Source organism: Mesorhizobium sp. BAC0120 (assembly GCF_033542235.1).
Taxonomy (GTDB): Bacteria; Pseudomonadota; Alphaproteobacteria; order Rhizobiales; family Rhizobiaceae; genus JAWRCU01.
Genome location: NZ_JAWRCU010000015.1, coordinates 56,593 through 114,263, shown reverse-complemented (window position 1 = coordinate 114,263; position 57,671 = coordinate 56,593). Strand labels below are relative to the sequence as shown.

Annotated in this window: 46 protein-coding genes, 1 tRNA gene and 1 riboswitch (2 of these 48 only partly in view); of the genes, 14 read left to right on the top strand and 33 right to left on the bottom strand. The window is 62.8% G+C overall.

The annotated features are described in order from the left end of the window. The 3 genes from SAZ10_RS26530 to SAZ10_RS26520 form a co-directional block, all read right to left on the bottom strand. Positions 1-480: the 5' portion of a phytanoyl-CoA dioxygenase family protein gene (locus SAZ10_RS26530; RefSeq protein WP_318612425.1), read on the bottom strand. 330 nt of this gene lie to the left of the window's left edge; 480 of the gene's 810 nt are visible here — the first part of the coding sequence; it begins with the start codon at positions 478-480; its stop codon lies beyond the left edge, outside the window. 330 nt (positions 481-810) lie between these two features. Further along, positions 811-1,629: an isocitrate lyase/phosphoenolpyruvate mutase family protein gene (locus SAZ10_RS26525; protein ID WP_318612424.1), complete on the bottom strand. Its 819-nt coding sequence runs from the start codon at positions 1,627-1,629 to the stop codon at positions 811-813. 10 nt (positions 1,630-1,639) lie between these two features. Beyond that, positions 1,640-2,734 (bottom strand): 2'-deoxycytidine 5'-triphosphate deaminase, encoded by a 1,095-nt coding sequence (locus tag SAZ10_RS26520; RefSeq protein ID WP_318612423.1) that lies wholly within the window; start codon positions 2,732-2,734, stop codon positions 1,640-1,642. 77 nt (positions 2,735-2,811) lie between these two features. Beyond that, positions 2,812-2,889, top strand: a riboswitch (SAM riboswitch). 57 nt (positions 2,890-2,946) lie between these two features. Between SAZ10_RS26520 and SAZ10_RS26515 the strand changes: the two genes are divergently transcribed. Together SAZ10_RS26515 and apaG are read left to right on the top strand one after the other, a co-directional pair. Further along, on the top strand, positions 2,947-4,140 hold the full coding sequence (locus SAZ10_RS26515) for an O-succinylhomoserine sulfhydrylase (RefSeq protein ID WP_318612422.1): 1,194 nt from the start codon (positions 2,947-2,949) through the stop codon (positions 4,138-4,140). Positions 4,141-4,260: 120 nt separating this feature from the next. Beyond that, positions 4,261-4,653 (top strand): Co2+/Mg2+ efflux protein ApaG, encoded by a 393-nt coding sequence (gene apaG / locus SAZ10_RS26510; RefSeq protein WP_318612421.1) that lies wholly within the window; start codon positions 4,261-4,263, stop codon positions 4,651-4,653. Positions 4,654-4,755: 102 nt separating this feature from the next. Here the strand turns inward: apaG and SAZ10_RS26505 are convergent, their stop codons facing one another. The 3 genes from SAZ10_RS26505 to SAZ10_RS26495 form a co-directional block, all read right to left on the bottom strand. Further along, complete coding sequence (locus tag SAZ10_RS26505; RefSeq protein WP_318612420.1) at positions 4,756-5,751, bottom strand: Hsp33 family molecular chaperone; 996 nt, start codon at positions 5,749-5,751, stop codon at positions 4,756-4,758. A 108-nt stretch (positions 5,752-5,859) separates the two neighbouring features. After that, on the bottom strand, positions 5,860-6,777 hold the full coding sequence (argF, locus tag SAZ10_RS26500; protein WP_318612419.1) for an ornithine carbamoyltransferase: 918 nt from the start codon (positions 6,775-6,777) through the stop codon (positions 5,860-5,862). 11 nt (positions 6,778-6,788) lie between these two features. Then, entirely contained in the window at positions 6,789-7,985 is a 1,197-nt protein-coding gene (locus tag SAZ10_RS26495) for an aspartate aminotransferase family protein (protein WP_318612418.1), read from the bottom strand. Positions 7,986-8,592: 607 nt separating this feature from the next. On the opposite strand from SAZ10_RS26495, the gene SAZ10_RS26490 reads away from it, so the two are divergent. Next, positions 8,593-9,111, top strand: coding sequence for a GcrA family cell cycle regulator (locus SAZ10_RS26490; RefSeq protein WP_318612417.1), 519 nt, complete (start codon positions 8,593-8,595; stop codon positions 9,109-9,111). A 316-nt stretch (positions 9,112-9,427) separates the two neighbouring features. Here the strand turns inward: SAZ10_RS26490 and phoU are convergent, their stop codons facing one another. Then, complete coding sequence (gene phoU, locus SAZ10_RS26485; RefSeq protein ID WP_318612416.1) at positions 9,428-10,156, bottom strand: phosphate signaling complex protein PhoU; 729 nt, start codon at positions 10,154-10,156, stop codon at positions 9,428-9,430. Between the two features lie 223 nt (positions 10,157-10,379). Next, positions 10,380-11,669: an ATP-binding protein gene (locus tag SAZ10_RS26480; protein WP_318612415.1), complete on the bottom strand. Its 1,290-nt coding sequence runs from the start codon at positions 11,667-11,669 to the stop codon at positions 10,380-10,382. Positions 11,670-11,786: 117 nt separating this feature from the next. On the opposite strand from SAZ10_RS26480, the gene ppk2 reads away from it, so the two are divergent. Further along, positions 11,787-12,689, top strand: coding sequence for a polyphosphate kinase 2 (gene ppk2, locus SAZ10_RS26475; protein ID WP_318612414.1), 903 nt, complete (start codon positions 11,787-11,789; stop codon positions 12,687-12,689). Between the two features lie 90 nt (positions 12,690-12,779). Next, positions 12,780-13,619, top strand: coding sequence for a transporter substrate-binding domain-containing protein (locus SAZ10_RS26470; RefSeq protein ID WP_412535302.1), 840 nt, complete (start codon positions 12,780-12,782; stop codon positions 13,617-13,619). A 16-nt stretch (positions 13,620-13,635) separates the two neighbouring features. Here SAZ10_RS26470 and SAZ10_RS26465 read toward each other — a convergent pair whose 3' ends face one another. Further along, positions 13,636-14,049 (bottom strand): tellurite resistance TerB family protein, encoded by a 414-nt coding sequence (locus tag SAZ10_RS26465; protein WP_318612413.1) that lies wholly within the window; start codon positions 14,047-14,049, stop codon positions 13,636-13,638. A gap of 136 nt (positions 14,050-14,185) precedes the next feature. Here SAZ10_RS26465 and SAZ10_RS26460 point away from each other — a divergent pair, with 136 nt between their 5' ends. Beyond that, the gene (locus SAZ10_RS26460; protein WP_318612412.1) at positions 14,186-15,838 is read left to right on the top strand and encodes a lysine--tRNA ligase; all 1,653 of its coding nucleotides are present in this window, start codon (positions 14,186-14,188) and stop codon (positions 15,836-15,838) included. A gap of 10 nt (positions 15,839-15,848) precedes the next feature. On the opposite strand, the gene SAZ10_RS26455 is transcribed toward SAZ10_RS26460, so the two are convergent. From SAZ10_RS26455 to SAZ10_RS26420, 8 genes are all read right to left on the bottom strand, one after another. Next, positions 15,849-16,769, bottom strand: coding sequence for a thermonuclease family protein (locus SAZ10_RS26455; RefSeq protein ID WP_318612411.1), 921 nt, complete (start codon positions 16,767-16,769; stop codon positions 15,849-15,851). A 4-nt stretch (positions 16,770-16,773) separates the two neighbouring features. After that, complete coding sequence (locus SAZ10_RS26450) at positions 16,774-17,424, bottom strand: helix-turn-helix transcriptional regulator (protein WP_318612410.1); 651 nt, start codon at positions 17,422-17,424, stop codon at positions 16,774-16,776. 141 nt (positions 17,425-17,565) lie between these two features. Continuing rightward, a complete protein-coding gene (locus SAZ10_RS26445; RefSeq protein WP_318612409.1) occupies positions 17,566-19,785 on the bottom strand; it encodes a 3-hydroxyacyl-CoA dehydrogenase NAD-binding domain-containing protein in 2,220 nt (739 codons plus the stop codon). Between the two features lie 11 nt (positions 19,786-19,796). Next, the gene (locus tag SAZ10_RS26440) at positions 19,797-20,381 is read right to left on the bottom strand and encodes a cysteine hydrolase family protein (RefSeq protein WP_318612408.1); all 585 of its coding nucleotides are present in this window, start codon (positions 20,379-20,381) and stop codon (positions 19,797-19,799) included. A 2-nt stretch (positions 20,382-20,383) separates the two neighbouring features. After that, entirely contained in the window at positions 20,384-21,592 is a 1,209-nt protein-coding gene (locus SAZ10_RS26435; protein WP_318612407.1) for an acetyl-CoA C-acetyltransferase, read from the bottom strand. Positions 21,593-21,619: 27 nt separating this feature from the next. Beyond that, complete coding sequence (locus SAZ10_RS26430) at positions 21,620-22,792, bottom strand: acyl-CoA dehydrogenase family protein (protein WP_318612406.1); 1,173 nt, start codon at positions 22,790-22,792, stop codon at positions 21,620-21,622. A gap of 243 nt (positions 22,793-23,035) precedes the next feature. Next, positions 23,036-24,832, bottom strand: coding sequence for an acyl-CoA dehydrogenase (locus SAZ10_RS26425; RefSeq protein WP_318612405.1), 1,797 nt, complete (start codon positions 24,830-24,832; stop codon positions 23,036-23,038). Between the two features lie 307 nt (positions 24,833-25,139). Then, positions 25,140-25,592 (bottom strand): MerR family DNA-binding transcriptional regulator, encoded by a 453-nt coding sequence (locus SAZ10_RS26420; RefSeq protein WP_318612451.1) that lies wholly within the window; start codon positions 25,590-25,592, stop codon positions 25,140-25,142. Positions 25,593-26,032: 440 nt separating this feature from the next. On the opposite strand from SAZ10_RS26420, the gene SAZ10_RS26415 reads away from it, so the two are divergent. The 3 genes from SAZ10_RS26415 to SAZ10_RS26405 all read left to right on the top strand — a co-directional run bounded on the left by SAZ10_RS26415 (position 26,033) and on the right by SAZ10_RS26405 (position 31,746). Beyond that, positions 26,033-29,842 carry a peptidoglycan-binding protein gene (locus SAZ10_RS26415; RefSeq protein WP_318612404.1) on the top strand — a complete coding sequence of 1,270 codons (3,810 nt, stop codon included), beginning with the start codon at positions 26,033-26,035 and terminating at the stop codon, positions 29,840-29,842. Positions 29,843-30,034: 192 nt separating this feature from the next. Continuing rightward, a complete protein-coding gene (locus SAZ10_RS26410) occupies positions 30,035-30,961 on the top strand; it encodes a sulfite exporter TauE/SafE family protein (RefSeq protein WP_318612403.1) in 927 nt (308 codons plus the stop codon). Positions 30,962-30,963: 2 nt separating this feature from the next. Beyond that, positions 30,964-31,746: a TIGR02186 family protein gene (locus tag SAZ10_RS26405; RefSeq protein WP_318612402.1), complete on the top strand. Its 783-nt coding sequence runs from the start codon at positions 30,964-30,966 to the stop codon at positions 31,744-31,746. Between the two features lie 10 nt (positions 31,747-31,756). On the opposite strand, the gene pdeM is transcribed toward SAZ10_RS26405, so the two are convergent. The 3 genes from pdeM to SAZ10_RS26390 form a co-directional block, all read right to left on the bottom strand. Then, complete coding sequence (pdeM, locus tag SAZ10_RS26400) at positions 31,757-32,464, bottom strand: ligase-associated DNA damage response endonuclease PdeM (RefSeq protein ID WP_318612401.1); 708 nt, start codon at positions 32,462-32,464, stop codon at positions 31,757-31,759. After that, positions 32,461-34,977, bottom strand: coding sequence for a ligase-associated DNA damage response DEXH box helicase (locus SAZ10_RS26395; RefSeq protein ID WP_318612400.1), 2,517 nt, complete (start codon positions 34,975-34,977; stop codon positions 32,461-32,463). Before SAZ10_RS26395 ends, pdeM begins: the two co-directional genes overlap by 4 nt. Before the next feature lie 301 nt (positions 34,978-35,278). Beyond that, on the bottom strand, positions 35,279-36,187 hold the full coding sequence (locus tag SAZ10_RS26390) for a methyltransferase domain-containing protein (RefSeq protein WP_318612450.1): 909 nt from the start codon (positions 36,185-36,187) through the stop codon (positions 35,279-35,281). 101 nt (positions 36,188-36,288) lie between these two features. On the opposite strand from SAZ10_RS26390, the gene SAZ10_RS26385 reads away from it, so the two are divergent. Next, entirely contained in the window at positions 36,289-37,299 is a 1,011-nt protein-coding gene (locus SAZ10_RS26385; protein WP_318612399.1) for a ligase-associated DNA damage response exonuclease, read from the top strand. Positions 37,300-37,659: 360 nt separating this feature from the next. After that, a complete protein-coding gene (locus tag SAZ10_RS26380; protein WP_318612398.1) occupies positions 37,660-39,360 on the top strand; it encodes a cisplatin damage response ATP-dependent DNA ligase in 1,701 nt (566 codons plus the stop codon). Here the strand turns inward: SAZ10_RS26380 and SAZ10_RS26375 are convergent. From SAZ10_RS26375 to SAZ10_RS26365, 3 genes are all read right to left on the bottom strand, one after another. Further along, the gene (locus SAZ10_RS26375; protein WP_318612397.1) at positions 39,338-41,134 is read right to left on the bottom strand and encodes a hypothetical protein; all 1,797 of its coding nucleotides are present in this window, start codon (positions 41,132-41,134) and stop codon (positions 39,338-39,340) included. The two genes, SAZ10_RS26380 and SAZ10_RS26375, sit on opposite strands and share 23 nt — an antisense overlap. Before the next feature lie 260 nt (positions 41,135-41,394). Next, entirely contained in the window at positions 41,395-42,444 is a 1,050-nt protein-coding gene (locus SAZ10_RS26370) for a Gfo/Idh/MocA family oxidoreductase (RefSeq protein ID WP_318612396.1), read from the bottom strand. A gap of 3 nt (positions 42,445-42,447) precedes the next feature. Next, positions 42,448-43,233 carry a ThuA domain-containing protein gene (locus SAZ10_RS26365; RefSeq protein WP_318612395.1) on the bottom strand — a complete coding sequence of 262 codons (786 nt, stop codon included), beginning with the start codon at positions 43,231-43,233 and terminating at the stop codon, positions 42,448-42,450. A gap of 219 nt (positions 43,234-43,452) precedes the next feature. On the opposite strand from SAZ10_RS26365, the gene SAZ10_RS26360 reads away from it, so the two are divergent. Further along, positions 43,453-43,528: transfer RNA gene (locus SAZ10_RS26360), tRNA-Thr, on the top strand. A gap of 150 nt (positions 43,529-43,678) precedes the next feature. Here SAZ10_RS26360 and SAZ10_RS26355 read toward each other — a convergent pair. The 5 genes from SAZ10_RS26355 to SAZ10_RS26335 all read right to left on the bottom strand — a co-directional run bounded on the left by SAZ10_RS26355 (position 43,679) and on the right by SAZ10_RS26335 (position 50,103). Beyond that, positions 43,679-45,103, bottom strand: a complete 1,425-nt coding sequence (locus SAZ10_RS26355) for a calcium-binding protein (protein ID WP_318612394.1) — start codon at positions 45,101-45,103, stop codon at positions 43,679-43,681. Positions 45,104-46,089: 986 nt separating this feature from the next. Continuing rightward, a complete protein-coding gene (locus SAZ10_RS26350) occupies positions 46,090-47,490 on the bottom strand; it encodes a hypothetical protein (protein ID WP_318612393.1) in 1,401 nt (466 codons plus the stop codon). Between the two features lie 319 nt (positions 47,491-47,809). After that, positions 47,810-48,082: a GlsB/YeaQ/YmgE family stress response membrane protein gene (locus tag SAZ10_RS26345; protein WP_318612392.1), complete on the bottom strand. Its 273-nt coding sequence runs from the start codon at positions 48,080-48,082 to the stop codon at positions 47,810-47,812. A gap of 20 nt (positions 48,083-48,102) precedes the next feature. Next, positions 48,103-48,630, bottom strand: a complete 528-nt coding sequence (locus SAZ10_RS26340; RefSeq protein WP_318612391.1) for a YidB family protein — start codon at positions 48,628-48,630, stop codon at positions 48,103-48,105. Positions 48,631-48,894: 264 nt separating this feature from the next. Continuing rightward, a complete protein-coding gene (locus SAZ10_RS26335; protein ID WP_318612390.1) occupies positions 48,895-50,103 on the bottom strand; it encodes a transporter substrate-binding domain-containing protein in 1,209 nt (402 codons plus the stop codon). 207 nt (positions 50,104-50,310) lie between these two features. On the opposite strand from SAZ10_RS26335, the gene SAZ10_RS26330 reads away from it, so the two are divergent. Further along, entirely contained in the window at positions 50,311-51,612 is a 1,302-nt protein-coding gene (locus SAZ10_RS26330) for an NAD(P)/FAD-dependent oxidoreductase (RefSeq protein WP_318612389.1), read from the top strand. A gap of 147 nt (positions 51,613-51,759) precedes the next feature. Next, positions 51,760-52,149 (top strand): DUF3307 domain-containing protein, encoded by a 390-nt coding sequence (locus SAZ10_RS26325; protein ID WP_318612388.1) that lies wholly within the window; start codon positions 51,760-51,762, stop codon positions 52,147-52,149. Between the two features lie 248 nt (positions 52,150-52,397). On the opposite strand, the gene SAZ10_RS26320 is transcribed toward SAZ10_RS26325, so the two are convergent. The 5 genes from SAZ10_RS26320 to SAZ10_RS26300 all read right to left on the bottom strand — a co-directional run. Continuing rightward, the gene (locus SAZ10_RS26320; protein WP_318612387.1) at positions 52,398-53,228 is read right to left on the bottom strand and encodes a dipeptide ABC transporter ATP-binding protein; all 831 of its coding nucleotides are present in this window, start codon (positions 53,226-53,228) and stop codon (positions 52,398-52,400) included. Beyond that, complete coding sequence (locus SAZ10_RS26315; protein WP_318612386.1) at positions 53,225-54,082, bottom strand: ABC transporter ATP-binding protein; 858 nt, start codon at positions 54,080-54,082, stop codon at positions 53,225-53,227. Before SAZ10_RS26315 ends, SAZ10_RS26320 begins: the two co-directional genes overlap by 4 nt. A 2-nt stretch (positions 54,083-54,084) precedes the next feature. Continuing rightward, complete coding sequence (locus SAZ10_RS26310; protein ID WP_318612385.1) at positions 54,085-54,987, bottom strand: ABC transporter permease subunit; 903 nt, start codon at positions 54,985-54,987, stop codon at positions 54,085-54,087. A gap of 8 nt (positions 54,988-54,995) precedes the next feature. Beyond that, a complete protein-coding gene (locus tag SAZ10_RS26305) occupies positions 54,996-56,000 on the bottom strand; it encodes an ABC transporter permease subunit (protein ID WP_318612384.1) in 1,005 nt (334 codons plus the stop codon). Positions 56,001-56,088: 88 nt separating this feature from the next. After that, positions 56,089-57,671: the 3' portion of an ABC transporter substrate-binding protein gene (locus SAZ10_RS26300; protein WP_318612383.1), read on the bottom strand. Its footprint extends 10 nt past the window's final position; only the last 1,583 of its 1,593 coding nucleotides appear in the window; the start codon falls outside the window, past its right edge — the gene reads right to left on this strand; it ends in the stop codon at positions 56,089-56,091.

Genomic DNA, 57,671 nt, shown 5'->3' with positions numbered 1-57,671 from the left:
GGCGACATCCGAGAAGAGAAACAGCATCAGAAGTGCTCGGCCACGAGAGGTCACATTGACCCGCCAGGAAGAGAAATCGCGCTGCTCATTCGAGTCGCAGTCATCGCCGGGAAAGCTGAGGTCGACGTGCCAGCCGGCATCGCCCGGGTCGTCCGGATGGGGGAAACGCACCGGGAAAGTTCCAAGCCCATCGCGCGGAACCCAACATCCCTTGCCAACGAGCTGATCGAAAGCGGAATGGAGAGCAGGTGTGTTTGCCGCTTTCTTGAACGGCCCTCCTCCATATCCCGCAAGCCGGACGACCGGCCTTGTCCATGTCGCGGGGTCGTGCGGATCGAAAGGAATGTCACGCCACATGATGGCCCGAGCCTCCTCCGCAAGCTCGCGAGGAAAGGCCTGATCTATCTGAATGAATCCCTGCTCGATGAATTGCTCAATCTGCGCATCGCTCAGCGCGCGCGAGCGTCCCGTATCGTTCATGAAATCTCTCTATCGCTGAACCACGCGTTACCGGTCCCGCGGAGGTGGGCGGCGTGGTTGTTTCGGCTCTGGCCGTGCCAGCCAACAGGCTGGGGCGCGACCGCATCTCCATCACGGACGGCTGTGCCGTCAGCGGTTTAGGAAGAAGGCCGAAGCGATATTCAGAGTGCGGATCATCATCACTGGAACGTTATATTCGCTCTTCCACGGGGGTCAACGCTCGAGGATAAGGGGCGCGCTGCCGGCTTCGCGCATGCTGAGCCTAGCCAGCGGGCGGATCCGGAAAGCGGCGGCGCTCATCGCGAAGGTATCGAGCACGCCGCCACGGTGTTAGAGCACCGGTTTGGGACTACGCAAAACGTTCCAAGCTGGAGCCGTTTCCAGTGCTGTGAAGTCACCTGTCGCAATCTCCCGACATGCGTTCAACAGCGCTCCGCCGATGGCTCGGGCCAACGAACCGCCGAGGCTTATTCGCCGCACGCCCGCTTGCGCAATCTGCTCAAACGTCAAGCTCGACACGCCTTGCCCGAGCACGTGATTGACTGGAGCGTTGACCGAGCCACAGATTTTCTCGAGAGATGCCAGGTCAGGAACACCCGGCGCGTACAGAACCTCCGCACCGAGAGACTCGAAGACCTGCAGGCGACGGATTGCTTCTTCGAGATCGTATATTCCCTTGCCGAGGCCATCCGCGCGGGCGGTAAGTACGATGTTGTATGTTCGTGCAGCATCCGCTGCTGCCGCCACACGCGCAACTGCTGTGTCGAAATCACGAATTGGATTCCCGGCGTTCGGTTGACGATCCTCGATGGAAAGTCCAGCCAATCCTGCCTCGGCTGCAAGCCGAACGGTCTCTGTCACTCCCGATGGGGTTTCTGCGTAGCCGTCTTCCAAATCCGCCGTGACCGGAACATCGGTGGCAGCCGCTATCTCGGCGGCGTATTTTAGACTTTCATCGCGACTGACTTCGTTGGCGCCGTCTTTCCTTCCTTTTGAGAAGGCATAGCCCGAGGACGTCGTCGCGAGCGCCCTGAACCCTAAGCCAACCATCATCCGAGCGCCGGCTATGTCCCACGGATTTGGAATGACGAAGCAACCGGATTTGTGAAGGGCCCGAAAATGCTCGACCTTGTCGGACCGGGAAATCACAATTCACCTGCTACCGAGCCGGCCGGAAATGCTTCGAGAGCTTCAGACCCTGCGCCTGGTAGTTGGAGCCGAGGTCGGTGCCGTAGAGCGACTTGGGGCGCGAGCGCATTCGCTCATAGACGAGGCGGCCGACGATCTGGCCGTGCTCCAGGATAAAGGGCACTTCATGGCTGCGGACTTCGAGCACCGCGCGGCTGCCGGTGCCGCCTGCGGCCGAATGGCCGAATCCGGGGTCGAAGAAGCCGGCATAATGGACGCGGAACTCCCCGACCAGCGGATCGAAGGGGGTCATTTCGGCCGCATAGAGCGGCGGCACATGCACGGCTTCGCGCGAGACGAGGATGTAGAACTCGTCGGGGTCGAGGATGAGCTCGCGGGCGCCGCGATCGTAGAGCGGCTCCCAGAAATCAAGGACGTCATGCGCCGCACGCCTGTCGACATCGATCAGGCCGGTGTGCCTCTTGCCGCGGTAGCCGACCAGGCGCTCGGCGTCGCCCGAAAGATCGATCGACAGCGCGATGCCGCCGCCAGTGATGTTCGGCGTCTCCGAGGCGACCAGCCCGTCGGCCTGGTGCAGCGCCTGAAGGTCCTGCCCGGAAAGGACCGCGTTGCCGGTGCGAAAGCGTATCTGCGAAAGTCGCGAGCCTGTCCTAACCACGATCGGGAAGGTGCGCGGGCTGACCTCCAGATAGAGCGGTCCCGAATAACCGGCAGGGACTTTGTCGAATTCCTGGCCGTAATCGGTCATCACCCGCGTGAAGATGTCGAGGCGGCCGGTCGAGCTCTTGGGGTTGGTGGAGGCCGACGCCCATTTGGGCAGGGAGAGGCGCTCCAGAAGGGGCACGATGTAGACGCAGCCCGTCTCGAGCACGGCGCCGCCGGCAAGGTCGAACTCATGCAGCTTCAGCCGGTCGAGCTTTTCGACGACGGTGCTGTCCGGACCCGGCAGGAAGCTTGCCCGCACCCGCCATGCCCTGTCGCCGAGGCGCAGGTCGAGGCTCGCCGGCTGGATCTGATCGGGATCGAGCGGCCGCGGCGCGGCGAGCGCGCCTTCGTCGAACAGCGCGGCGATCTCGCGATCGGGCAGAATTCCAGGCTGCTGCAAACTTTCACTCCGGTTTCGATGGCCCGACCTTTAGCCGCGATCCCAATTGACGCAAGCGGGACGGCGGTCTAAAGGGATCGTTATCCCGTGGTGATTTGGCCGGTCGGCTTGCAGCCACGTTAAACAAGTCGCTAAAGGACCGTAAGGCCCAGAGGCCATGAGGACCGGTTGCGACTTTCGCGGCCGGTTTTTTTGTTGTGAGGATACGGACCATGACTTCTCCAGAGAAGCGCAATTGGAAACCACAGACCGCCATGGTCCATTCCGGCACTCTGCGCTCCGGTTTCGCTGAGACATCCGAGGCGATCTACCTCACCCAGGGCTACGTCTATGAGACCGCGGAGGCGGCCGAGGCCCGCTTCAAGGGCGAGGAGCCCGGCTTCATCTATTCGCGCTACGCCAACCCGACCGTCGACATGTTCGAAAAGCGCATGTGCGCTCTGGAAGGCGCGGAGGACGCCCGCGCTACCTCTTCCGGCATGGCTGCCGTCGCAGCGGCGCTGCTCTGTTCAGCGCGCGCGGGCGATCATGTGATCGCGGCCCGCGCCCTTTTCGGCTCGTGCCGCTGGGTGGTCGAGACGCTGATGCCAAAATACGGGATCGAGACGACGCTGGTCGACGGCACGAAGAACGAGGAGTGGGAGAAGGCGGTGAGGCCGAACACCAGGCTCTTCTTCCTGGAGAGCCCGACCAACCCGACACTGGAAGTGATCGACATAGCCTTCGTGGCCCGGCTCGCCAACTCGATCGGCGCGAAGCTCATCGTCGACAATGTCTTTGCGACCCCGCTGCAGCAGAAGCCGCTCGACCTCGGGGCGCATATCGTCGTCTATTCGGCGACCAAGCATATCGACGGCCAGGGCCGCTGTCTCGGCGGCATCATCCTCTCCGACAAGGAATGGATCGACAAGAATCTGCACGACTATTTCCGCCACACCGGCCCGAGCCTGTCGCCGTTCAACGCCTGGACACTGCTCAAGGGCCTCGAAACGCTGCCGATCCGAGTGCGCCAGCAGACCGAGAGTGCGGCAAAGATCGCCGATTTCCTCGCCGAGCAGCCCGGTATCGCGCGCGTGATCTATCCGGGCCGTGCGGACCATCCGCAGGCGGACGTGATCAAGAAGCAGATGACCGGCGGCTCGACGCTGATCTGCTTCGACCTCAAGGGCGGCAAGAGGGCAGCTTTCGATTTCGAGAACGCGCTGCGGGTGGTCCTCATCTCCAATAATCTGGGTGACGCGAAGAGCCTGATCACGCATCCGGCAACGACCACGCACAAGAACGTGAGCGAAGAGGCACGCGCGGAGCTCGGCATCGGTCCGGGAACGCTCAGGATCTCCGTCGGTCTCGAGGACGTCGATGACCTGCTCGAAGATATCAACGCGGCGCTGAAAGCGGCACGATAGGCGGGCGCGCTGTGTTGGCACGGCAGCCCGGAGGGCAGACTTTGCTGCGCATTTCGGAAAAAGGCTGTTGACCGGGGCGCTCTCTCGTCCAGAATTGGCGCGACCGTTCGGATGGAGCCCATGTACCGCGCCATCACGCACAATATCGAAGTGAACGTCGAGCCGTTCTACCTCGCGGACCGCTCGGATCCCGACGAGAGCCGCTATGTCTGGGCGTATCGTGTGACGATCGACAATCAGTCGGACGAGTTCGTCAAACTGCTCTCCCGTTACTGGCATATCACCGATGGTGCGGGCCGGGTCCAGGAAGTGCGTGGGCCTGGCGTAGTGGGCGAGCAACCGGAGCTCAATCCGGGCGACAGCTATCAATACACGTCCGGCTGCCCGCTTTCGACGCCGTCCGGGATCATGGTCGGCACCTACAGGATGCAGAATGGCCGCGGCGAGATCTTCGAGATCGACATCCCCGCCTTCTCGCTCGACATCCCGGACAAGACGCGGACGGTGAACTGAGGCTCAGCGCTGGGGACAGTTTACTTTTTTCCGCTCGTGCCAGCCTTGAAGAGCCGCCGCTTTCTGCGGAAAAAAGTAAACTGTCCCCAGCGCTTCCTCGTTTTAATTCACCGGCTGGAACTCCGCCGGGTCGAACTGATAGGCCTTCGAACAGAACTCGCAGCTCACCCTGATCCGTCCGTCCTCGGTGCTCTCGTCGATCTCCTCGGCCGTGAAGCGGCCGAGGATGCCGCGGATCTTGTCGGGCGAGCAGGAGCATTCGTCGGCTACCCTGACGCCCTCGAAGACACGAACGCCGTGCTCGTGGAAAAGCCGGTAGAGCAGCCGCTCCGCGCCGACGCTCGGATCGATGAGCTCGGTCGGCTCGACCGTGCCAAACAGAAGAAGCAGCTCCTGCCAGGAGTTGTCGATCTGATGGGCCCCGGCATGCGCGCCATTGTCCCCGTCGCCGCCAGGCAGGTCAGGCATGCGCAGCCGCTCCGGCGCTTCCGGCAGGAATTGCGCCAATATGCCGCCTGCCCGCCAATGCTCGCCGTCAGCCATCACCTGCTTGGCGACCGTGAGGCGCACATCGGTCGGGATCTGCTCCGACTGCCGGAAATAGACACGCGCCACCTCTTCTAGGGAAGCCCCGTCGAGCTCGACGATGCCCTGGTAACGCTGCATGTGCGGGCCCTGGTCGATGGTCAGCGCCAGCACGCCCCGCCCGAGCAGATCCTCTGGCCGGTCCTTGCCGTCCGCAACGGAGGCCGCCAGCCGCTCCTCGTCGAAACGCGCATAGGCGCGCAAAGCGCGCGGGCTCGTGAAATCGGCGACCAGCATGTCAACCGGCCCGTCGGAGCGCGTCTGGACGATGAACTTGCCGTCGAACTTCAGCGCCGTACCAAGCAACACGGTCAACACCGCGACCTCGGCAAGCAGGCGCGCGACCGGCTCCGGATAAGCATGGCGCGCAAGCATGGTGTCGAGCGCCGGCCCGAGCTGGACGATACGGCCACGCACGTCGAGCGGTCCGACCTCGAAGGGCACGACGTGGTCGTCGCCGGCAAAGCCGAAATCTCCGAGTTTGAGTTCGCTGCGATCAGTCACTGGACACATTCCCTTCCACAAAACTCCGGCGCGCGGCTTTGCAGGCCGTTCGGCGCAGTTTTGCAGCACAGTTCGAGGAGATTGATCCGCAGCAGATAGGTGCTGATCACACGCCGATCAAGCGCCGAGACACCAGGCGAGCACAGCCTTCTGGGCATGCAGGCGGTTCTCGGCCTCATCGAAGACCACCGAGTGCTTGCCGTCGATCACCTCGTCGGTCACCTCCTCGCCGCGATGCGCCGGCAGGCAGTGCATGAACAACGCATCGGGCTTGGCGAGCTTCATCAGCTCGCCATTGACCTGATAGGGCATGAAGACGTTGTGGCCGCGGGCGCGGTGCTCCTGTCCCATGGACACCCAGGTATCGGTCATCACACAATCGGCGCCACGGACCGCTTCCTCGGCCGTGCGGGTAAATTCGATACGCCCGCCATTGCGCTTTGCCCACTCGACATAGTTCTCGCCAGGCTCGCTGCCTTCGGGCACCGCGACGCGCAGACCGAACGAGAAGCGTGCCGACGCCTCGAGCAGCGAATGGAGCACGTTGTTGCCGTCGCCGGTCCAGGCGAAGGTGCGGCCAGCTACGCTGCCGCGATGCTCCTCATAGGTCATCACGTCGGCCATGAGCTGGCAGGGATGCGTCTCGTCGGTCAGGCCGTTGATCACCGGCACGGTCGCGTTCTCGGCAAGCTCGAGAAGCCGCTCATGCGTGGTGGTGCGGATCATGATGATATCGACATAACGCGACAGCACCTTGGCGGTGTCGGCAATGGTCTCGCTTCGGCCGAGCTGCATCTCGGTTCCGGTCAGCATGATCGTTTCGCCGCCGAGCTGGCGCATCGCGACATCGAAGGAGACACGCGTGCGCGTCGACGGCTTGTCGAAAATCATCGCCAGCACCTTGCCTTCGAGCGGGCGGCTCCGCTCGCCGGCCTTCAGCCGCGATTTGCGGACCACGGCGTCGTCGAGGATGAACCGAAGATCGGCGGCCGAAACAGTCGAAAGATCGACGAAATGACGGGGGGAACTGCCCATGGCGCGGCTCGTCACTTGGCTGCTGCGGCCGTTGCCGGCGCCAGGCTCTTCACGCCCTCGCGAATGCGGTCGAGGCCAATGCGGATCTCGTCCTCGGAGATGACGAGAGGCGGCAGAAGCCGCACCACATTGTCCCCAGCCGGCACGCCGAGCACCTTCTGATCGCGCAGCGCAGCGTTCACCTTGCCGTTCGGCATCGCGCATTTCAGTCCGAGCATCAGCCCCATGCCGCGGATGTCGTCGACCACGGTCGGGAACTCGTCGGCAATCGCCGCAAGGCCTTGCTTGAAGAACAGCCCCTTGCGCTTGACCTCATCGAGGAAGCCGTCGGCGAGCACCACGTCGAGCACCGCATTGCCGACCGCCATCGCCAGCGGGTTGCCGCCGAAAGTGGTGCCGTGGACGCCGGCCGTCATGCCGCTGGCGGCCTCGTCGGTCGCAAGGCACGCGCCCATCGGAAAGCCGCCGCCGATACCCTTGGCGATCGCCATGACGTCAGGTGCCACGCCGGACCATTCATAGGCGAACAGCTTGCCGGTGCGGCCGATGCCGCACTGGACTTCATCGAACATCAGCAGCAGGTCGTTCTTGTCGCAGAGCTCGCGCAGCCGCTTCAGCGACTGCGTGGGGAACGAGCGGATGCCGCCCTCGCCCTGCATGGGCTCGACGAGGATCGCAGCGGTTTCCGGCGTGATCGCCTTGGCCGCAGCGTCGATGTCGTCGAAGGGAACCTGATCGAAGCCCTCGACCTTGGGACCGAAGCCTTCCAGATATTTGTGCTGGCCGCCGGCGGCGATCGTCGCCAGTGTGCGGCCGTGAAAGGCACCCTCGAAGGTGATCGTGCGGTAGCGCTCCGGGTGTCCATTGACGTAATGGTAGCGGCGCGCGGTCTTGATCGCGCATTCCAGCGCCTCGGCGCCTGAATTGGTGAAGAACACCTTGTCGGCGAAGGTGTGCTCGACAAGCCGTTCGGCGAGCCGGCGCTGTCCTGGAATCTCGTAAAGATTCGAAATGTGCCAGAGCTTGCCTGCCTGCTCGGTCAGTGCAGCAACGAGATGCGGATGGCTGTGGCCGAGCGAATTGACGGCTATGCCGCCCGCGAGGTCGAGATATCGCTCGCCGTTCTCCTCGATCAGCCAGACACCCTCACCCCGCTCGAAGGACAGGGGCGCACGCGCGAAGGTCTCGTAAAGCGCGGAACCGCTCATCACTCATCCCCGGGTTTGGACCCGGGCCTTTCAGCACACACCGACGGACAGCGTCGGGACAGAAAAAATCAAAAAGCCGCCAGAGCGGCGGCCTCGGCACATATTTCAGGTTTTTCCGGATTCATGTCAATGCGAAGGCGAGAAATTACTCCGTTATGCGCTTGAGGACAGGGAGCGAAGAGCTGGTGATCCCTTTTGCCCATCCGGCGTCAGGACCTCGGATCAGCGCATGGCAGACCCGCGTTGTTTCGAGTGGTTATCGACGCAGTGCAACCTACATATGGTGGTGTACGCTTCCGCGGGTCGGACGCGGGACGTAGAATAGACGCCCCACCGGCCTCCGGAATGGCAGTACACCTCCAGTTGCAGGTGAGCAGCCGCCATGACCGGCTGCTAAACGGCAAGTTGGGGAAAACCGAAAAAACAGATTCAGGCCGCCCGGCCGGACTCTTGTCACGGAGTCAGCCGTTAAGGTAGTCTGAAGCCAACGAAAAACTACATTTCGTGCGGCGGACCAACTCACCGGTGTATTAGTGGTGTCGCCCCGGCGATCGTCGGGCCGGTGAGGGATTCCGATTCCCGCACTGTGATGCAGGAGCAGTTGCCAATGAACTGGACTGACGAGCGGGTTGAACTCTTGAGGAAGCTTTGGGCAGACGGTTTGAGCGCCAGTCAGATCGCTGCGCAGCTCGGCGGCGTCAGCCGCAATGCCGTGATCGGCAAGGTTCACCGACTGAAGCTCTCGGCGCGCGGCAGGGCAACCGCCGCTCCGGTGCGCCAGAAGAAGGCAGCGCCGGCCTCGACCGGCACCAAGGTGGCGGCACGCGCCGCCCCGGCGTCGCGACCGATGCCCGCCACGATCGGCGCCACGGCGCTGCAGGCCATGTTCGAGGTGGAGCCGGTTGTCCGGCAGGTGGTTCGTCCGGTCGAAAATGTCGTGGTGCCCATCAGCCGCCGGCTGTCGCTGATCCAGCTCAACGAACGGACCTGCAAGTGGCCGAACGGCGACCCGCTGACGGAGGATTTCAACTTCTGCGGAAACGACTCCCTGGAGAGCGGCCCTTACTGCTCCTACCACGCCCGTATCGCGTTCCAGCCTGCCGCCGAGCGCAGGCGGCATCGGTGATTTCTTGATTCAACGACGGTAAGTCAGCGACACGAGTCCGCTATCCGACTCGCCTTCTGGAGCACCCCTCATCCGTCTCGGCGCAAGCGCCGAGCCACCTTCTCCCACAAGGGGAGAAGGGGGGAGCTTGGCATTTGGGCTCGCGCCAAATCGCCGAAGTTGGAGATTGGCAGAGAAGCAAAATGCAGCGCGTTCCCTTCTCCCCCTGTGGGAGAAGGTGGCTCGGCGCGCAGCGCCGAGACGGATGAGGGGTCTGCAGGGCGCGACGTTGCCGGAAGAGTCGCTTTTGCGCGCCAAAGTCAGTTGCGCGCCGCCGCTACCGGCTCGCCTTCTGCGCCGCCGCAAGCGTCACGTGGTGACTTTTGTCCTCCTTGGGACGCTCCGCAGGCATCTGCTGGCCGGTGACGATGTAGTAGACCGTCTCGGCGATGTTGGTCGCATGGTCGCCGATCCGTTCGATGTTCTTGGCGCAGAACAGAAGATGGGTGCAGGCCGTAATGTTGCGCGGGTCTTCCATCATATAGGTCAGAAGTTCTCGGAACAGGGACGTGTACATGGCGTCGATCTGCTCGTCCCGATCGCGCACAAAGCCGATGCGATCGACAGCGCGTGAGGCGTAGACATCGAGCACTTCCTTCAGCTGCGTCAAGGCCAGATCGGCAAGCGCCTGCAGCCCGCGAAAAAGGCTCGGCGGCTGGCGCACTTCGGTGACCGCGACAACGCGCTTGGCGATGTTCTTGCCGAGATCGCCCACCCGCTCCAGATCGGCGGAAATGCGGATCGCGCCGATGATCTCACGCAGATCGTCTGCCATGGGCTGCCGCCTGGCTATGACCAGGATCGCCTTGTCATCGATCTCGCGCTGGCCTTCGTCAAGCGCGAGGTCGTCGGCAATGACCTTTCGGGCCAGGCCGTCGTCAGAATTCACGAGTGCTGTGACGGCCTCATCGACCATGCGCTCCGCATGACCGCCCATGCCGGCGATGCGGTTGGCAAGGTACTTCAGTTCCTCGTCATAAGCGCGGGAGATATGCTGCGTGGTCATCGGCCTTTGTCCGCATTAGAGCAGGACTAATTTAGAGTGGAGTCATTCATCCTGCTCTAACGCTTTGTTTTCGTGCATGATCTTATCCGAAAAGTCTGCAACTTTTTGCTGCGCTGACCTTCGGTTCGGGATCGTGCTCTAGCGACTCAGCGCTTTCAACCGGTGTACGCCTGCTAAATGACGAATAAAAGAAAGGAGTCAGATCTTTCCAATCCGTCATTTTTCAAGCTGTCCGCCCACGTGGCGAGAAGTGCACGCTGAAATCAGAACCTTTGCCGACTTCCGATTTTATCGACAGCCGCGCATTATGCCTGGTCAGGATATGCTTGACGATCGCCAGACCCAGGCCGGTGCCTTTCTGCCCGCGGCTCGCCTCCACGTCGACACGGTAGAAGCGCTCGGTGATGCGCGGAATGTGTTCAGCAGCGATGCCCGGGCCGAAGTCGCGGAAGCTGACAACGGTCTCGCCATCGGAACCTTGCTCGGAGCGACTGATCGAGACGATGACGCGGCCTCCCGACTGGCCGTATTTGCAGGCGTTCTCCAGCAGGTTCTCGAAGACCTGGAACAGCTCGTCGCGGCTGCCGTAGACAATGACCGGCCCCTCGGGAAATTCGCGAATGATCTCGACGCCAGCGTGGCGCGCCGTCGGTCCGAGCGAATCGATCACGCTTTCAATGGTCTGGTGAAGGTCCACCTCGCTGCCGGGCGCAAGAAGGGGCTTCATCTCCAGCCGTGAGAGCGAAAGCAGATCGTCGATCAACCGCGCCATGCGGCTGGTCTGCTCCTGCATGATCCTGAGGAAGTGGTCACGCGCCTTGGCGTCGTCACGGGCCGGCCCGCGAAGCGTCTCGACGAAGCCTGCGATCGATGCCAGCGGCGTGCGCAGCTCATGGCTGGCATTTGCGATGAAATCCGCCCGCATGCGATCAATGCGTCGTGTCTCGCTCTGGTCCTTGAACACCATGACGAAGAGCTCGTCATCGCCCCGGATGCGGGTCGCCACCACGCGATAGGCGCGCTCGATCGGCACGCGCTCGGCATAGTCGACCGTGTCGCTCTCCGCCTCGCCTGCAAGCAGCGTGTTGATGAGTTCCTGCATTTCCGGCGCACGGAACTTCCTCTGCAGCGGGACGCCGGGGACGAACGCGCCAAAGGCCATTGTGGCCGCCCGATTGGCGTGAACGGTCGCGCCATCCCTGTCAAAGATGACCATCGCGTCCGGGACGGCGGCCGCCAGTGCGACCGCGGACAGGCTTTCGAGGTGCAGTCCCGGTTCGCCGGCCCCCTCGGCTGCGTCGATCGCCCCCGCCGATCGTCGTGGTGCGAGCGCAGCCGCCAACAGGACGAAAACGAACACTGCTGCTGCAAACCCCGGGGAAAGGCTGCCAATTCCCCAACCGGCCAACAGTGCGCCGGCCAACGCCGCCAGCAGCCACTTTGCGCTGAACAGCCGGTCGACGACGACCGGGCCGAACGCGCGATCTTCGTGCTGGCCTGGAGGTTCCGTCATATGGAAATTCAGACAATGCCTCGCCAATGTGCCGACCGGCGGGCAAACAACTTCCCGCTGGACCGGTACGCTGCCACCCAATAGCATGCCCGCCGGTTCAGGAAAGGGCTCGCGGCGATGAAAAAGACTGACGATTCAGCGGGGGCGGCAGGAAGCAACGCAATCAAGCTCAAGGTCAACGGCACCGCGCGGGTTTTCGATATCGACAACACCAAATTGCCGGACTGGATCGAAAAGCTGGCGCTCAAATCCGACCGCTATCCCTACGACAAGAAGCTGCCGCAACAGGAATATGAGAAGACGCTGGAAACGTTGCAGGCCGAGCTCGTGAAGCTGCAGGCCTGGATGCAGAAGACCGGCGGCCGGGTTCTCGCGCTTTTCGAGGGGCGGGATGCGGCCGGCAAGGGCGGCACGATCAATGCGGTGCGCCAGAACATGAATCCGCGCTCCGCCCGCAACGTGGCCCTTACCAAGCCGACCGAGACCGAGAGCGGCCAGTGGTATTTCCAGCGCTATGTCAGCCAGTTCCCCACCTCGGGCGAGTTCGTCACCTTCGACCGCTCCTGGTACAATCGCGCCGGCGTCGAGCCTGTCATGGGCTTCTGCACGCCGGAGCAGCACGCGCATTTCCTTAGGGAAGTGCCGCGCTTCGAGAAGCTGATCGTCAGGGAAGGCATCCATTTTTTCAAGTTCTGGCTCGAGCTCGGGCAGGAAATGCAGCTCAAGCGCTTCCACGAGCGGCGGCACAGCCCATTGAGGAATTGGAAGTTCTCGCCAATCGACGTGGCCGGCGTGACCAAATGGGACGACTATACCGAAAAGCGTGATCAGATGTTCGAGCGTACCCATACTGAGCATGCGCCGTGGATCATCGTGCGCAGCAACGACAAGCGCCGGGCCCGGCTCGCCGTCATCAGGCACGTGCTGTTGAATGTGCCCTATCCCGACCGGGACCTTGACGCGATCGGCAAGCAGGACAAGCTCATCATCGGCGAAGGACCGCGGTTTCTCGCTGGATAAGCGCGTCGCCCGCCTCCGCAGTGCATCGGCACCCGAAGCCGGGCAAAATCATCCGTTAGAAACAACAGTAGCTGAACCGCAAATATCTCCGTGTTCCGTTCCTTCCGATTTTTCTGCCTCGTCGCGCTAGCGATTGTCGGGTCACCGGCGTATCCGGCCGAGCCTTCGATCCCCAATTTCTGGGATGCCAAGGAACGGCTTGTGAAGCCGGACATTTCCGACATGCAGCGCGTCCGGTTTCTCACCACGGTCGATTTTCCGCCGTTCAACTTCCTCGACTCCTCGGGACGGCTGAGCGGCTTCCACATCGACCTCGCTCGCGCGATCTGTCGCGAGCTCGAAATGATCGCCAAATGCCAGATCCAGGCACTCCCCTGGGGGGAACTCGAAGGCGCGCTGCAAAAGAAGGAGGGCGAAGCGATCATTGCCGGCCTCTCCGTCACCGAGGCAAGTAGGGCCAAATATGCCTTTACTCGCTCTTATCTGCAGTTCCCGGCTCGCTTCGTCACGACCAAGGCGAAGGCGCTCGCCGAGCCGCTCTCTGAAAAGCTCAGAGGTGAACCGGTCGGCGTTCTCCTGGGCTCGGCCCATGAAAGGATGCTGCGCGAATACTTCCCCGACCTGAAGGTCGTCACCTTCGACAAGCAGGAGGAAATGCTCGGCGATCTGAAGACCGGCAAGGTCGTTGCGGCCTTCGGAGACGGCATGCGGCTCGGCTTCTGGCTCGCGGGGTCGGATTCGGCCGACTGCTGCCGCTTTTCCGGCGGCCCATATCTCGCGCCCGAATATCTCGGATCAGGGTTGGCGATCGCGGTGACACCTGAGAACGCCAAGCTCGCGGCCGCTTTTGACTACGCGCTGCATGAGATCAACGTGAAGGGCATCTTTGCGGAACTCTATCTCCGCTATTTCCCGGTGAGCTTCTACTGAATTTGGAGCTGTCTGGTCACGTCAAGGTGCGGTGACGCGCCTTGGTCGATCGTTCGATGGCGTCGATGACATCGGGCTCGACTGCAAGTACGTCCCGGATGAGCTCGAGGACGCGGACTTCCTCCATCCGCATTTCGAGATCTACTGCCGCTACCTCGAAGGCGGCGGCATAGGCCGTGTCGTGGAGGCGCTCCGGCAGGACGCTGCTCACTTCGACGAGAATCGATCGCAGTCCATCCTTGGCCTGCAGGCGCTCCTGGCATTCCTGTGCCACGCGGATCAGCTTCCACTCGTCGAAATCCTGGAAGACCGGCCACGTCTTGAGCACATTGCCGATGCGCGCCAGCTCGACATCCGTCATCTCGCGGTCGGCGGCGGAGGTGATCACCATCAGATAAATCAAGGCATCGTGCGGATTGAGCTTGGACATAGGAAACCTCGCAAGCGGGGACTCGTTAGCTATGCGAGCCCTGAGAGCCGTGCAAGGAAGAATTGACGCACTGCCAATGCCCGAATAGAGCAGGCCCCGAAACCGGCCCGGCCGGGAGAATGACAGGATCGCCGAAATGGCCTCGCTTCCCGAAATCGACCTCAACCCGGAGCTTCTGGCGGCTGCAGCCGAAAGCAAGGCTTGGCCGTTCGAGGAAGCAAAGAAAATCATCGATCGCTACCGGAAGTCCGATTTCCCCGAAACAGTGCTCTTCGAGACTGGCTACGGTCCCTCTGGCCTGCCGCATATCGGCACGTTCGGCGAGGTCGCTCGCACGACCATGGTTCGGCATGCCTTCCACGTCCTGACCGAAGACAAGGTCAAGACCAAGCTTCTCTGCTTTTCGGACGATATGGATGGCATGCGCAAGATTCCGGACAACGTGCCGGATCGCGCATTCCTCGAGCCGCACCTGCACAAGCCCTTGTCCTCGGTTCCCAATCCGTTCGGTGGCGACTACGCCAGCTTTGCCGACCACAATAACGCGATGCTGTGCCGATTCCTCGACACGTTCGGTTTCGACTACGAATTCGCAAGCGCTACGCAATACTACAAGTCCGGACGTTTCGACGAAATGTTGCTTCGCGCAGCGGAGCGCTACGACCAGATCATGGCGGTGATGCTGCCGACGCTCGGCGAGGAGCGGCAGGCGACATACAGCCCATTCTTGCCGATCTCGCCGAAGAGCGGCCGCGTGCTCTACGTGCCCATGAAGCGCGTGGACGCGAAGGCCGGCACGATAACCTTCGACGACGAGGATGGCGAGGAGACCACGCTGCCGGTCACCGGCGGCAAGGTGAAGCTGCAATGGAAGCCTGATTTCGGCATGCGCTGGGCAGCGCTCGGCGTCGACTTCGAAATGTTCGGCAAGGACCACCAGACGAATGCGGTCATCTATGATCGCATCTGCAGCATCCTGGGTGCCCGGCCGCCGGAGCACTTCGTCTACGAGCTGTTCCTCGACGAGCACGGCCAGAAGATCTCGAAATCGAAGGGCAACGGCCTTACCATCGATGAATGGTTGACCTACGCGCCTACCGAAAGCCTCGGGCTCTACATGTATCAACGGCCACGGCAGGCCAAGAAGCTCTACTTCGACGTGATCCCGAGGGCGGTCGACGAGTATTACCAGTTCCTGTCGGCCTATCCGCGCCAAGAATGGAAGGAGCGGCTCGGCAATCCGGTCTGGCATATGCACAACGGAAATCCGCCGCGTATCGACTTGCCAGTGTCGTTCGGGCTGCTCCTCAACCTGGTGAGCGCCTCGAATGCGCAGAACAAGAACGTTCTGTGGGGCTTTATTTCGCGCCATGCGGCCGGCGTGACGCCTGAGACGCACCCCGAGCTCGATCGGCTCGCCGAATATGCGATCCGCTACTTCGAGGATTTCGTGAGGCCCACCAAGGTCTATCGCGCGCCGGACGAGGTCGAGCGGGAGGCCCTGGCGAAGCTTGCAGAAACGCTGGCGGCACTGCCCTCAGGGGCGGATGGCGAGATGATCCAGCATGCGGCGCTCAACGTCGCCCGCAAGATCGAGCGCTATCAAGATCACTCGAAGCAGGCCCCGGAAGGCGGGCCGGGCGTCTCGGTCGCCTTCTTCCAGATGATCTACCAGGTGCTGATCGGCCAGGAGCGAGGGCCGCGCTTCGGCTCCTTCACCGCGCTCTACGGCGTCACCGAGACAAGGGCGCTCATCGAGAAAGCCCTGGCCGGCGAACTCGTGGCCTGAACGAGATCGGTCAATCGGCCGAATTCGGTCCCGCCTCGATCGGCATCGACTGGTCGGACGGCAAAGCCTCGGGTGCAGGCTCCTCAGCGGGAAGCGCTGGCGGCGGAGGGCCGAAAATCCCCATGCCTGTCTGACGGGCCGTGGCCTCGGCTTTCACATAGGGCCCGCCAGGCGTAGCGCGCGCCCAGCCGTTCGAGACGAGCCAGGCACCGACGTCCTGTTTGCCAAGGAGGCAGCCGACGACCTGGATCCCACTGCCGGCGTCCGGCGGCAGCTCGCAGGAAAGTGCCCTTCCCCGCAGCCATGCGCGGACGGCAGCTTGCGCGCGCGCACCGCACGCCCATTCGACGCCAGCATGCATGCAGGTCTCATCAGGACCGACGCTCTCGGTCCCGGCAATGACAATCTTGTGGCCCATGGCCTCGAATTCTGCGGAGCCGATCGCGACAGGCAGATAAAGAAGCCCGCCGTTCTTTTCTTTGGGCGGCGGCGGCAGTGCCTGGCTGAGCGGGCTCAGCGGCGCCCGCGGCTCGGCACGCACCAAGTCCTGGCCCTTCAACGGGGGTTCCGCGACAACATCTTGGCCGATCGGCCGCGCGAACTGGCTGGGTGGCCCGAGCGGCACGGGTCGCGCAAGCTGGCTGGGCGGGCTGAGGGGCGCACGGGGCTCGGCACGCGCAAGTTCCTGGGGCTTCACCGGAGGTTCCGCGACAATATCCTGGCCGATCGGCCGCGCGGGCTGGCTGGGAGGCGCGGACTGCTCCAGCAATTCCATGTCGGAAGGCTCGGGCGGAGCGTAGGTCTCCGCTGCAGCTTGCGTCGTTGCAGTGGATGGATCGGCTTCGCGACCCACGTGCCTGCCCGCCAGGATGACGAGCAGGCTAAGCCCCACCAGACCTGCCGCCGCAGCGCCGGCTACCGGAAAACGCATAACCCTACTGGCTCGCCCAGACGATGCGGGCGAGCCACTCGACCTCCCTCGCCGGGAGCGTTCGCGGCGGATGCGCCTCGTTGAGCGACAGAAGCTCGATCTTCTCGGCCGTGCGGCGCGACAGCACCTTGGCCATGACCTCGCCAGCAGTGGTCTTCACCACAACCCGGTCGCCACGGTGGACAGGCGCCGCTGGCTCCACGATCAGCATATCGCCGTCGCGATAGAGTGGCAGCATCGAGTCGCCCTGCACCTGCAAGGCATAGGCGCCCTCGCGCGCATTGGCGGGCAACTCGATCAGATCCCAGCCATGGCCGACCGGAAAACCGGCGTCGTCGAAAAAGCCGCCGGCGCCAGCCTGAGCGAAGCCGAGCATCGGCACTGACGATGCTCGAGCGAAGTGCCGTCCAGGCTGCCCGTTCTGCATGCCTTCGATGAGCGCAAGAAACTCGTCGAGCGAGGAGCCGGTCGCTTCGATGATCTTGGCGATCGACTCGGTCGAGGGCCAGCGCGGCCGGCCGTCGGCCGAAAGACGCTTCGACTTGTTGAAGGCAGTCGAATCGAGGCCGGCGCGTTTTGCAAGGCCCGACGCCGAGAGCGAGTAGCGATCGGCCAGGGCATCGATCGCGGCCCAGACGGAAGCGTGCGAGAGCATGGCGGCCCTGCGAAAGAGGAAAATATACCTTGGCCTTGTAGTCCGCCTGCACCCTGTTGTCCAGCCGGTCAGCGGCGGCCCGCGGACAAGCAAGCTTGCCGCGGCGCCTCGGCAGCATTCCTCAAGTGAGCCGCCGGCTGGCTATGCCGCCTCCTTGGCGCGCGCCTTCGCGTAAGGATCGAAGCGCTGGTAGAAGGTTTCGCCTTTCTCGGCCATGTCGATGATGAGCTTCGGCGACTTGAACTGGGCCCCGTATTTCTTCTGCAGTTCCCTCGCGCGCCTGACGAATTCGTTCTCGCCGATGCCGTCGATGTAGGACAGCGCCCCACCCGTGTAGGGCGCGAAGCCGAAGGCAAGGATAGAACCGACATCGGCCTCGCGCGGATCGGTGACGATGCCTTCCTCCATGACGCGTGCCGCTTCGAGCGCAATCACATAAAGGAAGCGCTGCTTCAGCTCCTCGACGTCGATCTGGTCGGGATCCCGTTGCGGATAGAGATCCTTCAGGCCAGGCCATAGCTTCTTTTTCGCAGGCTTCGGCGGGTAGTCGTAGAAGCCCTTGCCGTTCTTGCGGCCGAAGCGGCCGTGCTTGTCGACCATCGTGTTGATCAAGGTGAACTGATCCTTGTCCACGGCTTTTTCGCCCGCGTCCCGGATCGTCTGCTTCATGATCTTCTGGGCGAGGTCGATCGCTATCTCGTCGGTGAGCGCCAGCGGGCCGACCGGCATGCCTGCCATCTTCGCCGCATTCTCGATCATTGCCGCTGGCACGCCCTCGATCAGCATCTGGAAGGCTTCGGACATGTAGCGCAACACGCACCGGTTCACATAGAAGCCACGCGTGTCGTTGACGACGATCGGGGTCTTCCTGATCGCACGGGCATAGTCCAGCGCCACCGCAAGCGCCCTCTCGCTCGTCTTCTTGCCGAGGATCACTTCGACCAGCATCATGCGGTCGACCGGCGAGAAGAAGTGGATGCCGATGAAGTTCTCCGGCCGTGCCGAGTTCTTGGCGAGGCTGCTGATGGGAATGGTCGAGGTGTTCGACGCCAAGACCGCGAATGGGTCGAGCACAGCGTCGACTCTCTTCGTGGCGTCCTTCTTCACTTCGGAATCCTCGAACACGGCCTCGATGACAAGTTCGCAGCCGGCAAGATCGGCATAGTCGGCGGTCGGCTTGATGAAGGACAGCAGCCGCTCCTTGTCCTCGGGCTTGGCGCGGCCCTTCTTGATCTGCTCGGAGATCAGCGTCTCGGAATGCGCCTTGCCCCTCTCGGCCGTCGGCTGGTCGCGGTCGAGCAGCACGACGGGGATGCCGGCCTGTGCCGTCACATAGGCGATGCCCGCCCCCATGAAGCCGGCGCCCAGAACGCCGATCTTGGTGAATTTCGTCGCCGGCACGCCGGCCGGGCGGCGGGCGCCCTTGTTGAGCTCCTGCAAGGAGACGAACAGCGAGCGGATCATCATCGCCGCTTGAGTACTTTGCAGGATCTCGGTGAAGTAGCGCTGCTCGATCCTCAGCGCCGTTTCGAACGGGACCAGCAGGCCTTCATAGACGCATTTCATGATCGCCGTGGCGGCCGGATAGTTGCCGTAGGTCTCGCGCCGCAGGATGGCAATCGCCGGCGGCCAGAGGTTCGCACCGGCAACCGAATAGACCGGCCCACCGGGAATTTTGAAACCCTTCTCATCCCAGGGCGCCACCGGCTTCAGGCCATTCTTGATCATCGCCTTGGCAGCCTCGATCAGCTTGTCCGGCGCTGCGATCTCGTGGATCAGCCCCATGGCTTTCGCCTTCTGCGGCGTCAGGCTTTTGCCGGAGGTCAGCATCTGCAGGGCTTCCTGCGTGTTGGCGAGCCGCGGGACGCGCTGCGTGCCGCCGGCGCCCGGGAAAATGCCGACCTTCACCTCCGGCAACGCCATCTTGACCTTGTCCGAGTCGGCCGCGACGCGGCCATGGCAGGCGAGCGAAAGCTCGAAGGCGCCGCCCATGCAGGTGCCGTTGATCGCCGAGACCCACGGCTTGCCGGAGGTCTCCAGCTTGCGCCAGAGCCAACTCATGCGGCCGGCGCCATCGAAAAGCAGCTTGATCGCCTTGTCGTGATCCCTGGCCTTTTCCTTATGGAACAGTTCGAGCATGCCCTTCAGCATGTTGAGGTCGGCGCCACCGGAGAAGCTCTCCTTACCGGAGGTAATCACCGCGCCCTTGATGGAACCGTCGCCCTTCACCTGATCGATGATCTTCTCGAGCTCGTCCATCGCCTCCTCGGTGAAGACGTTCATCGAACGGTCGGGCATGTCCCAGGTGACGAGCGCGATGCCGTCGGTGTCGGTTTCGACGGTGAAATTCCTGTAGGTCATCTGATCCCTCCTCAGGCCGCTGCGCTGTTGCTAAGCGCCGCCACTACCGTGTCGGTCGTCTCGATCCTTGCGAATTCGCCGTCGAGATTGGACAAAGTCATCTCGTGGATCGCTTCGGCGCTTTCGGTCCTGCCGCCATAACCGATGCGGTCGAACGCATAGCAGGCGTCGCTTGCCGGTCGTGCGTCGAAGCCCAGATTGCCGGCCATCCGCGTGGTCGTCTCGACGCAATGGTTGGTGGTGATACCGGCGATCACGAGCGTGTCGTGACCGCCTTCACGCAGTCGTTTTTCCAGGTCGGTGCCGATGAAAGCGGAGTTCACGTGCTTGACGACAACAGGCTCGCCGGGCCGCTCGCGCGCCTCTTCGATCGGCTGATAGCCGCTCCGCTCTGGACGCAACAGAGAGTCAGGCTCCCTGGAGGCGTGGCGGATATGGAAAACTGCCATGCCGTGCCCCCTGAATGCGCCGAGAAGGCGAGCGATGTTGCGCAGAGCCAGCGGGTTGTTGCGCCGGCGCCCCGCTTTCTCCATCTCCAAGAAGGCCTGCTGCACATCGACGAGCAGCAAGGCTGTCCTTGCGGGAAGGACCGTCATCGTTACACTCTCTCGATGATGGTCGCGGTGCCCATGCCGGCACCGATGCAGAGCGTCACCAGCGCGGTGTTGAGGTTGCGCCGCTCAAGCTCGTCGAGCACCGTGCCGAAGATCATCGCGCCCGTCGCGCCGAGCGGGTGGCCCATCGCGATCGCGCCGCCATTGACGTTGATCTTCTCGGGATCGATCTCGAAAGCCTGGATATAGCGCAGCACCACCGCGGCGAAGGCCTCGTTGAGCTCGAAGAGATCGATGTCCTCCAGCTTCATTTTCGCCCGTTTGAGCAGCTTTTCCGTCACGTCGACCGGACCGGTCAGCATGATCGCCGGCTCCGAGCCGACATTGGCGAAGGCTTTTATGCGGGCGCGCGGTTTCAGCCCCATCGCCTTGCCGCCCTTCTTCGAGCCGAGCAGCACGGCCGCCGCCCCGTCGACAATGCCAGACGAATTGCCGGCATGATGGACGTGGTTGACCTCCTCGATCTCGGGATAGCGCTGCACGGCGACAGCGTCGAACCCCCCCATCTCGCCCGGAATCACGAAGGAAGGGTTCAGTGAGGCGAGCGCCTGCATGTCCGTCGAGGGCCGCATATGCTCATCGCGGTCGAGGATGGTGAGACCGTTCTGGTCCTTCACCGGGATCACGGAATCCTTGAACCAGCCTTTCTCCCAGGCCCTGGCCGCGCGCTTCTGGCTCTCGACCGCATAGGCGTCGACATCGTCGCGACTGAAGCCATATTTCGTTGCGATGAGATCGGCCGACACGCCCTGCGGCATGAAGTAGGACGGCAGCCCGACCGATGGATCCATGAACCAGGCTCCGCCGGACATGCCCATGCCGACGCGCGACATGGATTCGACGCCGCCGGCGATCACGATCTCATCCGCACCTTGCGCTATCTTCGCCGCGCCGAGATTGATGGCATCGAGACCCGAGGCGCAGAAGCGCGAGATCTGCATGCCCGGTGCGGAGGTCGCATAACCTGCCTCAAAGGCCGCGGCACGCGGTATCACCGAGCCCGCTTCGCCGACCGGATCGACGCAGCCGAAGATGATGTCGTCCACCGGAGAGGTGTCCAGGCCATTGCGGTCGCGGACCGCTTCAAGCGTCTTGGCAGCAAGCCTGACTGCCGGCACCTCATGCAGGGAGCCATCCTTCTTGCCGCGGCCGCGGGGGGTGCGCACGGCGTCGTAGACAAAGGCTTCAGCCATCTTCGTTCTCCCTTCGGCCGATCGCAGTCAGAGGCTGCGGGCGATCAGCAGCTTCATGATCTCATTGGTGCCGCCATAGATGCGCTGGACCCGCGCATCACGATACATGCGGGCGATAGGATATTCGTTCATGTAGCCATAGCCTCCATGCAGTTGAAGGCATTCGTCCACCACTTTTCCTTGAAGGTCGGAAAGCCAGTATTTGGCCATCGACGCGGTAACCGTATCGAGGCCCGATGCGATGTGGCGGGCGACGCAGTCATTATAGAAGACCCGGGCGATCGTGGCCTCTGTCTTCAGCTCGGCGAGCTTGAACTGCGTGTTCTGGAAGTCGATGACGGCCTTGCCGAACGCCTTGCGCTCCTTGACGTAGTCGAGGGTGACGGCAAGCGCCCGCTCGATCATGCCGATGGCGCCGGTACCGATCTGCAGGCGCTCCTGCGGCAATTGCTGCATGAGCTGTACGAAGCCCTGCCCTTCCTCGTGGCCGAGCAGGTTCGAGGTCGGTACGCGCACGTCGTTGAAGAAAAGCTCGGACGTATCGTTCGACTTCATGCCGATCTTGTCGAGGTTGCGGCCTCGCTCGAAACCCTCCACCTCGTCAGTCTCGACAACGATCAGCGAGATGCCCTTGGCGCCCTGGCTCGGATCCGTCTTGGTGACCACGATGATCAGATTGGCGAGCTGACCGTTGGTGATGAAGGTCTTCGAACCGCTGATGCGGTAATGGTTGCCGTCCCGGTCGGCGCGGGTCTTGATCCCTTGCAGGTCGGAGCCGGCGCCAGGCTCGGTCATGGCGATGGCGCCGATCAGCTCGCCGGTCGCCATCTTCGGCAGCCATTTTCTTTTCTGCTCCTCCGAGCCGTAGTGGAGGATATACGGCGCCACGATGGAATTATGCAGGCCGAGGCCGAAGCCGTCGACACCGACATGTGAGAGCGCCTCAATGATTGCGCTTTCATGCGCGAAACTGCCGCCGGCGCCGCCATATTCCTCCGGCATCGAAGCGCAGAGCAGACCCGCCGCGCCCGCCTTTGTCCAGCTCTCCCGATCGAAGCTCTCGGCCTTCTCGAATTCGTCGTAGCGCGGCGCGATCTCCTCGCTCAGGAAGCGGGTCGCCATGTCATAGAGGATGGCGACATCCTCTGTGACCCATGCGGGCTTCGGCAGGCCGAGGACTTCGGCGGGATTGGTGGTCATGTCGCGGCTCCAGCCGAGGCAGGTTGCGCCCTGTCGCGCCCCCCTCTGTCCTGCCGGACATCTCCCCCGCGAGGGGGGAGATTGGCTGTCGTCGATGGTTTCGCCAACCTTCGACGTTGCAGAACAGGCGCCGTCAGAGATGAAGGCCAATCTCCCCCCTTGTGGGGGAGATGTCCGGCAGGACAGAGGGGGGCAACGTAGAGCATCGACGTCTCACGCCCTATCTTGACTTCACGCCAATACTTAGAACGCCTCCGCCGGGAGCGCCATCATCGTATCTGCGCCGCTCGAAATGCGGGCCAGCCGAACGGCGGTCTCGGGCATGACGCGCTCCATGAAGAAGCGGCCCGTCGTGAGCTTGTTCTCGTAAAAGGCCGCAGCATCGCCGGCACCGTTGGCGAGCTTGGCCTGCGCCGTCTTCACCATCTGCCCCCACATGTAGCCCAGCGCCACCAGCCCGAAGAGATGCAGATAGTCAGTCGAGGCAGCACCTGCATTGTCGGGCTTCTGCATGGCATTCTGCACCAGCCACATGGTCGCCGCCTGCAGGTCGTTGAGCCCCTTCTTCAACGCCTTGGTGAAGGGCGCCATCTTGTCGTCGCCACGGTGCTCCTCACAGAAGTCGCCGACCTCCTTGAAGAATGCCTGGACTGCGCGCCCCCCATTCATGCCAAGTTTGCGGCCGACGAGGTCCAGCGCCTGGATCCCGTTGGCCCCCTCGTAGATCTGGGTGATGCGGGCATCGCGCACGAACTGGCTCATTCCGTGTTCTTCGATATAGCCATGGCCGCCGAATATCTGCTGCGCCATCACCGCATGCTCGAAGCCCTTGTCGGTGAGCACGCCTTTGATAACGGGCGTCATCAGACCCATGTGATCGTCGGCCGTCTGACGCTGCTTGTCGTCGCCAGAACGGTGGGCGACGTCAGACTTGAGCGCCGTCCACAAAACCAGCGCGCGCCCGGCCTCGTTGAAGGCCCTCATCGTCATTAGGGCGCGGCGGACATCGGGATGGACGATGATCGGATCCGCCCTCTGCTCCGGCGCCTTCGGACCGGAGAGCGAACGGCCCTGGATGCGCTCGCGCGCGTAGATCGCGGCGTTCTGGTAGGCGACCTCGGCGACCGACAGGCCCTGCATGCCGACAGACAGGCGCGCCTCGTTCATCATGGTGAACATGGCGCGCAATCCGCCATTCTCCTCGCCGAGCAGATAGCCTGTCGCCTCGTCGTAATTCATCACGCAGGTCGCGTTGCCGTGAATCCCCATCTTCTCTTCGATGGAGCCGCAGAAGACCGCGTTGCGGGCGCCGGGAGTGCCATCGGCCCCGAGTAGGAATTTCGGCACGATGAAGAGCGAGATACCCTTGGTGCCCTCAGGCGCGCCCTCGATGCGGGCGAGAACCAGATGCACGATATTCTCGGCGAGATCGTGCTCGCCCGACGAGATGAAGATCTTCTGACCCGAAATCCGGTAGGTGCCGTCGCCGTTCCGAACTGCCTTGGTGCGCAGCATGCCGAGATCGGTGCCGGCATGCGGTTCCGTCAGGTTCATGGTGCCTGTCCAGGCACCCTGGGTCATTTTCGGCAGCCAGGTGTTTTTCTGGTCGTCTGTGCCATGTGCGATAATCGCCGCAATCGCGCCCTGTGTTAGGCCGGCATACATCATGAAGGCCATGTTGGCCGACGAGAAATATTCGCCGACCGCCGAATGCACCGCGTGGGGCAGGCCCTGACCGCCATATTCGACCGGCACGGCAAGACCGAGCCACCCGCCCTCGCGATATTGCCGATAGGCCTCCTTGAAGACGGCCGGAGTCGTCACGGAGCCGTCGGGATGGTGCACGCATCCTTCGATGTCGCCGGCGCGGTTGGTCGGCTGGATGACGTTTTCGGCAAGCCTGGCACCTTCGGCAAGGATTGCCTCGAGGATCTCGGGCGTGGCGTCGGAGAAGCCCGGAAGGTTGCTGTAGCGCTCGTAACCGAGCACGTCCGTCAGGACGAAGAGCGTGTCATTGACCGGCGCCTTGTAGATCGGCATTAACTGTCCTCCGAAGTCTTTCCGGCCGATGCGACCGCTCCGCCGCTGGCCGTGCAAATCGTCGGGACCAGACCTACCAAACTTTGACGTTTGCGTAAACGTCAAAAGTTTCTCGCAGCTGAGCGCTCGTTGCGCACATGGCCAAAACGAAATCCGCCCGGAGAGGTCTCCGAGCGGATTGGGTCATGCTGACAATGAAGTCCGGCGTCGCTGCCGCCCTATCGCTTGTTTGCGATCGGCGGGTTGCCTGAAGCCGCTGCGCAATCTCCGCCTCAGCGGTACCCCATGCCCCGGACAGGACGTAGATTCAGGAGGAGGCGGCGCGAGCCGGCTGACGCTCGGCCAGCATGGAACGGACGGTGCCGATCATGTCGGTGAGTTCGACAATCGCCTCATCGATGGCAGTCCGCTGCTTTTCCAGACGCACGAGCTGCTTTTCGGATTTCTCCAGCGTCAGCTTCAGCTGCTTTGTGTTGGAGCCCGTCGGGTCGTAAAGATCCAGCATCTGCTTCACTTCGCGAAGCGAGAAACCGACCTTGCGGCCCAACAGGATGAGCTTGAGACGGGCAACGTCGCGGCGCGTGTAGAGCCGGGTGGTGCCGTCGCGATGCGGGCTCAACAGCCCCTTGTCCTCATAGAAACGCAACGTGCGAAGGGTTACGCCATACTTCTTGGCCAGTTCACCGATGCGAGCATAGCCATCGGGGGCCAAAACATTGTCGTTATTGGCCGCGTCGATGTCGGCCTTCACTATCTTCATCATTTTTCGCTTTCCCCGGCAATGGCACATGGGCTGCGCCAGACGGAAGCCTTCGGGGCTTTGGCTTCTCATTGTGGTTTCAACGGATGCACGAAAAGCGAGGCAAATGCTTCGCTCTTACGTTTACGTCAATCATATACCTGCCGAAGCTGCCTACCGCAAGGGCCGCATCCGCGCAAAGTGTCGCGGTTTCCCGCCTTCTCAGAGGGCCGGTAACTTCGGTTAACGCGTTGTTTACCACGATTGGGGAAATGTGCGCATGTCGGTCACCCGTGTCTATCCTGTATCGGAATTGGTTCACGGCTTTCGGACGTGGGGTGAAGATCGCACCGCAGGAAGCCATCCGTCCGGGCGATCTCGCCGGGTGCCGTTCGGCCCCGGCAGTGAATTTGAGAATGGGCTGGCCACAAGCCAGTCGCACTCGGCAAGCGGGCGTTTCGATGAACAGCAGGCGGTCCTATCTCGAAACACTGAATGCGGGCAGGCAGCGCAGGGCGCATAGCCCCATCGAGCAGCTCAACCGCTCGCTGGAAACGCTCGAAGAGCGTATCGGCCGCACGCCCGACAGGTGGAGCGGCGAGCGCGATGAAGCGGCGCGCGCGTCTCTTCCGCCGATCGAGGCCGGCCGCTGGGAGCCGCGCAGCAGCGAGGCTTCGCCCCATGCACGCGCCGAACGGACCGCCTCCCGTTTCGGCGAAAACGAACAATCCTCCTACCGCACCCTTGCCAGCGATCTCGAGCGCCTGCGCGACCAGGAAGACAGCGTCGCCGCCGTCGGCCGGATCGCGGGCGAGCTGAAGGGGCTGCGTGAAGAGCTGCGGCAGCAGATGACCACTGGGCTCAGGCGCGAGTTCGACGCGCTTCGCAAGGACATCGCGCGCGCCTACAGCGCGCCGGCAAAGGCGGTAAACGGCGCAGAGCTTACCGCGGAGTTCGACCGTCTTTCCGATGCCATCCATTCACTGTCGGAAAAGACCGACGACAAAGCCATCAAGCTGTTGCGCCTAGAACTGGAGCAGGTTCGCGGCGCGCTCGATTCGCTGGCACGCGAGGACACCGTCCGCTCGGTCGATCGCCGTTGGGAGGAGCTCGGCCGTCGCTTCGCCAAATTCGAGGATCGCTTCGACGCCCGGTCACGGGAAGACGCAGCCGATCCGGCGATCGCGGCGCTCAACGACCGCCTGGAACAGATCAATCAGGCCGTGAACAACCTTCCTGAATCACTGTCGCTCCGCTCCCTGGAGGAAAAGGTGCGCACGCTCGCCGGCGCAGTCGATCACTTCGCCCACCAGCAGGACAGCCTGCGCAGCGCTCCCCTCGATCTTATCGAGGAGCGGCTCGACGAGATCTCGCGGGCGATCGTCGCATCCGCGGCGACGGCAAGCGCTCCGCATTTCGACCCACAACCCTTCGAGCGCGTCGAGGCCCGCATCAGTTCCCTCGCCCGGCAGATCGAGGAGCTGATCGAAGACCGCCCGTCGGTCGAGGTGATCGACCGCCTGAACCTGCTGTCGCGCCGCGTCGACGAGATCGCAGCAGCCGGCCGCATGCCCGAAGAGTCGATCGAACGGCTTGCAAGGCAAGTCAGCATCATCTCCGACAAGCTCGATCGGGCGCCGGCGGCGCCGGATGCCGACCGTATCTTTCGCGGCATAGAGCAGCGCTTCGACATGCTCTCGGAGCTGCTGGACCGCAAGCAGGACGACGCGATCGAGCACAGCCAGACGGTGTTCCGCGACCTGGAGCGCCGGCTGGAAGTGCTTTCGGGGCGCCTCGATGATCGCGATGCCAGCCCCACCTTCGACAGCAGCGGCATCATGCATGCCATCGACGCTCGTTTCGAGGAACTGGCACGTCGTCTTGACACGCGCGGCTCTTCCGACCGAGCAATCTCCGGTCTCGAAGCGCGGCTCGAAGACATCTCGGCGCGGCTCGAAAGCTCGGCCGCCCCGGTCGCGGCGGTCGACCCCGGGATCATCCACAATCTCGAAGCCCAGGTCGCCGAGCTATCCCGGCATCTTGCGGGACCGAGCATGGCCTTCAGCGAATTCGACGACATCGCGCCGAGGCTCGACGAAATCGAGAAATCGCTGACCAGCACCCGTGAATCAATCGTGGAAGCGGCACGCCAGGCGGCAGAAAATGCCGTTCGCTCCTTGTCCGGCTCGAAGACGGAGACCGCCGCCGTCGCTGCGCTGGCGGACGACCTGAAATCCCTGGAAGATCTCGCCCGACGCTCGGACGAGCGCAATACCAAAACGTTCGAAGCAATCCACGACACGCTGCTCAAGATCGTCGAGCGACTGGGATCCCTCGAGGATACGACTGCAGCTGCGACGGACATTTCACGCAAGATCGCGCTGACCGACGCGCCCTCCATCGAGCCCGACGAGGACATGCATTTGGCCGGTGATCCGAGGCAGCTTGGCGGCGAAAGGCACGAAATGCCGCTGCCCAGGCGTTCGCCGGCTGAAGCCGCAGCAGAAGCAGCCGTCGCTGCGCTCGGAAGCGATGCGACCTCCGAGGCCGGAACCAATCGCGTCCGCTCCATGCTCGGCGGTATCTCGCGGGCCTTCTCCAAGAAGGAGCAAGAGCCAGCCAAGGCCGAACCGTCGCTGTCCGATTTCGAGAGCGACGCGGGCAGGTTCGAGCTCGACCAGCCGCTCGACCCTAAAATTGCCAACCGGCCACTCGAGCCGGGCTCCGGAGCGCCGGACCTCGGCGCAATCATGCGCCGGGTGCGCGACGAGCGAGGCCAGCCGCAACGCAACAGCGACAGCGATGCCGCGAAATCCGACTTCATCGCCGCGGCACGCCGCGCCGCGCAAGCCGCTGCGGCGGAAGCGGACATGATGAAGCGGAATCCTGAGCTTGGCGGGGCGGCCCGCAACGTGAAGATCGGCAAGCTGTTCCGTTCCAAGCGCAAGCCGATCCTGATGGCCACGACTGCGATACTGATCGCACTTGCCGGCCTGCAGCTCGGCAAGGCCTTCTTCAACAGCGATGCCAATCTCGCAAGCAGCCAGCGGGCGTCGCTGGCCGAGCAACCCGATCCGGATGCCGTCACGGCCGATAACTTGCCGCCTGCCGAAGAGATGCAGGCTCCGGCGTCGAGCGCGCTGCAGCCTTACGAGGCCCAAAGCGAAGCGCCTGCGGCGGAAAATCCCGTCGCGGTCGAAGCCGACGCCATTCCCGAGACGCCGATGGATTCGGAGGCTGGAGCACAGGCCGCCGACAAGGGCGCACAAACCGCTGCCGTTACGCCAGGCCAGACCGACGTTGCGCAGGCCGCAGCCCCTGCAGCGCCGGCGCGTGCAGCCGAGGCATCGCGTCGGCCCGAGACGGCCTCCAGGCCGGGCGATCAGGGAGCGCAGCCCGTACCGGCTGCGGCGTCAGCGGAGCCAGTGCCGGTCGATGCCGGCCCGGTTCCTCTGCGCGAAGCCGCCGAAGCCGGTGACCCCAAGGCGATGTTCGAAATAGGCTCGCGTTATGCCGACGGGCGCGGCACCAAGCAGGACATGAAGACCGCGGCGAAGTGGTACGAGAAGGCTGCCGAGCTCGGCCTCGTGCCCGCCCAATATCGCATCGGCAATTTCTACGAGAAGGGCATCGGCGTCGAGCGCGACATCGCAAAGGCCAAGACCTGGTACCAGATGGCGGCCGAGCAGGGCAACGCCAGCGCCATGCACAACCTCGCCGTGCTCTTTGCCATGGGCGCGGACGGTTCCGCCGACAACGACTCGGCCGCACGCTGGTTCGAGAAGGCGGCGGAGCTCGGCGTCAAGGACAGCCAGTTCAATCTGGGCATATTGTCGGCCAAGGGTGTCGGCGTGCCGCAGAACCTCGAAGAATCGTACAAATGGTTCGCGCTGGTCGCCAAGACCGGCGATCGCGACGCCGCCGCCAAGCGCGATGAGATAGCCAATGCGCTGAGGCCCGAGCAGCTGCAACGCGCCCGCGCCGCCACCGAGCTGTGGAAGGCGAAGCCGGTCGACGCCGAGACCAACACGGTATCGATCCCCGACGCCTGGCGCGAGAGCGACACAAAGACGGCGGGCATCGACATGAAGAAGGCTGTCCGCAACATCCAGGTGATCCTCAACAAGAACGGCTACGATGCCGGCTCCGCCGACGGCGTCATGGGGGCAAAGACCAAGCTCGCGATTGCTGCTTTCCAAAAAGCCAACGGCATGGAAGCGACCGGTGAAGTCAACGAGACGCTGGTGCGCAAGCTGCTCGAGAAAAAGTAGGCAGGACAGGCCCCAGCAGGCCGATCAAGCTGCTTAATCATGTTGCGAAATTCCTTGGAATTCCGGACATTTATCAGCTGCGGCGTTTGACTTCGCCCAAATGTCGGCGCAAGACCAGCTTACTTTTCTGAAACGTGTTCAGGTTTGGGGACGGGTCCGCGGGGGGACGCCTTGTTCGATCGGATTTGACGGGTGGGCATCTATCTCCCGATCGCCGAAATGTCGGTCAATTTCCTGGTGCTGCTCGCCATGGGCGCAGCGGTCGGGTTTCTTTCCGGCATGTTCGGGGTCGGAGGCGGCTTTCTCATCACGCCGCTCCTGATCTTCTACAACATACCGCCGGCGATCGCCGTGGCGACGGGTGCCAATCAGGTGATCGCGTCGTCTTTCTCGGGCTCGCTCGTGCATTTCAAGCGCGGCACTCTCGATCTCAAGCTAGGCACGATCCTGCTTCTCGGCGGTATCCTCGGCTCCTCGTTCGGCGCGCTCGTCTTCGCGCTCCTGCGCCGCGTCGGCCAGCTCGATCTTGTCGTGTCGCTGATCTACGTCGTCTTTCTCGGCTCGATCGGCGGGCTGATGCTCGTGGAAAGCGTGCGCGCCATCCAGAGGACGCGCTCCGGCGGGATTCCGCCGAGCCTCAAGAGATCAGGCCAGCATAACTGGATCCATCGGCTGCCGCTGAAGATGCGGTTCCGTACCTCCAAGCTGTTCGTCAGCGTGATCCCGGTGCTGGGGTTGGGCGCCGCGATCGGGTTTCTCGCCGCGATCATGGGCGTTGGCGGAGGCATCATCATGGTGCCGGCGCTGATCTACCTGCTCAAGGTGCCGACCAATGTCGTCGTCGGCACGTCGCTATTCCAGATCATCTTTGTCGCTGCCTACACGACCATCATCCAGGCGACCGCCAACCAGTCGGTCGACATCATGCTGGCGATTGCGCTGATGATCGGCGGCGTCGCCGGCGCGCAATACGGCGCGAAGGCAGGCCAGAAGCTGCGCGGCGAACAACTGCGTGCCTTGCTCGCAATCCTGGTTCTTGCCGTAGCGCTCCGTCTCGCCTTCGACCTGTTCGCGACGCCAGTCAGCCGCTATTCGCTGACGGGCCTGGAGCAACTCTAGGGATGCGCATCGCCTTCGCATCCCTCGCGCTGGTTCTGGTGGCCTGGTGTGCGCCGGCGCTCGCGCAGAAGCCAGTCAATCCGGAAAACCTCCAGATCGGGCTTTCCACAGACGTCGTCTATATCAGGGCCGATTTCACGGGCGCGGACCTCACCATCTTCGGCGCGCTCGAGAACGTGGATCCGCTCGTCGCACGGCAGGGCCGCTACGATGTCATCGTGGTGCTCGAAGGGCCGGCGCGACCGGTCGTGGTGCGACGCAAGGATCGCATACTCGGCATGTGGATCAACACACAGTCCGAGACCTTCGTGAACGTGCCGGTCTCCTATTCGATCGCCACGACACGCATGCTGCAGGACATTGCCGAGCCGAAGACCTTCCGCCAGCTCTCGCTCGGCGCCGACAGCATCTATCTACAGCCGGAGGAGCAGGACGATCCGGTCACGCTCGACGAATTCACCGATGCGCTCCGAGAACGTAAGAAGGCGACGGGTCTCTGGAATCTGCGCGCCGGCGGGGTACAGTTCCTGTCGCAGAACCTGTTCAGGGCAAGCGTGAGACTGGCGCGCGACGTGCCTGTCGGCACCCATAAGGCAAGAGCCTTTCTCTTCAAGAACGGCGTCTTCATCAAAGAAACGTCGGCGCCGCTCGCCATCGTGAAATCCGGCTTCGAGCAGTCGATTTCCAACTTCTCGCGCGAATACAGCTTCTTGTATGGCGTGGCAGCCGTGCTGATCGCCATCCTGATCGGCTGGGGTGGCAGTCTGGTCTTCCGGCGCGAGTGATGGCCCAGGATCAAGGTCGCAGAAGTGAACCTGCAATCGCAAAGACGCGGTCAGTCCCGATCATGTAGGCCATCAGCATTTCATGGCGGAACAGCCCGGCATAGGCTCGGTCGAGCACGTTGAGGGAGCCGGTGTAGGCGCCGAAGGCCGGCATGATCATGCGGCTGCCATCCGTCGCGAAGCAGCGGCGACGCACCGAACGGCCGCGCTGGACGATGCGCGCGCAAGGATGCAGGTGGCCGGCCACTTCCCCCGGCGCTGCGCCGCGTGCCGGCTCGTGCCGGAAAACGAGTTGCCCCATGGCAAGCTCGCGCACGGCATTTCCCGGCAGGTTCACCGGCAGATCGGGATCGTGGTTGCCGGCGATCCAGAACCACTCGCGCCCAGACATCAGCATTTCGAGCTGGTGGCGGAAGGAAGAATGCAGTCGGTTGACGCCATCGGTATCGTGGAAGCTGTCACCGAGGCTGACGACAATGGCGGGCTCATATTCGGCAATCACCGCAGAAAGCAGCGCCAGCGTCGCGGCAGTGTCGTATGGCGGGATCAGCCTGCCGCGGCGGGCGAAGGAGGAGCCCTTCTCGAGGTGGAGGTCGGAGACGACGAGCAGTCGGTTCGTCGGGAAGAACAATGCGCCCCGCCGGTCGGCAAAAGCCGGCTCGCCGGCGATACGGATCGTCGCCTCGCTCTCCTCCACCCGCCGCGCCAACGCCGTCATGCAGTCCCCATCGCTTCCTTCACCAGCTCGGCTTCGCTCAGCAGCATCTCGTTCGCCTCGCCGGCCACCGATTCCTTGCCGATCTCGACCATGACCGGAACGGCGAGCGGCGAGATCTGTTCGAGCCTCTTATGCACGATTCGCCCGCGGACACGGGAGAGCATGTCGCTCAGCCTCCTGACGTCCAGCAAGACGGTCGCAGCATCGGCCCTCGTCGCCTGTAGGAGGATGTGATCGGGCTCGTGCGTGCGCAGCACGTCATAGATCAGATCCGAGGAGACCGTCACCTGCTTGCCGCTCTTCTCCTGGCCGGGATGGCGGCGCTCGATCAGCCCCGAGATGATGGCGCAATTGCGGAAGGTGCGCTTCAAGAGATAGCTTTCCGCGAGCCAGACCTCGAGATCGTCGCCCAGCATGTCCTCGGCGAACAGCTCGGCGAGCGTCGGCTTGCCCCGCTTGAACAGGTGGCCGAGATCGCCGAAAGCCCAGACGGCCAGCGAATAATCAGTGGCGACGAAGCCGAGCGGCCGGGCGCCGGCGCGCTCCAGACGTCGCGTGAGCAGCATGCCGAGCGTCTGGTGCGCCAACCGCCCCTCGAAGGGGTAGCAGACCATGTAATGTCGGTGACCGCGCGGAAAGGTCTCGACCAGGAGATCGCGGCGCCCGGGCAGCACCGATTTTTCCTTCTGCAGGCGCAGCCAGTCGGAAACCTGTTCCGGCAGCATCTTCCAACGTTCCGGATCGGCAAGCATGCCGCGCACCGTGTCGGCGAGGTAGGTCGAGAGGGGGAACTTGCCGCCCGCATACATGGGGATCTTGGCGTCGTCGCCGGACGCATTGGAGACGAAGCACTCATTATCGCGGATGCCTTCGAAGCGCAGCGTCTTGCCGGCGAACATGAATGTATCGCCGCGCGCCAGCGACTCGATGAAATATTCCTCGATTTTGCCGAGCACCGGACCGCCACGGGCCGCCGCACCCGCGCCCTTGCGCGCGTAGCGGACATTAAGCATGGGCGCCTCGACGATGGTGCCGACGTTGAGCCTGTATTGCTGCGCGACGAAAGGATTGGCGATGCGCCACTTGCCGTCCTTCGTGAGCCGGATACGCGCGTAGCGCTCGTAGGTCTTCAGCGCATAGCCGCCTGTCGCGACGAAATCGACGACACGATCGAAAGTCGCACGATCAAGCGTCGCATAGGGCGCAGCGCAGCGGATTTCGCCATAGAGCTCGTCGGAAGAGAACGCCCCGCCGCATGCCACGCCCAGCACATGCTGCGAGAGCACGTCGAGCGCGCCGTCGAGCAGCGCCGGAGTATCCTGTGCGCCGATGGTGCTCGCTTCGAGCGCGGCACGACATTCGAGCACCTCGAAACGGTTGGACGGCACGAGAATGGCCTTGCTCGGCTCGTCCATGCGGTGGTTGGCGCGGCCGATGCGTTGGGCGAGCCTGCTTGCGCCCTTGGGCGCCCCGACATGGATGACGAGATCGACATCGCCCCAGTCGATGCCGAGGTCGAGCGTCGAGGTGGCGACCACGGCGCGTAGGCTGTTGGTCTCCATCGCTTTCTCGACGCGCCGGCGCTGGCCGACATCGAGCGAGCCGTGGTGCAACGCGATCGGCAGCGAATCCTCGTTGATGCGCCACAGTTCCTGGAACAGCATCTCGGCCTGGCTGCGCGTGTTGACGAAGAGCAGCGTCGTGCGGTGCCGCTTGATCTCGCGGTAGATCTCGGGAACGGCGTAGCGGGTCATGTGGCCGGCCCAGGGCACGTGCTGCTCCGAATCGAGGATGGTGATCTCGGGCTTGGCGCCGCCGGAGACGGTGATCAGCTCCGACATGTCGCCCGGAGGGTTCTGGCTCACCAACCAGCGGCGCAGCTCATCGGGATCGGAAACGGTCGCGGAAAGGCCGATCGTCTGGACATTGGGTCGCAGTTTGCGCAGCCGGGCGAGACCGAGCGCAAGCAGATGGCCGCGCTTGGAGGTGACCAGCGAGTGCAGCTCGTCGAAGATCACATAGCGCAGGCCCGAGAAGAACCGGCCGGCATCCGTCGTCGCGATCAGCAGCGCGAGTTGCTCGGGAGTCGTCAGCAATATGTCCGGCGGCGCCAGCTTCTGGCGCTGGCGCTTGTGCATGGGCGTGTCGCCGGTGCGGGTCTCCATCGTGATCGGCAGCCCCATCTCGCCGACCGGCTTGCCGAGATTGCGCTCGATGTCGACGGCGAGCGCCTTGAGCGGCGAGATGTAGAGCGTATGAATGCCACGATAGGCCTCGCCGGGCTTGCGCTTCGGACGGGTGGCAAGCTCGGTCAGGCTCGGCAGGAAGCCGGCCAGCGTCTTGCCCGCGCCGGTCGGCGCAATGAGCAGCGCCGATTTGCCGGCCTGCGCCTTCGCCAGGAGTTCGATCTGATGCGCCCGCGGCGACCAGCCGCGATCCGCGAACCATTTCAGGAAGGGTTCGGGGAGGTGGGCGGACTGACTCCCGACTTCGGAGGGAACCTTCACTGTCATGAAGCAGGTCCAGCCGGGTTGCTCGCGCCCGGTCGCGCCCCCCTCTGTCCTGCCGGACATCTCCCCCACAAGGGGGGAGATTGGCTATCGTCGAGGGTTTCGCCAATCTCCGAGGCTGCGGATTGGCGAAACCAAAACGGCCGTCCAATCTCCCCCCTTGTGGGGGAGATGTCCGGCAGGACAGAGGGGGGCAACGTAGAGTGCAAAGGTCGACGAGCTCTGTTCGTGTCGCAGAAAAGCTAGCGCGCCAGCTTCCTGTCGCCAAGCGAATTTCAGAACAAAACGTGATCGCCCGTGCTCGTCAGTGCTTCACGGCAACGACAATCAGCCCTTCGACGGGTGCATTCCGGTCTTGCCGGATCGTGGCGCTGCCCAGCCAGAGAAGGTCAAAGCCCGAGCTGTTCAGCAGCCCTCGGACGTACTCCTCCGAATGCGCGTAGCGCCGCGTCTCCCTCAGACGCATAGGCTCCGGCCCGTCGTACTTTTCGACCGAGAAGGCGAAGAGCCCGCCTTTCGACAACCCCACCGCGACCTTCGCGAAAACACGCTCCAGTGCCCCGACATACAGGAAGACGTCGGCGGCCGTGACGAGATCGGCCTTCCCTTCCGGCATGTCGAAGGTCTGCAGATCGGCTTTGACCAAGTGGTCGTAGACGCCCCTCGCCTCGGCCTTCTTGAGCATTGCTGCCGAGATGTCGCAGCCCTCGAGGAAATCGCAGACCGGGTGAAGCCTTTGGCCCATCAGACCGGTGCCGCAGCCGAGATCGACGGCATGGCCGAAGCGCGGGTGGCCTGTGCCGGCGATCGCTTCGCACAGCAGTTCGGGCACGCGATAGCCCAGCTTCTCGACCAGCGATTTGTCGAAGGTCGGGGCATACTGGTCGAACAGCGCTTCGACGAAGGCCGGAGGCGGCGCGCTCACGGCCGGCGCGCGACCGACAAGCTGCAGCTTCAACGATGCGCCGGCGCGGTCGGCCGGATCGAGCTTCAACGCGGTTGACCAGGCTTCAGCCGCGGCATCGAGAGCACCGGCCGCCTCATGCATCTCGCCCATGCGGAACCAGCCCAGCACCCAGCCGGGCGCGAGGTCCAGCGCGCCGAGCATCAGCTCGGCGGCCGCCGCATGCTCGCCATTGGCGAACAGCAATTCCGCATAATCGGCCCGGCGATCGGCAAGAAGATCGCCGGAGGAACGCTTGATTGATGTCAGGTGTCGTTTTCCCGCCCCGAATGACGGCCTGACATATCAACGAGTCAGGAGCCTGATTCAATAGGCTTTTCCCGGTGCGCCAAACGATTATCTTGGTAAGCATGCGTGCACGGGACCTGCTGAAGCCGAGGCCGGAAGGGCTCTATTGTCCGCCGGGCGACTTCTATATCGACCCGGTGAGGCAGGTCGGCCGCGCGCTGATCACTCACGGCCACTCCGACCACGCCCGACCGGGTCATCGTGCCGTGCTGGCCACCAGGCAAACGCTGGACATCATGGCCCTGCGTTATGGCGAAGAGTTCGCGGGAACGACGCAAGCGGTTGCCTATGGCGAGCCGATCGAAATGAACGGCGTGCGCGTGGTCTTTCATCCGGCAGGCCATGTGCTGGGCTCGGCGCAGATCGCCGTCGAGTTCAACGGCCTGCGCATCGTCGCCTCCGGCGACTACAAGCGCGCGCCCGACCCAACCTGCGTCGCCTTCGAGCCGGTCAAATGTGATGTCTTCATCACCGAGGCGACGTTCGGTCTGCCAGTCTTCCGCCATCCGAACGGGCTCGATGAGATCGGCCGCCTGCTGCGCTCGGTCGCGCAATTCCCGGAGAGATCCCACGTGGTCGGCGCCTATGCACTTGGCAAGGCGCAGCGCGTCATGCGGCTCCTGCGCGACGCCGGCTACGAACAGCCGATCTACATCCATGGCGCGCTGGCTGATATCAGCGAGTACTACCAGAGCCAGGGTATCGACCTCGGCCGGCTCGAGCCGGCGACGGTCGAGAAGGGCAGCAAGCGTGATTTCGCCGGCGCCGTCATCGTCGGCCCGCCGACTGCCTTCGCCGACCGCTGGGCGCGGCGCTTCCCCGACCCCATCTCCTGCTTTGCCTCGGGCTGGATGCGCATCCGCCAGCGCGCCAGGCAGGGCGGCGTCGAGCTGCCGCTCATCATCTCCGACCATTCGGACTGGGACGAGCTCATCGACACGATCAAGGAAACGGGCGCATCTGAGATCTGGGTCACGCATGGCCGTGAGGAGGCCCTGGTGCGCTGGTGCGAGCTCGAAGGCATCGCCGCGCAGCCCCTGCATCTCGTCGGCTATGAGGACGAGGGGGATTGAGAATGACTGACAAAGCCGCGTTCCGTCGCGCCCCCCTCTATCCTGAGCTTGTCGAAGGTGCCGGACATCTCCCCCACAAGGGGCAGGTCAATTGCATATGGCGCAGCAGACCCCCACTCCGCCTCGCTTTGCTCGGCACCTCTCCCCCTCAAAAGGGGAGAGGAAGGGCACCTGGCATTGCGGCCGGCGCTTCCTCTCCCCCGTCGACCGGGGGAGTGGTGGTTCGCGAAGCGAACCGGAGTGGGGGTCGATCTCATCGGCGATTACCCTGCCCACAAGACAGAGAATTCCGGCCCCTTCGACAAGCTCAGGCCAGAGGGGGCCAATGTAGGGCGCCAACCCTTTTGCGTTCAATCCAACATGAATCGCTTCGCAGAGCTGCTTGACCGCCTCGTGCTGACGCCGTCGCGCAACGGCAAGCTGAGGCTGCTGACCGACTATTTCCGCACAGTCGAGGATCCCGACCGGGGGCTCGCGCTGGCGGCGATCACCGGCGATCTGTCGATCGCTGCGGTGAAGCCGGCCATGCTGCGTGCGCTGGTCGTCGAGCGCGTCGATCCCGTCCTGTTCGGCTATTCCTATGACTATGTGGGCGACCTCGCGGAAACGGTATCGCTGATCTGGCCCGAGCCACAGGAACGCATCCAGGAGAAGCGGTCGGCGGATCACCGTCCCGTTGCGCGACTGAACAAGGACCAGCCGCCAGTGGTCGGGCATTCGCTGACGCTTGGCGAGGTGGTGGGCCGGCTGCAGGGCGCCAGCCGCTCCGACGGACCGAAGATCGTCGCCAATCTGCTCGACAGCGTCGACATCCCGGCACGTTTCGCACTTATCAAGCTCGTCACCGGCGGCTTGCGCATCGGCGTGTCGGCGCGTCTTGCCAAGCAGGCGGTGGCCGATCTCGGCGGTGTCGATGTCGGTGAGATCGAGGAGCTCTGGCACGGACTTCAGCCGCCCTACACCAGCCTTTTCCAGTGGCTCGAAGGCAAAGGGCCAAAGCCGGAAAAACGCGCCGCCGCACTTTTCCGGCCGGTCATGCTTTCCAACGCCGTCGAGGAGGCCGACCTCGAAAAGCTCGACCCTGCCGACTATGCCGCGGAGTGGAAATGGGACGGCATTCGCGTCCAGGTCGTCAGCGAAGGCGGCGTGCGCCGGGTCTATTCGCGCACGGGTGACGACACTTCGGGCGCATTCCCGGATCTCGTCGAGGCCATGAACTTCGAAGCCGTGCTCGATGGAGAACTGCTGGTCGGCCGGCCACCTGAATGGACGGGGACATTCTCGGACCTGCAGCAACGGCTGAATCGCAAGAGCGTGTCGCCCAAGATGCGCGAGCAATATCCAGCCTTCGTGCGCTGCTATGACATCCTGCAGATCGGGGAAGAGGACGCGCGCGCCCTGCCCTATACGGAACGACGTATGCGGCTGGAAGCATTCCTGGCCACCCTCGACCCGGCGCGCTTTGACCTTTCGCCCGAAGTTCCCTTTTCAGACTGGGCAACGCTCGACGAGCTGCGCAAGAGCCCACCGCACCCGGTGATCGAGGGCATGATGCTCAAGCGGCGCGACTCCGCCTATCTCGCCGGCCGGCCCAAAGGCCCATGGTTCAAGTGGAAACGCGACCCGCACACGGTCGATGCCGTGCTTATGTATGCGCAGCGCGGCCACGGCAAGCGGTCGAGCTACTATTCCGACTTCACCTTCGGCGTATGGGACGGCCCGGTCGGGCAAGCCTCGCTGGTTCCGGTCGGCAAGGCCTATTTCGGCTTCACCGACGAGGAACTCCGGCAGCTCGACAAATATGTGCGCGACAACACGGTCGAGCGCTTCGGTCCGGTGCGCTCGGTGCGCGCGGAACCTGCCCACGGCCTCGTTCTGGAGGTGGCGTTCGAGGGCCTCCAGAAATCGCCGCGGCATCGCTCGGGCGTGGCGATGCGCTTTCCGCGAATCTCGCGCATCAGATGGGACAAGCCGGCGTCGGAAGCCGACCGCATCGACTATCTGCAGACTATGCTCGAAGTCGGGACGCGATCGGCTCCTACTCGGAAACCGAAACCTTGATCTCGTAGATGTCGATCGACTTGCCGCCATTATCGATGTCGGAATTTATGGCGATCGTGCCTTCGGAGCCCGGCGGCTTGGCAGGCATGTCCATCTCGAACAGGAAATCGGCTTTCTGATAGGATGCGCGATAGCGCTTGCGGCCGCAGTCCCCGAGCTCGCCGAAATTGCAGTCGACCGAGAATTGCGTCTCCTTGCCCTCCTCCGACCGCGCGACGATGTCGAAGACCGCATGCTTACCCGATATCTGTTCCAGCAGGCCCTTTGGAACGTCGAAAACGACTGCCGATCCCGAAGCGCTGGAGCGTATGCGCGCGAAGCCGCCGGTGTCGTCTTTCATCACGTCGGCCTTGGTGTTGCCCGGCGCATTGACCGTCGTCGGATCGGACGGCGAGAAGACAAGCGTCCAGTCGCGCCCTGTGTCCGCCTGACCGGGTCTTGCCGGCGCCCCTTCTTCGCCCGGCGTGAAGTTCTCGTCATCGGGCGGAACTTGCGTGATTCCGTCCATATCGGACGGCCCCGGAATCTTGATCAGGCCTGTGGATATCGCCCACCAGACTCCGATTGCGGCAAGCGCAAGCAGCGTTACGCCGAGGAAGATTGCGGCAAACGGCCGGCGTCGCTCGATCGCGACATTGGGGCCGTCGGCAGCGATAATCTGGTCGCTCGCGAACTCAGGCTCGGCGGAGGGCAACGGCTCGAAGTCGCTCGCATCGGGAAAGAAGACCTCGGGAACCGGCCGCCTTGTATCGGCATCCCGTTCAGGCGCAGCCTGCACCTCAGGGGCGCGAGGCTCGGACGGCGGCTGGGGCCGGCGTCCATTGGCGGCCGGCGAAACTGGATTCGGGATTTCGGCCATCCTCGGTTCGATCCGCTCTGCGGAAGGACGCCGCGTCGCCGCATCTCGTGGAGGCGCGGCGCGGACTTCCGGCGCCCGCGGCTCGATTCGCCCCGGCGTCGAGCCAGGTCGGGATTGCGGGACCAGCGGCTCGATCCGCTCCACGACCGGGCCACGGACTGCAGCGCCTCGCAAGGGCGCGGGTTGGACTTCCGGCGGTCGCGGCTCTGGCCGCTCCGGAGCAGGACGCCGGGCAGCGGTGTCTCGCAAGGGTGCAGGTTGGACGTCCGGAACCAGCGGCTCTATCCGCTCCAGAACCGGGCTGCGAGCATCGGCGTCCCGCAAGGAAGCGGGTTGGAGTTCGGGCGCTCGCGGCTCGATCCGCTCGGGACTCGAGCCAACGGCCGCGGGGTCCCGCGAAGGTACGGCCGGGATTTCCGGAGCGCGAGGCTCTGTCCTCTCGGAGATGGGTTGCCTCGCGTCGGGTTCCCGCGGCGCCGCGGCTGGGGGCGTGGGCGCCCGCGGCTCTGTCGGCTCGGGGATCGGCACGATCGGATCCGAGGCGCGCGACATTGCCGCTGCAACCGGGTCGACCGCAGGTGCCGCTCGCGGCGCGGCAGGAGTGCCAGGCTTGCCTTCCGGCTCTACCGGCGGCGCGATGAAGGACCAGTCGGAATCGGGGTGCGGCTGCACCGGCTTCGTCACCGGTGGTTCGACGGCTGGAACGGCCGGGATGAATTCCGTCTCGATCTCGATGATCTTGGCCTGGAGGTCGTTGCGGCGTTTTTCAACGATCTCAGGAGCAAGGTGCGGGTTGACCTGCAGTGCCCTATCGAGCGCCGCGAATGCCGAACGGTAGACCTTTTCCCGAAAGGCGCGATCATCGACGTCGCCCTTTTCGAAGGCGGTGCGGATCGCCTTTTCTATCGCATCCAATCGAGAATCCTCGCCAAACAGACCGCCTTTCTCATTAGTCGGCACTCGCGGGCGGTCCCGCAAACGCCTGTCAGGTTCCTCTGTTTGCTGCAGGTCCCTGTCGCAAACACATTTTGCGGAACCAGCTCAGATGGTTAGCCGCAACGCGGCCATCGCGCAACGTGCCGCTAATATGCAGCGTCGCACCAAAAAGTCCAATCGGCGCGCGAATTCGCGCCTGCTTGCAATTGATTGAATCAGCCGGACGGCCGGAGGCCTCGCTAAGCAAGCGTGACCGGCCGTCCGTTCGCAGCACTTTCGAAGACTGCGTCGATGACGCGCTGTATCTCGGCGGCCCGGCGGAAGGACGGATCACCGTTCTTGCCGGCGACAAGCGCATCGGCGAAGCGGCGCGCGTTGCGGCGCACAGGATCGAACTCGATCTCCTTCCAGCGGCTCCCGTCGATATCCTTGCCGAAACAGCCCTTCAGGCTCGATGTCTTGCCGTCGGTCTCCACGCGGAGCGCACCCTTGGTGCCGTGCAGCGAGAGCGTCAGATCGTTGAGGTGGCCGGTGGCGTAGCGCGTCGCAAGAATCGTCGCGAGCGCGCCCGAGCCGAGGCGCGCCGTCATCGCGACGCTGTCATTGGCGTCGAGCACATAGTCACCGATGCGGTCGCCTTTCGCCTTCGGGAAGGTGACCAGCGTGCCCTGCACGCTGACGATATCGTCAGCAGCGCCATAGGTCGCGAAATCGAGGATGTGGATGCCGACATCGCCGAGCACACCTGTCGAGCCGTGGTTCTTGGAGAGCCGCCACAGCCACTTGTCCTCGGTGCGCCAGTCGCCCCAGGCCTTGCTCACCAGCCAACTCTGGCGATAGCTCGCCTCGACATGGCGCAGCGCGCCGATGTCGCCGGCCTCCACCATCGCCCGCGCCTTCTGCAAGGCAGGCGAGTTACGGTAGGTGAGATTCACCATGTTGACCAGGCCGGCATCCTCGGCTGCTTCCGTCATGGCAAGGGCCTCGGCATGGTTCGGGGCGAGCGGTTTCTCGCAGAACACGTCCTTGCCGGCCGCAACCAGCGCCAGTGTCGTCGCCATATGCGCGCCGTCCGGCGTGCAGTTGATCGCGGCGTCGAAGCCGTCCCAGTCGATGGCCTTCTCGAGTGCCTCGAAGGAACGGCCGATGTCGTTCGCGTCTGCGAAAGCCTTGGCGCGGCCCGGGATGCGGTCCACGCAAGCGACGATCTTGCATTCCGGAATAGCAGCGAACTCAGCGATATGGTGGCCGGCGATGCCGCCGGTCCCAAGCAGAAGAAGCTTGCGCATGTCTCAGCCCGCGGGCTTCTTGGCATGCGAGTTCAGCTTGGGTCCCTTCTCGACCAGGGGTTCTTTCGTCTTTCCGACGGGCACGTTGATGCCGTCGGCGACCGTCGTCCACGGTTTGGCCGGGTTATACGCCCAGCGCACCGCATTGCGAAGCACCTTCTGCACGTCGGCATTGTGGTAGGTCGGGTAGGTCTCGTGGCCCGGCCGGAAATAGAAGATACGGCCGGCGCCGCGCTGGTAGGTCAGGCCGGAGCGGAACACCTCGCCGCCCTCGAACCAGGATATGAACACCGTCTCCATCGGCTCCGGCACGGTGAAGGGCTCGCCATACATCTCCTCGTGCTCGAGCTCGATGCATTCACCCAGGCCTTCGGCGATCGGGTGATTGCGATTGACCACCCAGATGCGCTCCCGCTCGCCGGCTTCGCGCCACTTCAAGGCGCAGGGCGTGCCCGTCAGGCGGCGCAAGATCTTGGAGAAGTGGCCGGAGTGGAGCACGATAAGGCCCATGCCCTCCCAGACCCGGCGCTGCACGCGCTCGACGATCGCGTCGTCGACTGCATCGTGCGCGGCATGGCCCCACCAGAGGAGCACGTCCGTCGCGGCAAGCCGCTTCTCTGTCAGCCCGTGCTCGGGCTCCTGAAGGGTGGCGGTGGTCGCCTCGATCGCCTTGTCCTGATTGAGGGCAGCCGCGATCGTCGCGTGCATCCCATCGGGATAGATCTCGCGCACCACCTCGTCGGTCTGCTCATGGACGTTCTCGCCCCAGACCACCGCCTTAATCGGCATAAACCCCCTCCAAAGCGCTTTGAAGCGCTGCAAAACTAATCCGTGGTCCGCCCAATGCAATATGCGTGGATTGGAAATTCACAACTGCACCAGCGAAAAGGCGCGGGCTGGCCGCCTGACGACCGATCATGCCCCGGGAATTTCGTTCGCCGCTTGAAATCGCCGCGCAATGCAGTTATCAGGCCTCACCTTCGACGGGCGAGATCGCCCGACCGGACTGCCGCTTTAGCTCAGTTGGTAGAGCACGTCATTCGTAATGATGGGGTCAGGTGTTCGAGTCACCTAAGCGGCACCAGTTCTTTATCGCTTGGCTTTGTTGACGAAATCGCCACAGCCCGAAGGTCCCGGGCTGGATGTAGGAGCCGATCGTCGTGGCCTGCCCGCAACGGCTGCGGGCAGGCTCGAGACGTCGACAGCGCGTTCTTCGACGCGGCGGAGAATGTCGTCAGACGATGACGAAATCCGCCGCCGATATCCAGGCGCGATTTGTCAGATCGGCGAAGTGGACCGCGGGGGTGGGACCAGAGCCGTCAGCATCATAGTACAGCTTGCCGGTATCGGTCTCATACATGATGCGATCGTTAGCGTCATGGGCGACGCCGCTCGTGTCGTACACGAAGGCAGATTTCGCGAGCTTGCCGGTATTCCCCAGAGCCTTGAAAACCGTGTGATCAAGCACAATCGTGTCGTCGTGGGCCCAGAAATCCGTGATCCGATCGACGTTACCGTTGCCAAGGGCGGTGGAGAACACGAAGTGGTCCGCACCGCGGCCCCCGGTGAGGACATCGCTGCCACCTTTGCCATCAATATAATTGGCGCCGAGATTGCCAATGATTTGCTGGCTCAGCTCGTTGCCGGTCAGGTCGATTTTTGTGGTGCCCTTCGCGTTCTCGGTCGCAAGCACCTCGACGTGCGAACCCGGAGTGAGCTTCCAGCTCACTGACGACAGCACCTTGTCGGTGCCGCCTCCGGCGGCCTCAACCACCTTATCCCCTGCATGATTGACATGATAGGTGTCGTTGCCGCCAAGGCCCTTCATCACATCCGCGCCAGCGGTGCCCCACAGGATGTCCGCGCCATTGGTCGCACCGGTCGGGGTCGGGTCTATAGCGCCCGAGCCTGCCCCGTCCGAGCCATTGTGCTGAAGGAACAAGTCCATCAGAGCCTGTGAATCGGGCAGCGTGGTCGATCCACGCTGCGATCCCCAGACATAGGCGTAGTCGAAGCCCGGCGAGGGAACATTGGCCTGCCAATGATCCAGCATCGTCTGCATCTGAGCGGCCGTCGGCAGGACGTACTGCCCGCCCGTATCGGTGTGCCACTCGCCGCCTCCGAAAGTCTGGTAGACGGGAACGATCTTGCTGATCGGAATGCCCGACGCAACGGCAGCATCGACCGTCCTGTCGATCATGTCGTAGTCGACCGGGGCTCCTCCCGTGCGGATGGGGTAAGGGTCCAAGCCGTAGTAGTCGATGCCGGTATTGGCAGGATTGAAGGTGCCCTCAAAGCTCGGATGAGCCGAGGAACCCATGTTCATCATCGTGATGAAGGTCTTGGCGCCTGACAGATTGGCGTGGATGTAGTCGGATTCGGCCTTGAGGTTGGCCGCGGTGGCAAAGGTGCCCCACTTTCCCGTGGGATCGGGCTCGTCGACCAGGAAGAAGCCGAACAGCTTGTCATTCCCTTTGAAGGCATCGACCTTTGCCTTGAAGGAGGACGTGGCCCCGTCGACCGCGTTCAGCCAGACCAGCCCCTTCATGCCGTCAGGCAGAGCGTTCAGTTGCGCGACGCTTTGAACGTCGGCCAGATTGAACCCTGCTCTCGCGATGTCCTCGCCAGAGCCCCCCGATGTGTAATGTAGAGTTGTCATCAATATCCCTTGTTCAATTCACCCACCCGTGGGCGGCGACCATAGAGACGCGCGGCCTCTCAACAAGAAAAATTTCTCACAGACAAAATACAACCGTCGGTTTATTCGCGACATTGCAACCGATGAGTTGTAGAATTCATGAATGTTGTTAGTTGTAATCTTTTTGCCGAATTCAAAAGGAATACACTATATTTATTCTTGTTATTCCAGTATTTTTCCAGGTACGAAAATCAATTCTGGCTGGCATCTTGAAGATTCCCGGTCCTGGGCGTCATGGCTCTTTGGATGTTACCTCGGGAGGGAGCGCACCGACCAAGTCAGATTCTAACCTCAGAAGATGAGCAGCGACCTTCACAAAGATGCGCGCATCAAGCCGATGGTAAGAGGCGGCCGAGGCGCTTGACCTGGCGTCTTCATCCGGATTCAACGGAAGGTCGCAAAGATAGCTGTGGACAACTCAGGCGCACACTATCTGCTCGGCAACCTGCTGCGGCGGCAAGGCATAGCTGCCTTTTCCAACTCCGCGTAACCGATGGCGCCCCCCAAACCGCTCAGAATTTCGCAAGGTTACGGAGTGGGCGCTACCTTCGGCTTTTTTCGTCAAAATGGGGTCGCGTGTACGCGTTGGGCAAGCGCTGGTGGGCTAAGCTTGCTCAACGGAACTGCGACAACAACGTCCTTCGGACAGACTGAGCGACGACAGTGGCCCAACCTTCAACGCCGATGCTAGCAGTGACGCAAAGGTGGCCAGGCCGCCGATTTGATGGCTGAGTCAGGTGGCGCCGCCCTCCACCCTGATCGGCCTTTTCAGCAGCGCGCCGCGCGAGCAGCGGCTGCGCCGCAGACGTGATGGCCAACGGCTGAGTCGAAGCGGTGACGAAGTCGAGCTCCGCACAAATCGCTTGATACCCTGCGGAGGACACTAGCCTCGCAGGCCCGTATTCTTGTCCGGGATTGCTTTTGCAAAGTCCCTTGCGTCGAGGACGCTATAGGCGATCGAGCATCCTGCTATTTGGCGTCAGCAGTTGAGCAGCTGTTGTCGTGGGAGTGGCCTTGCTCTGAAGATAGTACCAATCGACTCGGCCGGGGATGAAGTGCCTGGCTTCCGCGCGTGACCACATAGGAGTGTTGTGGTCGCCGACGACCAGGATATCGACAGGCGGCATGGTTGGATCGGCCGCGATCGCCGCGACTTTATCGAACACGCCCATCCAGATTTCGGTTAGTTCACAGGTCATGGGCGAGTCGATGACCGTGTCTGTCTGCCGACACTTCAACGGGCGATCCTTGCGCGCCTCATAAGGGAGGTGACTGTTCAAGGTCAGCCAATAGACGAATTTGCGTTTGGTCGAGCTCTGGGCCAGCTCCCGCTTGACCACCTCGCCCACATCGTCGTCGCACAATCCCCGTATCACGGTGCCACAGTGCTTTTGCGCAAGCTCAGGATGCGCTTGCTCGATATCCTCGCCGAAATTCATCCTTTGAATGCCTATTCGTGGATACCAGTCGCGCAAAGCGAACAGGTCGCTGTCATAGGCATCGTAGTTGATCGTCTCGAAATTCGCCTGGGCGAGCCTTGCCGGAAGACAGTCGTGAGGCTTGTGGTCGAGATAGTCGAGAAATGTACCCCACTTTCCGCAGAGTTCCCGCGACATTGCTCCGGTTGTTGACCCGTAATGCGTGTTGGTGCCGGACTTGAATATGAAGCGATCTCCAGCCGCAGAACGCAGCCTGCCAGCGAGAATCTCACGCTCGTTTGGATCGGCATAGGCACCGAGGCCTTCGACCAGAACAAAGAGGACGTTTCGATCTCTGGCGACGATATTTTCCGAGGTCAGGCCCGCCTGTTGCATGGCGCTCTGAAACTCGTCCGGCTTTGACTTGTATTGGTTGGTGCTGATGTCGACCCAGTAGAGGAAGAGTGCCGCGAGAATTGCCGGAATCAACGAAGAGGCCCGCAGGCGCCGGCGATTTGTGTCGACAAGGTGAGCAACGATACAGGCGGCTATCGCGAGATAGGCGGTTGCCCCGACATAGAGCAGCGAGGTGGAAACATTCAGACCAGGCACAAACCGCAAGGAGGCAAAGGCAACATCGAAGGGCATGTCGAAAGCCAATGCCACTATGATGAATCCATCGATAGCTGCCGCGACCAAATAACATAAATAGTTCAATGGCTTGGGCAGAAACAATGATAGGAGTCCGGCCGCCAGGTATAAAAACGGTCCGACTATGCGGCGGACCATCAGCCATGGCGATACCACAAGGAACAGGAGGTTGGGTAACAAGACCAGAATTGCGAGGCTGTACAGCGCGTCGCGGCTGAACATACGCCTTACGAGACTTCTGTCTGCCTGCCTCGCGTCTAGACGCACGCTGTCGGTCAAGGGTCGATCTCCGAGAGAAACCTTAACCAATACAGTTGAGTCGTTAACGTACAGTTGTCCTTATATTAGAAAAATATACATTAGTCTTGGGGCGCGCACCCGGGTCAGGAGGAGTTCGAGTTATTCATCCGCTTAATCTTTATGTTCTTCGAGCATGATCTAGCCGGGCTCCTGGTCGAATTCACCGATGCCGCGTCCGGACGGGCCTTAGGCTTCGCCCCTGGATGATCGCATCCAACTCGGCGCAACATCTCTTTCGGCTGCCCGGTAGATCAAGCCGGGCATGCCGCAGCTATCGACAGTTGCCGCTTCAGAACCGCTAAGTCGGCGGGGAGGCGCCTCGCCGGCTGGCGAAAAAGCCCCATACCAGCAACACGATCACTGCACCCACCACGGCGCCGATCAGGCCCGCCCCCTGGCCAGGGCCATACCAACCCAATGCGCGACCGAGATAGGTGGCGACCATGGCCCCGACTATTCCCAGAATTGCGGTCAGTACCCAGCCGCTAGGTTCGTTCCTCGAGCCAGGAACAAGGAATTTGGCAATGATTCCAGCGATCAACCCGATGATTATCGTCCAAATGACACTCATGGGACTTCCTCGAATCTCGACTAATTTGACCAGTTCGATGTCTCTTGCTCCGTCGGCAGCCGCCCTTGAGGGGTCAACTTGTCAACGGCTGTGGGCAGAACGGTCTTGAGACGGGAAAGCAGCTCGTCTCGGGACAGTCCAGTCTGCTTGGCGAGCTGGTCCAGCGTGTCGCTGCCAAGCGCATTGGCAAGCTGAGGCTCTTCAATCTCCTTGTTGGGACCAGACTGGACCCAGGAGTTTGCGACGTCACCCTGTCCGCTTCCTGTCAGGCTGCCCAGCAGGTCGCCCAATGCACCGGAGAGCCCCTGGCCGGAGAGCCCCTGCGTAGCGCCGGCGCCAAGCAATCCGCCCAGCAGACCACCCAATCCCCCGGCACCCGATGCTTGAGCACCAGTACTTGTTTGACCAGCTCCCGTACCTGTTTGTCCTGAAGGAGTTGTCGGGTTCTGCCCCGTGGCCATGCCGAGCAATTCGCCCAGGCGGTCTCGATTCTGCCAACCGGCCAGAGCCAGCATGGCCAGCAGAGCTGTCATGTTGCGGGATGCCATTTGGTCCTCCCATTGAGAGAGGCCCCGCCGCCTTGCGCGAGATTTGCGACGCTATCACCGTACGGCTAAGTTGTGAACCGTTGACGAGCACCTCAGGGCTGGCTGTAGACGCGACGCCATCACAAATTTGCGCGTCCGCGATCTACTCGACCTCTTGCCTCTACGCGTTGATGGCTCGGCGCGAGCATCGCGGGGAACTCAGACAAGTCGCTGAAGGCAATCGTGCCGATGCTCAGGGCTTCGGCCCCTCGAGCAAGTTTCAGCTCAGCGCTTCTCCCTGAGATATCTGAACAAGGTGTGCTTCCACCATTCCCCGTCGATCATCTCGAGCATCGCGAGGTCGATGGCTCTGCGGTAGCGACTCCCTACCGGCATGGCGATGCCATAGCCTTGTTGGTCGAACATATTGTCGAGGATTTCGACCTGGCCCGACAGTTCGCCGGCAGCGATCCAGGACAGGAGCGGCTTGTCGTAGACGAAGGCGTCAATGGAACCGGTGCTCAGGGCCGTGAGCCCGTCCTTCGCGTTCTGGAAACTGCGGTACCTGATACGCTCGGCATCGAGAAAGCCGATGGATGATGTGCCTCCGACCGCGCCCACGCGAACCCTAGGCAAGTCATCAAGACCGTTCACCAGCCCGCGAATCTCCCGAGTGGTAAGGGCCGAGGTCACACTGGCGGTGAACACCGCGATGGTAATGATTGACCCGATCATCCAGATGATCGCAAGGGCGCGGCCGGCCATGGTCTTTGGACCGCGAAGGCCAGTACTTGCTTGCGTCATTGCTTCAGCGGACCACCAGATGCTGGCGCCGAGCCCCTGGGCTGCACCGCCGCCAAAATCCTCGTTATGTCTGTGCTCAAACAGCCAGATCAGCGCTCCCATGAAGAGCGCGAGACCAATGAGCACGCCCGCGGCTTGAAAGAAGCCGGAAGATGTCAAGGTGCGGCTGATCTCAGGCCAGAGCAATGCGCGCCTCACGGGAACTGCGATGCCAAGGCCGGCGCTATAGAAGGGCTGGGAGAAATCGACCATGCGCTCGCGATCGGGAGCAATTGTGATCGCCGCGATGGAAAGGTCATAGGAACCGCGCGCCGTTTTATCGACCAGGCTTTGCACAGACGTTTCCTCGACGAAGCGAAACCTGACGCCAAGCTTCTCAGCGATGTGCTGCCAGAGCTCGATGGATATGCCCGTCCACGCGCCTTTAGAGTCCTTCATTGCGAATGGCGGCGCCTCCTTCGTTCCGACAAGGAGTTCCCGATTGGGGAAATCGTCCGCGCCGGCTTGCGGCGATGCTGGGCTCGGTGGAGCCGGCGTGACAGCGATGGCTTGGGCAGAGCAGGCTCTGTCCTGAGTGGCGGCAATTCCCAGCATCATTGCCACGGCGAGAAAAGCCAGGAAATAACGCCTCAGCTTTGCCGCCGAGGGACCGATCACGATCCTTTCCTTCCATTCAACCGTCTCAGTCATGGCGTCCCCGACAGTATCAAGGATAGGACGAGAGCTTGCCGAGCCCGATATCATATTGGCCAAACTTCGAAATCACTATACTGGCGGTCCGATTCATCTTGCTTCATGGCGGGATAAGGTCGGTTTGGCCGTCGGTGCTGACATACTGGGCGTCAGCGTCGTATGATCTGCGGCACGGCCCGAAATGTCTGGAGCGGCGAGATCGAAATGAGCCTCGTGCAGACCGGAACGCGGTCACCGGAAACAGGAACCGCACCGTCCCTCCGACCACGTGTGGTCATCATCGGAGCCGGCTTCGGCGGCATTAATGCGGCAATGGGGCTGCGCCACACCGATGTCGACGTGACGGTGATCGACCGGCGCAACTATCATCTGTTCCAGCCGCTTCTCTACCAGGTGGCGACCGCCGGCCTCTCGCCGGCGCAGGTGGCTATGCCCATCCGCCATATTCTCCGGCGCCAGAAGAACGCGACCGTACTCATGGAGAAGGTCGAGGATGTCGACAAAGAAGCCCGGCTCGTGATCACTTCGACGCGCCGCATCCCTTACGACTATCTCGTCATCGCAACCGGGGCGCAGCATGCCTATTTCGGCCATGACGACTGGGAGGAGATCGCGCCGGGGCTGAAGACGATCGGTGACGCCACCGAGATCCGCGCCCGCATCCTCACCGCCTTCGAGAAGGCCGAGGTGTCCGACGATGCGGCCGAGCGGGCGAGGCTGCTCACCTTCGTCGTCGTCGGCGGCGGCCCAACCGGCGTCGAGCTTGCCGGCGCCATCGTCGAATTGGCGCGAAAAGCGATCGTGAGTGATTTTCGTCACATCGATTCCTCGGCAGCGCGCGTAATTTTGGTCGAGGCGGGTCCAAGGCTGCTCCCCGCATTCCCCGAGGACCTTTCCGCCTCGGCCAGGCGGCAGCTCGAGAAGTTGGGAGTAGAAGTGAGGCTCGGGCAGGCTGTCACGCAATGCGACGCGGCTGGCGTCACGCTTGCCGACGGCGAGACGATCGCCTCGGCCTGCCTGCTGTGGGCGGCCGGCGTCACGGCCTCGCGCGCGGCGAAATGGCTGGAGGCCGAAGCGGATCGCGCCGGCCGCGTGGTCGTCAGCGGCGACCTCAGCCTGCCGAACCATCCAGAGGTCTTCGTCATCGGCGATACTGCCCTAGTCAAGGGAACGGACGGCCAGTTCGTTCCCGGCGTGGCTGCCGCGGCCAAGCAGATGGGCAAGTATGCTGCCGATGTGATCAAGGCCCGGCTCGCCGGCAAGCCGGCCAAGCCCTTCCGCTATATCAACTACGGCAATCTCGCCACGATCGGCCGCAAGGCGGCGGTCGCCGATTTCGGATGGATCAGGCTCTCCGGTTTTCCAGCCTGGCTGCTATGGACCTTCGCCCACCTCTGGTTCCTGGTCGGCTTCCGCAACCGCGTCATCGTCTTTCTCGATTGGGCGTGGGCCTATGTGACCTATGACCGCGGAGCCCGCCTCATCACCGAGCGGCGCAGCACTTAAGCTGTCCCCTGCTCCAGAAATTCGTGGATTTTCGAGAGGCGGAACAAAGCGTAAATTCAATCAGCCGAATATGGGAAGCGCAGTGACATCACATGGAGACCGACACCTGAATTTCGGCACAGCTTCGGCCGCACCTGGAGTATGCTCATGCAACCGGTGACAGTGATGATCGCGATGCTCATCTGGCTGCAGGTGAAGCACTACGTCGCAGACTATGTGCTGCAGCCCGGCTGGATGATTGCGGCCAAGGGCAATCTGCGCAAGCAAGGCGGCTATGTCCATGCCGGCATCCATGCACTCGGCTCGGTTCCCGCCTATCTGATGGTCGGGCTCGGCGCCCTCCCGATTGTCGTCCTCATGGTGATCGAATTCGTCATCCATTACCTGATCGACTTTACCAAGGCGGGACTTTCCGGCCGCAGCGACGCCGGTCCGAGCACGCAAAGCTTCTGGGCGCTTCACGGTGCCGACCAGCTCGCGCACCAGCTCACCTATGCCGGGCTGATCTATGCGGCGTTGGTGATGGCGGTGTCCTAACAGTCATCCGGACAACGCCGCGCCCTGCAGACCCCTCATCCGTCTCGGCACTTCGCGCCGAGCCACCTTCTCCCACAAGGGGAGAAGGGGGAGTGCTGCATAGGCGTCTCTGCCAATCTTCGACGTTCGAGATTTGCGGCGAGCTCAAATGCCAGGCTCCCCCTTCTCCCCTTGTGGGAGAAGGTGTCGCCGAAGGCGACGGATGAGGGGTCCTCCAGCTTGACGCTGCCGCCGGAGCAAGCGCCCGCTCACGCCGCCTTCTTCTTGGCCAGCCTCGCGCGGATGCTTTCGACATCGGCGCGCGGCGTCGCGGCAAACAGCACCTTGGTGTAGGGGTGCTGAGGGTTGGTGAAGACCGCGTCGCGCGTGCCGTATTCGACGGCTTCGCCGTAATACATGACCATCACATGGTCGGCGATGTAGCGGACCACAGAGAGGTCGTGGCTGATGAAGATGTAAGTGAGCTGGAACTCGTCCTGCAGATCGGCAAGCAGGTTGAGCACCTGCGCCTGGACGGACAGGTCGAGCGCCGAGACAGGTTCATCGAGCACCAGCAGGCTTGGCCGCAGCATCAGGGCACGCGCGATCGCGATGCGCTGGCGCTGGCCGCCGGAGAACATATGCGGGTAGCGGTTGAAATGCTCCGGTCCGAGACCGACCTTGGTCAACATTTCGACCGCTAGGTCGCGCCGTTCGGCGGCAGGCGTGTCGGTGTTGATCACCAGCGGCTCCATCAGAACGTCGCCGATCTTCTGGCGCGGGTTGAGTGAGCCGTAGGGGTTCTGGAAAACGATCTGCACCTTGCGGCGCAGGTCGGGCGTCATCCGTTCGCGCGCGATATCGACCTTGCGGCCATCGAGGAAGAGCTCGCCCGAGGTCGCCGCATCGATCAATGTGATGATGCGGGCGAGAGTCGATTTCCCGCAGCCCGATTCTCCAACGATCGCCAGCGTTTCGCCTTTCTCGACCGTGAAGCTGACGCCTTTGACGGCATGCACCGTGCGGGCCTTCGTGAAGAGGCCGCCCTGGACGTGATAGTCGCGGACTATGTTGCGGCCTTCGACGACGATCTCGCTCATTCGGCTGCCCCCGGTATCGCCGCCTCGTCGTCGAGCACGAAACCTTTCATCGTCGGCAGGCGGTCGCCGACCGCATTCTCGGGCAGCGCCGAGAGAAGCATCTTCGTATAGGGATGCTTCGGCGCCTCGAACAGCGAGAGCACGTCGGCCTCCTCCATCTTGCGGCCCTTGTACTGGACGATGACGCGATCGGCCGTCTCGGCGACCACGCCCATATTGTGCGTGATCATGATCAGCCCCATGCCGTGCTTGGCCTGCAGGCTGACCAGAAGATCGAGGATCTGTTTCTGTATGGTGACATCGAGCGCGGTGGTCGGCTCGTCGGCGATCAAAAGCTTCGGATTGCAGGCGATCGCGATCGCGATCATAACGCGCTGACACTGCCCGCCGGACATCTGGTGCGGATAAGAGTCGAGGCGCTCGGCAGGTTCGGGAATACCTACCGACTTCAGCAGCTCGATCGCGCGCTCACGGCGCGCCGTGCGGTCGAGACCGAGATGATAGCGGAGTGTCTCCTCGATCTGGAAGCCTACCGTGAAGCAGGGATTGAGGCTCGCCATCGGCTCCTGGAAGATCATGGCGATGTCCTTGCCGATGATCCTGCGGCGCTCGGCGTTGCTCATCGCCAGCAGGTCGCGGCCGGCGAAAGTCATCCGGTCCGCTTTAATGGTCGCGGTCCACGGCAAAAGACCCATGACCGCCAGCATCGACACCGATTTGCCGGAGCCGGATTCTCCGACGATCGCCAGCACCTCGCGCGCGTCGACCGAAAGCGACACGCCGTTCACGGCGCGGAAAGGCCCGGCAGCAGTCTCGAACTCGACGACGAGGTTCTGGATCTCGAGCAGAGCCATCGTCACGACCTCTTCATCTTCGGGTCGAGCGCGTCGCGAAGCCCGTCGCCCATCAGATTGATGGCGAGCACCGTGATCAGGATCGCAAGACCCGGGAAAGTGACCACCCACCAGGCACGCAGGATGAACTCGCGGGATTCGGCGAGCATGGTGCCCCATTCGGGGGTCGGCGGCTGTGCGCCCATGCCCAGGAAGCCGAGAGCGGCCGCGCTGAGAATTGCCTCGGAGAAGGCGAGCGCCGCCTGCACGATCAGCGGCGCCATGCAGTTGGGCAGGATGGTGCGGAACATGAGGCGCAGCGGCCCTGCCCCGGCGACCCGCGCGGCCGTCACATAGTCACGCGTTTTCTCGCTGATCACGGCAGCTCGGGTGAGGCGCACGAAATGCGGCTGCATGACGAGCGCGATCGCGATCATGGCATTGACAAGACCCGGCCCGAGCACGGCAACCAGGACCAGTGCCAGCAGCAACGAGGGAAAGGCGAGAATGACGTCCATCACCCGCATGATGACGGTATCGACCCAGCCGCGAAAATAGCCGGCCACCAATCCGATCACGATGCCGCCGACCAGCGCCACCAGCGTTACGACGACACCGATGAAAAGCGAAAAGCGGGCGCCATAGATCAGGCGTGAAAGGATGTCGCGACCGACCGGGTCGGTGCCCAGCAGATAGGCGGCGCGGCCGCCCGCCTGCCATGCCGGCGGCACGAGCACAGCGTCGCGATATTGCAAATAGGGTTCATGTGGCGCGATCAGCGGCGCCAGCAGCGCGACAAGAACCGTCAGTAGGAACACAACCAGCCCCATCACCGCGCCGCGGTTCTCGGAGAAGTAGTACCAGAACTCGGCAAGCATCCGCCAGCGTGGCGAAATCTTTTCCTGATTGGTTGCTATGGTGGCCATTCCGTTCCCTAGTGCCGGATTCGCGGATTGACCAGGCCGTAAAGCAGGTCGACGGTCAGGTTGACGACCATGATGACGGCCGCGATCAGCAGCAGGCCGCCCTGGATCACCGGATAGTCGCGCTTGAAGACGGAATCGACCATCCACTTGCCGATCCCGGGCCATGAGAAAATAGTCTCGGTCAGGATCGCTCCGGCCAGCATAACGCCGACCTGCAGCCCGATCGTCGTGATGACCGGGATCATGGCATTGCGCAAGGCATGGATGCCGATCACGCGGAAGGGCGGCAATCCTTTGGCGCGAGCCGTTCGAACGTAGTCCTCCGACAGTACCTCCAGCATGGCAGAGCGGGTCTGTCGCGCGATGACGGCAAGCGGGATGGTTCCGAGCACGATCGAGGGAAGGATCAGGTGGCTCACGGCGGAACCGAATGCGCCTTTCTGACCCGACAGCAAGGAATCGATCAGCATGAAGCCGGTGACCGGCGGAAAGAAGTAAAGGAGATCTATGCGCCCGGAAACCGGCGTCCAATGCAGGGTGCCTGAAAACAGGATGATCAGAAGCAGACCCCACCAGAAGATCGGCATGGAATAGCCGACAAGAGCGGTGCCCATCAGCGCCTGATCATACACGGAACCGCGTTTGATGGCCGCGAGTACGCCGGCCGGGATGCCCAGCACGATGGCGAAAACGATGGCGCAGAACGACAGCTCCAGGGTGGCTGGGAAAAGCGTGAAGAATTGCTGGGCGATGGGCCGCTTGGTGACGATCGAGGTGCCGAAGTCACCTGTCACGATGCCCCCGAGATAGGAGAGATATTGGACAATGATCGGCCGGTCCATGCCAAGTTCGTGAATGATCTGGGCGTGGCGCGCAGGGTCCATCACCCGCTCGCCCGAGAGCAGCATGACGGGATCGCCTGGCAGAAGGCGGATGAAGGAAAAGGCGATGATCGAGACCCCAATGAACGTCGGGATCAGGACCAGAAGGCGCCCGATGAAAAATCTAAGCATTGATGTCCCGTGACATCTCGAGCCGTCCCGACAGCCCCCGTGCCGGGCAAGGAGGTCGCCCGGCCGGGGCCGGGCGACCGCTTAAAGCTTACTCGGCGATATCGACGTTGTCGAAGCGGTGGATACCGAGCGGATCCTGGGTATAGCCCTGGACTGCCTTCGACATCGGCATGAAGGTCGTCGAATGGTCAAGCGTGGCCCAGGGCGCCTCCTTCTTGAAGACTGCCTGTGCCTGTTTGTAGAGCTTGGTGCGCTCGCCCTGGTCGGCCGTCTGCTTGGCCTTCTTGACCAGAGCGTCATACTCCTTGTTGCACCACTGGGCGCGGTTGTTGCCGCCGACGGCATCGCAACCGAGCAGCGTGTCGAGGAAGTTGTCCGGATCGCCGTTGTCGCCGGTCCAGCCCATGATGACCGCGCCGTCGCGATCCTTCTCTTTCGAGCGCTTCAGATACTCGGCCCACTCATAAGTGACGATCTCCGCATTGACGCCAACCTTGGCGAAATCTGCCTGGATCAGCTCGGCCGTGCGGCGCGCGTTCAGCATGTAGGGACGCGACACAGGCATGGCCCACACCTTCATCGACAGATCCTTCACGCCGGCCTCTTCGAGCATCTTCTTGGCGGCATCCGGATCGTAGGTGTCGTCCTTGGTCGAATCGTCATAGGACCACATGGTCGGCGGGATCGGGTTCTTGGCCACCTGGGCCTGCCCTTCGAACACGGCGTCGACGATCGCCTGCTTGTTGATCGCCATATTCAGCGCCCGGCGCACCTCGACCTTGTCGAACGGCGGAACCAACGCGTTGTAGGCGAGATAGGCTACGTTGAGGCCGGCCTGCTCCTGCACCGTCAGGTTCGGATTGGTCTTGAGCGCCTCGATGTCGGCAGCGTTCGGATAGGGGAAGATCTGGCATTCGCCCGCTTCCAGCTTCTGCCGGCGAACGGACGCGTCCGTGGTGATCGCAAAAACCAGGTCGTCGATCTTGGGCTTGCCGTTCCAGTAGTCCGGGTTGGCCTTGTAGCGGATCACGGCATCCTGTTGATAGGCGACGAAGGTGAACGGACCCGTGCCGAGCGGCATCTGGTTCATCTGCTCCATCTTGCCGTCCGCCTGCAGCTTGTCGGCATATTCCTTGGACAGGATCGATGCGAAATCCATGCCGAGATCGGCCATGAACGGCGCTTCCGGATGGTTGAGCACGAACTTGACCGTCAGGTCATCGACCTTCTCGATGGATTTGATGAGCTCCGGGAAGCCCATGCCGGCAGCATACTCCCAGTTGATACCGGCAATATATTTGTTCCAGGGATTATCCGCCTTGAGCTGACGATCGAAGGAGTAAATGACGTCATCTGCATTGAGTTCGCGTGTCGGAGTGAAGAAGTCGGTGGTCTGAAACTTCACGCCCGGACGCAGCTTGAAGGTGTATTCGAGGCCGTCGTCGGACACGGTCCAGCTTTCGGCAAGCCCCGGCTCGAGTTCGGTAGAGCCATGCTTGAACTCGACAAGCCGGTTGTAGGCCGTGCGCGAGGAAGCGTCGAAAGTGGTGCCAGCCGTATAGGGACCTGGGTCGAATCCTTCCGGAGACCCTTCCGAGCAGTAGACGAGCGTCTTGGCGCTTGCGACCCCGCTCAGCAGCGTTGCAGCCAGCAACGCCGCCGCGAAACTAG

Excerpts from the sequence above, each read along its gene's own strand:
- SAZ10_RS26515 (WP_318612422.1), top strand. The coding sequence starts at position 2,947 with ATGACTTCTCCAGAGAAGCGCAATTGGAAACCACAGACCGCCATGGTC.
- apaG (WP_318612421.1), top strand. The coding sequence starts at position 4,261 with ATGTACCGCGCCATCACGCACAATATCGAAGTGAACGTCGAGCCGTTC.
- SAZ10_RS26505 (WP_318612420.1), bottom strand. The coding sequence starts at position 5,751 with ATGTGTCCAGTGACTGATCGCAGCGAACTCAAACTCGGAGATTTCGGC.
- argF (WP_318612419.1), bottom strand. The coding sequence starts at position 6,777 with ATGGGCAGTTCCCCCCGTCATTTCGTCGATCTTTCGACTGTTTCGGCC.
- SAZ10_RS26495 (WP_318612418.1), bottom strand. The coding sequence starts at position 7,985 with ATGAGCGGTTCCGCGCTTTACGAGACCTTCGCGCGTGCGCCCCTGTCC.
- SAZ10_RS26490 (WP_318612417.1), top strand. The coding sequence starts at position 8,593 with ATGAACTGGACTGACGAGCGGGTTGAACTCTTGAGGAAGCTTTGGGCA.
- phoU (WP_318612416.1), bottom strand. The coding sequence starts at position 10,156 with ATGACCACGCAGCATATCTCCCGCGCTTATGACGAGGAACTGAAGTAC.
- SAZ10_RS26480 (WP_318612415.1), bottom strand. The coding sequence starts at position 11,669 with ATGACGGAACCTCCAGGCCAGCACGAAGATCGCGCGTTCGGCCCGGTC.
- ppk2 (WP_318612414.1), top strand. The coding sequence starts at position 11,787 with ATGAAAAAGACTGACGATTCAGCGGGGGCGGCAGGAAGCAACGCAATC.
- SAZ10_RS26465 (WP_318612413.1), bottom strand. The coding sequence starts at position 14,049 with ATGTCCAAGCTCAATCCGCACGATGCCTTGATTTATCTGATGGTGATC.
- SAZ10_RS26460 (WP_318612412.1), top strand. The coding sequence starts at position 14,186 with ATGGCCTCGCTTCCCGAAATCGACCTCAACCCGGAGCTTCTGGCGGCT.
- SAZ10_RS26455 (WP_318612411.1), bottom strand. The coding sequence starts at position 16,769 with ATGCGTTTTCCGGTAGCCGGCGCTGCGGCGGCAGGTCTGGTGGGGCTT.
- SAZ10_RS26450 (WP_318612410.1), bottom strand. The coding sequence starts at position 17,424 with ATGCTCTCGCACGCTTCCGTCTGGGCCGCGATCGATGCCCTGGCCGAT.
- SAZ10_RS26445 (WP_318612409.1), bottom strand. The coding sequence starts at position 19,785 with ATGACCTACAGGAATTTCACCGTCGAAACCGACACCGACGGCATCGCG.
- SAZ10_RS26440 (WP_318612408.1), bottom strand. The coding sequence starts at position 20,381 with ATGACGGTCCTTCCCGCAAGGACAGCCTTGCTGCTCGTCGATGTGCAG.
- SAZ10_RS26435 (WP_318612407.1), bottom strand. The coding sequence starts at position 21,592 with ATGGCTGAAGCCTTTGTCTACGACGCCGTGCGCACCCCCCGCGGCCGC.
- SAZ10_RS26430 (WP_318612406.1), bottom strand. The coding sequence starts at position 22,792 with ATGACCACCAATCCCGCCGAAGTCCTCGGCCTGCCGAAGCCCGCATGG.
- SAZ10_RS26425 (WP_318612405.1), bottom strand. The coding sequence starts at position 24,832 with ATGCCGATCTACAAGGCGCCGGTCAATGACACGCTCTTCGTCCTGACG.
- SAZ10_RS26420 (WP_318612451.1), bottom strand. The coding sequence starts at position 25,592 with ATGAAGATAGTGAAGGCCGACATCGACGCGGCCAATAACGACAATGTT.
- SAZ10_RS26415 (WP_318612404.1), top strand. The coding sequence starts at position 26,033 with ATGAACAGCAGGCGGTCCTATCTCGAAACACTGAATGCGGGCAGGCAG.
- SAZ10_RS26405 (WP_318612402.1), top strand. The coding sequence starts at position 30,964 with ATGCGCATCGCCTTCGCATCCCTCGCGCTGGTTCTGGTGGCCTGGTGT.
- pdeM (WP_318612401.1), bottom strand. The coding sequence starts at position 32,464 with ATGACGGCGTTGGCGCGGCGGGTGGAGGAGAGCGAGGCGACGATCCGT.
- SAZ10_RS26395 (WP_318612400.1), bottom strand. The coding sequence starts at position 34,977 with ATGACAGTGAAGGTTCCCTCCGAAGTCGGGAGTCAGTCCGCCCACCTC.
- SAZ10_RS26385 (WP_318612399.1), top strand. The coding sequence starts at position 36,289 with ATGCGTGCACGGGACCTGCTGAAGCCGAGGCCGGAAGGGCTCTATTGT.
- SAZ10_RS26380 (WP_318612398.1), top strand. The coding sequence starts at position 37,660 with ATGAATCGCTTCGCAGAGCTGCTTGACCGCCTCGTGCTGACGCCGTCG.
- SAZ10_RS26370 (WP_318612396.1), bottom strand. The coding sequence starts at position 42,444 with ATGCGCAAGCTTCTTCTGCTTGGGACCGGCGGCATCGCCGGCCACCAT.
- SAZ10_RS26365 (WP_318612395.1), bottom strand. The coding sequence starts at position 43,233 with ATGCCGATTAAGGCGGTGGTCTGGGGCGAGAACGTCCATGAGCAGACC.
- SAZ10_RS26355 (WP_318612394.1), bottom strand. The coding sequence starts at position 45,103 with ATGACAACTCTACATTACACATCGGGGGGCTCTGGCGAGGACATCGCG.
- SAZ10_RS26345 (WP_318612392.1), bottom strand. The coding sequence starts at position 48,082 with ATGAGTGTCATTTGGACGATAATCATCGGGTTGATCGCTGGAATCATT.
- SAZ10_RS26340 (WP_318612391.1), bottom strand. The coding sequence starts at position 48,630 with ATGGCATCCCGCAACATGACAGCTCTGCTGGCCATGCTGGCTCTGGCC.
- SAZ10_RS26335 (WP_318612390.1), bottom strand. The coding sequence starts at position 50,103 with ATGACTGAGACGGTTGAATGGAAGGAAAGGATCGTGATCGGTCCCTCG.
- SAZ10_RS26330 (WP_318612389.1), top strand. The coding sequence starts at position 50,311 with ATGAGCCTCGTGCAGACCGGAACGCGGTCACCGGAAACAGGAACCGCA.
- SAZ10_RS26325 (WP_318612388.1), top strand. The coding sequence starts at position 51,760 with ATGCAACCGGTGACAGTGATGATCGCGATGCTCATCTGGCTGCAGGTG.
- SAZ10_RS26320 (WP_318612387.1), bottom strand. The coding sequence starts at position 53,228 with ATGAGCGAGATCGTCGTCGAAGGCCGCAACATAGTCCGCGACTATCAC.
- SAZ10_RS26315 (WP_318612386.1), bottom strand. The coding sequence starts at position 54,082 with ATGGCTCTGCTCGAGATCCAGAACCTCGTCGTCGAGTTCGAGACTGCT.
- SAZ10_RS26310 (WP_318612385.1), bottom strand. The coding sequence starts at position 54,987 with ATGGCCACCATAGCAACCAATCAGGAAAAGATTTCGCCACGCTGGCGG.
- SAZ10_RS26305 (WP_318612384.1), bottom strand. The coding sequence starts at position 56,000 with ATGCTTAGATTTTTCATCGGGCGCCTTCTGGTCCTGATCCCGACGTTC.